The sequence below is a fragment of the Brachybacterium sp. Marseille-Q7125 genome (assembly GCF_023062615.1).
Taxonomy (GTDB): domain Bacteria; phylum Actinomycetota; class Actinomycetes; order Actinomycetales; family Dermabacteraceae; genus Brachybacterium.
Map to the genome: position 1 here is coordinate 1 of NZ_JALLAL010000013.1, position 57,671 is coordinate 57,671.

The window sequence follows — 57,671 nt, forward strand, 5'->3', positions numbered from 1 at the left end:
CAGTGCCCGGGCCGGGCCGGGCCCCCCGGGCCGCGGGGGGGGGGGGGGGCGAGGGGCCCACCGCAATCGTCGCCGCGGAGGTGGAGGCCCCGGGTGCGGTGCACCTGTCCGGCGCCGCCGCCCGGGGCCGGTGCACGCGCGCAGCAGAGCCCAGACGCGCGCCCAGGGCGGCCCGCGGGGAGGCGTACAGGTGACAGGGCCGCAGCGAGGCGGCGAGCGCGGAGGCGGGGGGCATGGCGTCAGAGCGGAGGGCGGACCCGGAGGAGCTGCAGAAGCAGATGGCGCAGGCGGCGGCGGGCCCGGGTGACGGCCACGTACATGAGCCGACGGTCCTCCCGTAGCGATTCCTCTCCCTCGGCCAGGCGGTACTGCTCGAGCAGCGCCTCGGCATCAACCTGCGTATCGGCGGCGTCCCAGGCGAGCTCCGGCAGGGTTTCGGCGTCGCCGCGCAGGGCGGTGGGGACGCTCGCGGTCCGCAGCGGACCCAGCCACCCGTCGGCCGGGATCCGCACCCGGCCGTGCTCATCGGTCTTCGCGCGCCGCAGGTCATAGGAGGGGACGGTCCCTTCGGTGAGTCCCGCGACCGCGACGAGATCCCATTCCAGACCCTTGGCGGAGTGCATGGTCACGATGGTCACGGCCGATGGGTCGGGGCTCTCCTCTCCGGCGGCGGCGACCGCGAGACCCGCCTCCTCGTCTTCGCTGATCTCGAGCAGGTCGAGGTAGGCACCGAGGTCACCGCGGCGGGCCGTCGCCTCGAATCCGGCGGCATGCTCGCGCAGCGCCTCGAGGTCGGCGAGAGCCCGGGAGCTGCCGTCACGCTCAAGCAGGGTGAGGTCGAGGTCGAGGGCGCGCACCGCGGCGGTGAGGAGGTCCGGCAGCGGCAGGGGCAGCAGGCGGCGCATCCGGCGCAGGAGGTCCTGAAGCTGCAGCAGACGCTCACGGCCGGTGGCACTGAGGGCACGCCCGGCGGGGTCGGTCCATTCGCGCGGCGGCAGGTCGTCCACGGCATCCAGCAGGGTGACGTCCTCGGCGTCGTCGTGGGCGGTGGGGTCGCGGTCGCTGCGGCGTCGCGACGCCAGATGCGATTGCCAGCGCCCCAAGACGGCGAGGTCGCGCACGCCCAGGCGGAAGCGGGGGCCGGTGAGCAGGCGCATGAGGGCATCGCCGCGGGCGGGGTCGTGGGCGGCGGTGAGCAGGGCCCGCACATCGGCGACTTCGGGGCGGTGCAGCAGCCCGCCGAGTCCCACCACATGCACCGCCAGTCCCCGGGAGGTGAGGCCGTCGACGAGCGGGGGGATCTGGCGGCGGGCCCGGACGAGGACCGCGGCGGTGGAGGGCTGGGCGGGGTCGGGGTCTTCGGCGCGGCGCGCCAGCACCCAGTCGGCAATCGCGTGCGCCTCGGCGATCTCATCGGCCGTCTCGATGATCTCGCAGGCCCCCTCCCCTGCACCGGGCCGCGGCTGCAGCTCGGGAATGGTTACGCCGCCGCCGGCGCTGCGCAGTGGGCCGGCGAGGCGGTTCGCGACGGCGAGGACCGCCTGGTCGTTGCGCCAGGAGGTGGACAGGCTGCGCTGCAGCACGGGCTGCTCAGGGCTCGCGAAGGCGGTTGCGAAGGAGGCGAGGGAGGCGGCGGAGGCGCCGCGCCAGCCGTAGATCGCCTGCTGCGGATCTCCGACGGCGCAGGCGGCATGGCCGGCGCCGAAGAGGTCGGCGAGCATGCGCAGCTGCGCGATCGAGGTGTCCTGGAACTCATCGAGCAGCACCACGCGGTGCAGGCGGCGGGCGGTCTGGGCGGCTGCGGGGACCTCCCGGGCGACGCGCGCGGCGAGCGCCACCTGGTCGGCGAAATCGAGGGCGCTCGTGGTGGTGCGCACGTCGGCGAAGCGCTCCAGCAGGGGGATGAGGTCGAGTCGCCCTTCGAGGGCGCGCAGCGCGGAGGCGACGGTCCGCGGGGTGGTGCGGCGCCGCCCTTCGGCCTGCAGGGGGATGGAGCTGAGGTGGTGGTGGATCTGCTGCAGGTGCTCACGCAGCTGGGCAGGAGTGACGAGGTGGTCGGCGAGGGAGGAGGTGAGCGAGATGAGGGCCGCGGTGAGGGTGGCCGGGGAGGCGTCCAGTTCGAGGGAGTCATCCCAGCTTTCGACGATGCTGTGGGCCAGCTGCCAGGAGGCGGAGGTGGACATCATGGTCAGCTCGGGGTCGATCCCGACGGCGAGGGCGTGCTCGCGCACCAGGTCCAGGGCGAAGCCGTTGTAGGTGTGGACCACGGGGCGCTGCCCGATGAGGTCATCGCTGCCGCGTTCGAGCCCGGGCGGCAGCGTGAGCCCTTCTGCCTGCATCGCCTGGGTGAGGGTGGCAAGGCGCCGGGAGATCCGTTCGGCGAGCTCGTGGGCGGCTTTGCGGGTGAAGGTCAGGCCCAGCACCTGGCGGGGTTCGACGATGCCGTTGGCGATCAGCCACACCACGCGGGAGGCCATGGTCTCGGTTTTGCCGGAGCCGGCTCCGGCGACCACGAGCATCGGGGCGAGCGGCGCTTCGATGACGGCGGTCTGCTCTGCGGTGGGCGGGGGCATCTCGAGCAGGGCGGCGAGCTGTGCAGCGCTGTGGCGGGGGGTCATAGCTGCTCCCCTTCGTCCTGGAGCGGGCAGGAGCTGCGGACGGCGCAGCGGCTGCAGTGCGGATTCCGTCGCGCCGTCACCGTCGGCCCGGAGACTTCGCGGGCCACTTCGGTGACGACGGTGTCGAACCAGGTGGGGTCCTCGGCGCGGGTGAGGGCGCCCTGGGTGCGCACGGCGGCGCGGCGGGTTCCGGTGCCGACGTACACCAGCTGCGCCCCGTTGAGTCTCTCCCCGGCGCCTGCTCCGAGCTGCTCGTCCAGGGCGCCGTCGCGCACGGCCGCCTGGTAGGCCGCAAGCTGCAGGTCCTCTTCGGCTTGGGCGGCGGTCTTGGGGCTGCGGCCGGTCTTGAGGTCCACCACCCGCAGGCCCGTCTCATCACCCTCGATGCGGTCGATCGTGCCGCGCAGGTGCACTGGCCCGAGTTCGAGAGTGAAGGGGGCTTCGATCGCGCGGGGCTGTCCGGCGCCGCGCAGATGTTCGGCCAGCAGCAGGGCGGCGTCCTCGGCGTGGCGGATCCGGCGCCGCCCGGACCACGTGACGGAGCCGGGGACGGCGCGCAGCAAGCTGTGCAGCTCGCCGAGCAGATCGGTGTGCGCCTGCTCGGTGTCCGGCACCCCGGCGGGGTGTCGCTGGGCCAGCAGGTGCAGGGCGGTGCCGATCAGCGGGGCGGGGCTGCCGGCCCGGGTGCCGCCGGAGCGTTCGAACAGCCAGGCGCGTGGGCAGGCGGCGGCGCGTTCCAGGGCTGACGGGGACAGGGTCGGTGCGGTTCCCGCGTCCTGCAGCGGCTCGACGGAGCTGGGGGGCTGGTGGTACCAGTGGGCGGGGTCGGTGCCGGAGGCGCCGGAGCGCCCGAGCTGGGCGAGAGCGCGGGCGGCATCAGCGGCCGCAGCGGGGTCATCTCCATGCAGGCGGGTGCGCAGCGCGGCGACGAGGCGGCGCACATCGGGGGCGGGCCCGGGGTCTGCGCGCAGGTCGTCTTCACCCACCCAGGGCGGCGCCGCCGCGGGGTCCGCGGCGATGCGTTCGAGCACCTCCACGAGGGCGGAGGGCTCGCCGTGCTCGTCCTCGACCGCGGTGATCAGCACGCGGCAGCGGGCGCGGGAGAGGGCGCTGAGGACCAGCCGCAGCTCATCGGCCAGCACCTGTTGGCGCTGCAGGGCCCGCAGCGCCTCGATGTTCTCGGGCACCTCCTGTTCGCCGCGCACTCCGGCTATCAGCGACAGCTCCGTGGCGCCGAAGAGGGTGGAGCGCAGTCGCAGATCCGGCCACGCGCCCTCCTGGACGCGGGCGAGCACCACGGTGTCGCGATGCTCGCCGGCGAGCTGGGCGGGGGTGAGCACAGCGACGCGCCCGCGGGCGGGGGTGGCGGCGGCGAGGGTGTCCTCGACCACGGCCTGGGCGCGGATCTGTTCGATGAGCTCCCCGGCCCCGGCGCCGGGCCGACGGTCGGTGAGGCGCTCGGCCGCGGCGAACAGCTCCAGCAGCGCATCCAGCCGCCCGGCGGCCAGGCGTGCCCGGGCCCCGTCGGCATCGGCGGCATCGCCCAGTGCGGCATGCCGCCAGCCGGTGGCGAGCCGTGCCGCGTCCCAGGTGTGCCACAGCACCTGTTCGGCGGGCTCGTCGCGATGCTCGCGGGCGGCGCGGAGCATGGCGCGTACGCGGTGCACGGGGGCCGCGGCACGGTCGCGCTCGGCGGGGTCGGGCAGGCCCGGCACCTCGTCGTCGACCAGCGCACGAGCCAGCAGCTCCTCGCTGCGGGGGCCGTTCTCTGGCCCGTCGCCCGGTGCGGGGTCCGCCGCCGCGGCGCGGTCGCGGTGGGCGCTCAGCAGCAGGCGCCGGATGCGGCGCAGGCGCAGCGCGTCGGCGTCCCCGAAGGGGCCGCGCAGCAGCGCAGTGGCGGTCGCGGGATCGGGGCGGGCCCCCTCCCCTGCTTGGCCGAGTTCGAGGATGGTCAGCAGGTCGGCGATCACCGGCACGTCGCGCAGCGGCTGTGGCCGATGGGGCACATGGACGCGCAGCCCGGTGCGGGCCAGCAGCTCGGCGACATCCGCGACGGCGGCCCCGGAGCGGCACACCACCGCCATGTCATCGAGCGGGACGCCCTGGCCGTGGTGCAGGTCGCGCAGCACGGAGCCGATCAATCGCGCCTCATCGAGCGCATCCCGGGCGCGCAGGACCGCCAGGCCCCCGGGCGCGCCCGTGCGGGGCCGACGGGAGCGTGCCGGGGCACCGGCGAGCGGGAGACGCCCGCGCAGTGCATCGACCACCGCCGCGGGCCCGTCCTGCTGTGCGCGGGAGCTCTCGAGCAGCACCTCCTGCGGGCCACCCTGCTGGCCCCCCGGCGAGCCGGTGAGACGTTCACGCAGGCGCGCCGCCGCATCGGGCAGGGCGCCACGGAAGGTGTCCACGGCGGTATCAGGACTGGAGAGGACGAGCAGGCGGGCTCCGGCATCGGCGAGCGCGAGCAGCAGTTCGACGCCGGCCGCGGTGAGGTCCTGGGCGTCGTCGATGATCACGGCGCGGGCGGGCGGGGGGCTGAGCGGGTCCGCGGCCAGGTGGCCGACGGCGCGGCGCAGCAGCGCTCCGGAGTCCAGGCGCTCTCCCGCGTCCAGGGCTGAGGCGGCCTCGAGGTCGAGCACGCCGAGGTAGTCGCGCTGGATCGCGGCGGCGTCGACCCAGGCGGGGCGCCCCCGGTCGCGGCCCAGCTGCTCGAGGTCAGCGGGGGTGAGCCCCAGCTCCGCGGCGCGAGTGAGGAGGTCCCGCAGCTCGGTGCGGAAGCCGGGGAGGGCGCGGGCGGCCGGATCGGTGCTGAGGTACCAGTCCTCCCGCAGCGCGATCAGCTCCCCCAGCAGCGCATCCTGCTCGGCCCCGGTGACCAGGGTGGGCTCGGGGGCGCCGCGGCGCCGCGCGGCGGTGCGGCAGATCGAGAACCCGAGGGCCGACGGGGTCATCACCGACACGCCGCCTTCCCCGGCCGCGCCCAGCGCATCACGCAGGATCCCGGCGTTGCGGCGGCGCGGCGCCACCAGCAGCGTGTCCTCCCCGCGGGCGCGCGCCTGCGTGGCAGCGCACAGCGCCAGGGCCGTGCGGCCCGCGCCGGGGGCGGCGTGGACGATCATGCTGCGTCCGGCCAGGAACGTCTCGAGCGCGGTGGCCTGCGCGGCATCGAGCTGCGCGGCATCGAGCACGGGCGGCAGGGCGCCCAGATCAGGGCCCAGCAGCCTGATCTGCTCACCGTCGGCCCGCTGGCCGTCTCGTCTTGCGCGCATGCCCCCATTGCACCGCATGGTCCTGACAACGCTGCACACCGCTGGTCGGCCAGGCAACTCGCTGGTCGGCTCGGGGCCATGTGAACGAATCGGCGGACACGCGGCGGTACAGTAGCGGAGCCCTACGTTCTCCATGCCGCTGCGGCGGCGTGCTCCCCGAAGTCCCGGAGGCCCTCGTGTCGACTCCCCCCACGGTCCGACTGCCGCGCGCCGAGCGTCGTGCCCAGCTGCTCGAGGTCGCCACCGAGGTGTTCACGGCTAACGGCTACCAGGCCACCTCGATGGATGACATCGCCAAGGCCGCCGGCGTCACCAAACCTGTGCTCTACCAGCATTTCGACACCAAGGAGACGCTGTTCGTCGAGGTCCTGGGGATCGTCGGCGAGCGCATGCTGGCCGAGGTGCGGGCGCTGGAGGCGCCGGACATGCGGCCGCGCGAGCGGATCCGGCACGGCCTGCTGCGCTTCTACCGCTTCATCTCCCTGGAGAACTCGCTGCGGCTGTTCACCGGCCAGGAGGCGGTCTCCGATGCGGTGCGCGCACGGATGACCGAGGTACTCGATGAGATGGCGCTCGAGCTGGGCCGGGTGCTCATGACCATCCGACACCTGTCCACCGAGGAGGCCCGCGTGCTGGGCCGTGGCCTGATCTCCTACACCCAGCTGGCCGGGCAGCTGCTGCACGAGGCGTCCGATGACGCCGCACGGGAGGAGATCCTGGAGACGATGGTCACGATCATCTTCAGCGGCGTCTCCGGGTTCCGGATGCGTGATGGCGTGCTGGACGACGAGGGCCGCACCACGCGCTGACCCCCGTCGCGAGCAGCGCGGCCTCATCGGGTGCATCGCGCCCACCTGCCATCGGACTGTGGCATCTCATGCCTGCTCGGACGCACAGCCCGAGAACGTGCGCGACGCGTAGACTCCCCGCTGACCACCACAGCGACCCGCCCGCGGGCGGAGGAGAGGACAGCCCCATGGAGATCCGCATCGGCATCCAGCACTCGCCCCGCGAGATCGTCGTCGAGTCCACCGAGGAGGCCGACGCTGTGCTCGAGCGTCTGAGCGCCGCGGTGTCCGACGGCGCCCCCGTCACCCTCACGGACGACAAGGGCCGCACCGTCCTGATCCCCGGGGCGAAGGTCGCCTACGCGGAGGTGTCCACGGAAGAGCCCCGCCGCGTCGGCTTCCTCGGCTGACCGATGACCGTGCCGGAGGAGGAAGCGGCGAACACCCCGGGTCCCCCGTCCACAACACCGGACGGCTCGGCGCCCGCCCAGCAGTCCGCGCCCGCCCAGGAGCCGTCTTCCCCGCGGCGGGGACGGCGTGCTCTCAGCGTCCTGACCACGGTCCTGGTCGGGGTGCTCGGGGCGATGGTGGGCCTGCTGCTGGTGCCCTCGACGCCCGTGGACGTCGGGCCGCTGCACGCGACCGTGCATCTGCGGCCCTCCCTCGACTCCGCCACGGTCCTCCTGCTGCCTCCCGTGGGCGAGGTGGCCTTCGACTCCCACACCGCACCGGTGCGCATCGAGGCGACGGTGCAGAGCGTCGACATCGAGAAGGCGCAGGACCTGTTCACCTCGATGGAAGGACTGCGGGAGCTGCAGCGCACCGCCCCGGAGGCGATCACCGCAGCGGCCGCACAGAACGCGGTGCTGAACGCCCTGTTCGCCGCGGCCGGGGCAGGTCTGGCGGTGGGCCTGACGTTCCGGCGGGTACGACGGGCGCTGATCGCCGCCGGCTCCACTGTCGCGGTGGTCGGGGTGTCCGTCGGCGCGACGGCCGTGACCTTCTCTCCGCACTCCCTCGCGCAGCCGCGCTTTGAGGGGCTGCTCTCCCAGGCCGCGTATATCGCGGACCTGGGGCAGGGCAAGGCGATCGACTACCAGAACTACCGCGACACCCTCGCGGAGTTCGTCGGACAGGTCTCGGCGCTGTACATCGCCGCGGACTCCCTGCCGGCGGGGCTGGATCGCGAGAACGTGATCACCGTGTTGCATGTCTCGGACATCCACGACAATCCGCAGGCCTACGACGTCATCGACCAGCTCAACGGCCAGTTCGACATCGACCTGGTGATCGACACCGGGGACATCGTCTCCTGGGGCACGCCGCTCGAGAACGAGCTGCTGCACCGCATCGGCTCACTGGATGTGCCGTACGTGTACATCAGCGGAAACCATGACGGGCAGGCTGCGGCGGAGGTCATCGAGTCCCAGCCCAACGCGACAGTGCTGGACAACGAGATCGAAGAGGTCGCGGGGCTGACGATCGCCGGGATCGGCGACCCCCGTTTTGCGGCCGATGACGACTCCGATGCGGGCGGCTGGCGCGAGGGCGATCAGGCGGTCATCGCGAGCGTGTTCCAGCTGGGCGAGACCATTGAGGCCCATAACGCCGAGAACCCCGATAATCCCGTGGACATCGCGCTGATCCACGACCCGACGAAGCCGGAGGGCATGCTGGGGCGGGTCCCGCTGGTGCTGTCCGGGCATATGCACACCTCCTCCGTGGAGCAGGACCGTGAGGGCTCGGGCACCGAGTGGATGACCGTCGGCTCCACCGGTGGGGCGCTCGCCTCCGGGGGTGTGCAGCCGGTGCTGCGCGGCGAGGATCCGCTGGACCTCACGGCCCGGATGCTCTACTTCGATGCCGAGACCAAGCGGCTTGTGGCCTATGACGACATCGTCATGGGGGGCCTGGGCCTGGTGTCGGTGTCGATCCAGCGCGCGCAGGAGAGCCGCGAGGAGCTGGAGCTGACGATCCCTGAGGGCGCCGAGACCCCGGAGGGCACGATCCCGCCGGAGCAGGAGGTCGAGCCCGGCGAGGGCCTGCCCGATGAGGATCGCGTGACGCCGACCGACCCGATCAGCCCGCTGCCGAGCGACGGCGGCGGCGCCGAGAGCCGGGATCCGCAGGACGGCACCGATGGGCAGGGCGGCGCCGATGGCCAGGACGGCGCCGACGCGCAGGGCGGCGGGGAGGACGCGGAGCAGCGCGCGGGGTGACCCGTGTCGCCTCCGGGCGGAAGGGGTGGGGCCGGGCTATACGATGGCCGGGACCATTCGAGACCCAGAGAGATCCACGGTGACACAGACCAATCCCCGCACCGACGAGGCCGTGTCGGCCTCCTCCGCCGTCGAGCCCAGCTCCGGCGCCCCCGCTCCCCAGCCCCAGCAGACCTTCGCGGACTTCGATGTCCGCTCTGACATCGTCGAGGCGCTCGCCGAGCAGGGCATCGTCCACCCCTTTCCGATCCAGTCGCTGACCCTGCCGGTCGCACTGAAGGGCCGCGACATCATCGGCCAGGCCAAGACCGGCACCGGCAAGACGCTGGGCTTCGGCATCCCGCTGCTGCAGAACACCGTCGCACCGGGCGAGCCGAACCCGCAGGGCCGCACGATCGATAAGCCCCAGGCCCTCGTGGTGCTGCCCACGCGCGAACTCGCCGTGCAGGTGGCGCAGGATCTGCAGGCCGCCTCCGCCAAGCGCACCGTGCGCGTGCTGACCGTCTACGGCGGGCGTGCCTATGAACCGCAGATCGAGGCCCTGGCCAAGGGCATCGATGTCGTGGTGGGCACGCCGGGCCGTCTCATCGACCTGATGCGCCAGAAGCACCTGGACCTCTCACAGGTCTCCACCGTGGTGCTCGACGAGGCCGATGAGATGCTGGACCTGGGCTTCCTCGAGGACATCGAAAAGCTCATGCAGGCGGTGCCGACGAATCGGCAGACGATGCTGTTCTCCGCCACCATGCCGGGGCCGATCATGGCGCTGGCGCGGCGATTCATGCTGCAGCCCACGCATATCCGCGCCCACGACCCCTCGGACACCGCCCGCACCAAGGCGGACATCAAGCAGGTGGTCTACCGCGCGCATCAGCTCGACAAGATCGAGGTGATGGCACGGGTGCTGCAGGCGCGCGGCCGCGGGCTGACGATCGTCTTCATGCGCACCAAGCGCCAGGCGGACCGCGTGGCCGGTGACCTGGCCGATCGCGGCTTCGCCGCCGCGCCCCTGCACGGTGACCTGGGCCAGGGGGCGCGTGAGCAGGCGCTGCGCGCCTTCCGCAACGGCAAGATCGACGTGCTGGTGGCGACCGATGTGGCCGCGCGCGGCATCGACGTCGAGGACGTCACCCACGTGGTGAACTGGAACTGCCCGGACGATGACAAGACGTACCTGCACCGCACGGGCCGCACCGGGCGCGCGGGCAAGAAGGGCACCGCGATCACGTTCGTGGACTGGGAGGACCTGGCGCGCTGGGCGCTGATCGCCCGCCAGCTGGGGCTGGAGTCCACCGAAGCGGTCGAGACGTACTCGACGTCCGAGCATCTGTTCACGGACCTAGACATCCCCACCGAGGCCAAGGGCACCCTGCCCAAGGATCAGCGCACCCGCGCCGGTCTGGACGCGGAGGAGATCGAGGACCTGGGCGGCCCGGACTCCCGTCGGCGCGAGCAGCGCGGCGGTGGGGACGGCGGTCGCGGAGGCCGGGGCGGTCGGGATGGCGGCCGCGGTGGTCGCTCCGGTGGCCGTGGCGGTCGTGGCGACGCGCAGGGTGAGGGCGAGGATTCCGGTGAGGGCCGCTCTGAGCAGCCGCGCCGCAAGCGGTCCCGCTCGCGCACCCGCCGCGTGAACGGCGAGGTCGTGAGCCAGGAGCGCACCGGCGGCGAGGACGGCTCGAAGGGCGACGCCGAGAGCGGTGGCGCGTCCGGCGGCGAGCGCTCCGGCGCGCAGCAGGGCTCCGGCTCGGGCGAGCGCTCCGGCGAGGGGCGTCCCCGTCGGCGCCGTTCCCGCGGCGGTCGCGGCCGCGGCCGACGCGGCGGCAACCAGGGCGACCAGCAGCAGGGCAGCGAGCAGCAGGGCAGCACCGCAGGCAGCGACGACGCGCAGGACGCCTGAACCAGCCCCACACGCAGCCCGCCCAGCCCGCCCGCAACGCGCCCAGCGCGCCGCGGGCATCACCCACACATGTCCGGTTACGAGGCATGCGACACGCCCGCATGCCTCGGAACCGGACATGTGTGCATGCCAGGGAGCCCGGCAGGGAGCAGACGCAGCGTCGCGACCGCGCCCTGCGTCAGGAGCGGATCAGCCTCGTGCCGCTCGTTCCGCGCGCCTCGATCTGCTCGAGCACCTGCGGCGCGGTGAGGTTCTCCCCCAGCTCGTTCGGTTTGCCCTCGCCGTGGTGGTCGCTGCCGCCGGTGATCAGCAGATCGTGACGGCGGGCGAACTCACTTAGGCGCTCACGCTCATCGGGCCCGTGCTCACGGTGGTGCACCTCCACCCCATCGAGCCCGGCTGCCACCATCGCCTCGAGCAGCTCGAGCGGCAGCGCGTCCCCGCGGGTCACCGAGCCGGGGTGGGCTGCGATCGAGACGCCTCCAGCCTCACGGATGAGCTCGATCACCCGCACCGGGTCAGGCGCGTAGTACGGCACGTAGTAGGGGCCGCGCGGGGAGAGGATCTGCGCGAAGGCCTCGGAGCGGTCCGTCACCACGCCCTGGGCCACGAGCGCATCGGCGATATGGGGGCGCCCGATGACGGTCGAGTCGTCGGCCACCTGGGAGGTGACATCATCCCAGCGCAGCGGGTGATCCGTGCCGATGCGGTCCACCATGGCGCGAGCCCGCTCATCACGGGAGGCGCGGGCCCGGGCCATCTCCGCGGCGAGCCCCGTGTCCGCTGCAGGATCCGGCAGCAGGGCGAGGATGTGCACGCTGCGCCCGTCATACTCGGCGGAGACCTCGATGCCCGGCACCGCCGCGACGCCGCTCGCGGCGACCGCCTCCGGCAGCTCCTCCCAGCCCGCCACCGTGTCGTGATCGGTCAGCGCCAGCACGTCCAAGCCCGCTGCGGCGGCATCGGCGAACAGCTCCCGGACCGACGTGGTGCCGTCGGACCACGAGGAGTGGGAGTGCAGGTCGATCCGCGGGCGGAGCCCGACGTCCGGCTCATCACTCATGCCTCCAGCCTAGACCGGGGCGTGAGACCATCGGGGGGTGAGCACCGAGAAGCAGAACAGCATGACCACCACCGACGCGACCGCGGAGAAGAGCACCGACGAGCTCGCGAAGGATCTCTCCTCCCGCGGCGACACCCGCTCCCAGCGCCCCAACAGCGAGGCATTCCGCGAGTTCATCGCCTCCGGCTGGGATGAGACCGTCCCCGACGCCGACCGTCTGGAGGCCGCGGACTTCACGCCCGCCCGTCGTGACGCCCTGGTGCGCCGGATTCCCGCCACCCGCATGGTGCTGCCCGCCGGCGTGCTGAAGGTCCGTTCGAACGACACCGATTACCCCTTCCGCCCGGACACCGCCTTCGCGTACTACGCGGGGCTGGGGACCGATGAGGAGCCCGACAGCGTCCTGGTCGTCGAACCCTCCGCGGAGGACCCGGCGCGCGCGCAGGCCACGTACTTCTTCCGCCCCCGCGCCGGTTTCGACACCTCCGAGTTCTACGCCGATTCCCGCTATGGCGAGATGTGGGTGGGCCGCCGCCCCACCCTCACCGAGGCCGAGCAGCGCCTGGGCATCGAGGTGCGGCACATCGAGGAGCTGCGCGACCACCTGGCCAAGGACGTCGGCGCCCAGCTGTCCCTCGCCGTGATGCCGAGCGTGGATGCCGGCGTGGAGGAGATGGTGACCCAGATCCGCGAGCAGAACGGCCTGCCCACCGGCGATGAGGCCGCCGCGGAGAACGCCGCGCTGAAGGAGGCCGCAAGCGAGGCGCGCCTGGTCAAGGATGAGTACGAGATCCGCCAGATGCGCCGCGCCGTGGACGCCACCATCGCGGGCTTCGAGGACGTCATCCGACACCTGGACCGCGCCGTCGGCCATGAGCGCGGTGAGCGCGTCATCGAGGGGGTGTTCGCCGCGAACGCCCGCGCCGAGGGCAACGGCGTCGGCTACGACACGATCGCCGCGGCCGGTGACCATGCCTGCACCCTGCACTGGATCCGCAACGACGGCGCCGTGCACGCCGATGAGCTCGTGCTCATCGACGCGGGTGTCGAGGTGGACTCGCTGTACACCGCGGATGTGACCCGCACCCTGCCGGTCTCGGGCACCTTCTCCCCCACGCAGCGGAAGGTCTACGAAGCGGTGCTGAAGGCTGCGGATGCCTCCTTCGCGGTCGCGAAGCCGGGCGTGAAGTTCCGTGACTTGCACGCCGCGGCCATGGACGTGCTCGCCCCGATCCTCGAGGAGTGGGGCCTGCTGCCCGGCACCGCGGCGGAGTCCCTGGCCCCGGAGGGGCAATGGCATCGGCGCTGGATGCCACATGGCACAAGTCACCACCTGGGTATGGATGTGCATGACTGCGCGCAGGCCCGCCGCGAGATGTACCTGGATGCCGAGCTGGTGCCCGGCATGATCTTCACGATCGAACCGGGCCTGTACTTCAAGGAGAACGACCTGCTGGTGCCCGAGGAGCTGCGCGGCATCGGCGTGCGGATCGAGGATGACGTGCTGGTGACCGAGGACGGCGTGGAGAACCTCTCCGCCGCTGCGCCCCGCACCGCCGATGACGTAGAGGCGTGGATGGCCTCCCTGCGCCGATGAGCACCTCCGCGCAGCAGCGCTTCTACGCCGCGCGCCTGGCCGGCACCACGGTCTTCGACCCCATCGGTGACGTGGTTGCCACGGTGCGGGACGTCGTCGTGGTGCCCGCGAGCCGCACGAGCGCGCGCGCTGTCGGTTTCGTGGTGGAGGTGGCGGGCAAGCGCCGTGTGTTCCTGCCCATCACGCGCGTGACCTCCATCTCCCCGGGCCAGGTGATCTCCACCGGGGTGCTGAATGTGCGGCGCTTCGAGAAGCGCACGGGCGAGCTGCTGGTGATCGCGGATCTGCTGGACCGCCGGGTGACCCTCGGGGACGGCTCCGGGGAGGCGACCGTGCTGGACATCGCCCTGGACCAGAACCGGCATCGCGACTGGGAGGTCTCGCGGCTGTACCTGCGGCGCCGACCCAAGGGCGGTTCGCTGACCCGCCTGGTCTCCCGCGGCGAGACGCTCACCGCCTCCCTCGAGGAGGTCTCCGGACTGTACGGCTCACAGGCTGAGCAGTCCGCGCACCTGCTGGCCGCCTCCTACCAGGACCTGAACCCGGCCGATCTCGCGGAGATCATCCAGGAGCTGGAGCCCAAGCGACGCATCGAGCTGGCAGGCGAACTGGCCGATGAACGCCTGGCGGACATCCTCGAGGAGCTGCCGGAGGACATCCGCGTGGAGGTCGTGACGGGGCTGGAGGCCTCCCGCGCGGCCGACGTGCTGGATGAGATGGATCCCGATGACGCGGCGGACCTCGTGCAGGAGCTGCCCGAGCCGGTGGCCGCCCAGCTGCTGAACCTCATGGAGCCGGAGGAGGCGGAGGATGTGCGCCGCCTGCTGGCCTATGACGAGTACACCGCCGGCGGCATGATGACCACCGAACCGCTGATCGTGGCACCGGAGACTCCGGTGGCGCACTGCCTGGCGATGATCAGCCGGGAGGCGGTCCATGCGGCCCTGGCCTCCACGGTGCATGTGTGCCGCTCCCCCTTGGAGACGCCGACCGGGAAGCTGCTGGGCATCGTCCACTTCCAGCAGCTGCTGCGGGAGCGCCCGGACCGGGCCGTCGGCGAGATCCTGGATGCCGACAAGGTGGTGCTTGAGCCCACCGCGCCGCTGTCCACGGTGACCCGTGAGATGGCGACCTACAACCTGGTGTCCCTGCCGGTGGTGGATGAGGACGGTCGGCTGCTGGGTGCCGTCACGGTCGATGACGTGCTGGATCACGTGCTGCCGGAGGACTGGCGCGAGCAGGATGAGCCGCAGCCGACGACCGGGCAGATCGACCTGTCGGAGATCGCGCGCGCCACGTCGCGAGAGGAGGACTGATTGATGGCCGAGCACAACCCCGCACCGCTGGATGATCCGGCGCCGCGCAGCGGTGGCCGTCTGCGGATCCCCTTCTCCGGCGATGCTTTCGGTCGCGGCGCAGAGGCTTTCGCCCGCATGATGGGTACGCCCGCCTTCCTGGTGGGCATGACGATTTTCTGTGCCGTGTGGCTGGGCTGGAACTCGCTGATGCCGGAGTCCGCGCAGTTCGATCCGCGGGCGCTGAACTTCACGCTGCTGACGCTGATCCTCTCGCTGCAGGCCTCCTACGCAGCGCCGCTGCTGCTGCTGGCGCAGAACCGGCAGGATGACCGCGACCGCGTGCAGGCTGAGCAGGATCGCCAGTCCAATGAGCGCAACCACGCCACCACCGACTACATCACCCGGGAGATCGCCTCGCTGCGCCTGGCGCTGAACGACGTGGCCACCCGCGACTTCGTGCGCGGCGAGCTGCGGGACCTGCTCGAGGAGATCGAGGAGGACAAGCAGCCCACGGACGCATCGGCCCCTGCTACGGCCCTGGATGCTGAGCAGCTGCGGGCCGTGCTGCGCGAAGAGGTCGAGGCGGCCCTCGCCGCCCGCTCGAGCGCTGCGCCGACTGCTCCGTCGGCCCCTCATGCATCCTCCGCGACCACCGCCCCGTCGGCCCCTGCGCCGCGCGATCAGGTGCAGCGCGATCAGGCCCCGAGCTCTGACACAGACCCCACCGCTCCCATCGACCCGAAGGAGACCGACGCCCGGTGACCCCCGCCGAGACCCCGGAGACCCCCGACACCCCTGGCACCGGGCAGCGCCCCGATGCCCCCACGGCCCCCGAGGCGGCCGATGCCAGCACTGCCCACACGACTGGGACGAGCAGTACGACCAGTACGCCCGGCACGTCCAGCCCGGCGCAGGATGACCGCGTCACGCGGATCCGCGCTGCCCTGGACGGGGTGATGGACCCGGAGATTCACCGCCCGATCACGGAGCTGGGCATGGTGGATGCGGTCGAGGTGGACGCCGGCGGGATCGCGCGCGTGCACGTGCTCGTCACGATCGAGGGCTGTCCGATGCGCGATCGGATCGAGCGGGAGACCGCGGAAGCCGCCGCGACCGTGCCGGGTCTTTCGCGCGTGGAGGTCACCAGCTCCGCGATGAGCGAGCAGCAGCGTCAGGAGCTCACCACGCGGCTGCGGCAGGGGCGTCGGCAGATCCCCTTCAACCAGCCCGGCTCGCTGACCCGCATCTTCGCGGTCTCCTCCGGGAAGGGCGGGGTGGGCAAGTCCACGGTGACGGCGAATCTCGCCGCCGCGATGGCGGCCGACGGGCTGCGGGTGGGCGTGATCGACGCGGATATCCACGGGTTTTCGATGCCCGGGATGTTCGGCATCACCGAGCAACCCACCAAGGTGGGTGACCTGCTGATGCCGCCCACCGCCCACGGCGTGGCGGTGATGAGCATCGGCATGTTCGTGCCCGAGGCGCAGGCGGTGGTGTGGCGCGGCCCCAAGATGCACCGGGCCATCGAACAGTTCGCCTCCGATGTGTTCTGGGGCGATCTGGATGTGCTGCTGCTGGACCTGCCGCCCGGCACCGGGGATGTGGCGATCTCGGTGGCGCAGCTGCTGCCGCAGGCCCAGATGGTGGTGGTGACCACCCCGCAGGTCTCCGCCGCGGCCGTCGCCGAACGGGTGGGCTCCCTCGCCTCCTCGACGAAGCAGCAGATCGCCGGGGTGGTGGAGAACATGGCGGGCCTGACCCTGCCCGATGGCACGGTGATGGACGTGTTCGGCACCGGCGGTGGGGACCGGGTGGCGCAGACCCTCGGCAAGGCCGTGGGGGCCGACGTTCCCGTCCTGGGACGCGTGGGCCTGGATCCGGCGCTGCGCGAGGGCGCCGACGGGGGTGTGCCGCTCGTGGTCTCCGCCCCGGGCTCCCCCACTGCGCAGGCGCTGCGGCAGGTGGCTCGCGCGCTGACTCGAGCGCCGCGGGGTCTGGCCGGAAAGAAGCTGCCGCTGAGCGTCAGCAGTCGCTGAGGGGTCGCCGCTACAGGGGGCCTGGTCGGCTCAGGTGGCCTCGTCGTCGAAGGGGGCCTGGTCGTCGAAGGGGGCCTAGTCGGCTCAGGTGGCCACGTCGAAGGGGGCCTGGCCGGCTCTGGTCGCCTCGGCGGCTCGTGACCTGGTCGGCTCAGGTGGCCTCGTCGTCGAAGGGGGCGCGCTGCGGGCCGGAGTCTTTCCGGGAGTTCTTCCGCCCGGAGCTGCTGGATGACCCGGCAGTTTTCTTGGCGCTGCCGACCGCGGCCCCGCCGGTGGCGATGCTCATCGCCTCCTTGTCCGGCAGCAGCTCCTCGAGGTTGGTGTCCCCCCAGGCCTCGCGGATGATGCGGCGGGGATCATACTGCCGGGGGTCGTATTTTTTGAGGTCCTCGATGGCGATGCCCATCTCGTCCTCGACGGTGTGGCGAGAGTCGTCCACCCAGCGCCGGACCTGGCGCACCCACTGCACGACCTGGCGGGTCACCTCGGGGAGCCGCTGCGGGCCCACGACCACGAGGAACACGATGAGCACAACGACGATCTCCCAGCCGCCCAGGCCGAAGAATCCGGTGCCGCCCATTGTCCACCTGTACGTCTCGAGGTCACGTGATCAGGTGACATTATTGCATCGAGCAGCAGGGCACGCGGGATCCGGTCCGCGGCGCGCACTGCTGCCGTAGGATCGGCCGGATCCCTGCAGGCGCAGGGGCAGGAGAGGAGAGCGCATGACCCCCGGGAAGGTGGCCGGCTGGGCCCATGGCGAGGAGTTCGTCGAGGAAGCCGGTCTGTTCTCCGATGACCAGGTGCTCGCGCGCGCCCGTGAACGCGGCAGCGAGCTGGGTGCCACTCCGGTCCTGCCCGGGGCGGGGGCGCTGCTGCGCGTGCTGGCCGCGGCGGTGAATGCACGGGCCGCGGTGGAGATCGGCACCGGTTCCGGGGTGGGGTCGCTGTACCTGCTCTCGGGGATGCATCCCGACGGCGTGCTCACCACGATCGATCCCGAGGTGGAGAACCAGCGGGCGGCCCGCGAGGCCTTCGTCGAGGCGAAGATCCGCTCCCCGCGGGCGCGGACCATCGCCGGGCAGCCGCGCGACGTCATCGGCCGCCTCACCGATCACGCCTACGACCTCGTCTCCTTCCCCGCGCATGCGCCGCACGCCCTCGAGCTGCTCGAGCATGCTCGGCGTCTGCTGCGCCCAGGCGGGGTGCTGGTGATCCCGCATGCGCTGTACCACGACCGGGTCGCGGATCCGGCCGCGCGCGATGCCACCACCCAGGCGGTGCGGGCGCTGCTGCGCGCCGTCTCCGAGAGCGAGGACCTGATCAGCGTCCTGACCGGCAGCGGCGACGGCGTCCTCGCCGCGGTGCTGCGCCCGACGGTCTGAGGAGCGGGGCGCAGGCACCTCCTGACGCGCCCCCTCCCGGCACGCCACCCCATCCGGCATGCTCACCCCGCACTACGACACGCCGCCCCCTCCCGCCGAGTGCACCGATTCGTGCCGAAACGGGCACAGATCGGTGCACTCGACGTTGCTCATCGGCGCGCCCGCGGTGTCGGCGCTGCTCGTCGGCGCGCCAGTGGTGTCGGCGTGGCGGCGGTAGCGGCGCGGGCCCGACGTCGACACGGCGGCCGCGGCCTCCGCCCGGCAACGCGGCTCCGGCGCCCGTCGGCGCGGCTTGCCCGCAGACAGCGACGGCCCTGCCCCAGGTGTTCTCGGTGCAGGGCCGTCGTGGCGTGCTGGGGCCGCTTACTTGATGACGCCCTCGAGGGCGTCCCGGAGCTCGACCGCTTCCGATGCGGCGATCTCGACGACCAGTCGGCCGCCCCCCTCGAGTGGCACCCGCATGATGATGCTGCGCCCCTCCTCCACGACCTCGAGCGGACCGTCCCCGGTGCGCGGCTTCATAGCAGCCATGGCGTGCCTCCCTTGATGGTGTCGCTGCCCCTGCTGAATTCCCCCGGACGGGGCTGTGGACAGCGCTCGTGCCCGCCCATTATCTCAGGTTCGCGGAGTACGCGGTGACCGTCGGGCGCGTCGGGGCCGTGCAGGCAGGTCCAGACCCCTCCCTCGGCGTCCGGCGGAGACGACGATCATGAGTGCAGCGACCACAAGCGCTACCAGGAGCAGCAGCAGGACGATCGGGCTGGTGGCGGTCACGCGACGCCGTTCTGTCCCGGCAGCTGGATGGGTGAGTCCTCGCGCTCGACGAATTCGTGCAGCACGGAGATGGCCTCCTCGGCACTGTCCACCACACGCAGCAGATCCATGTCCTCGGGGTTGATCATCCCGCCGTCCACGACCGCGGTGCGCAGCCACTCCACCAGGCCTGACCAGTAGTCCCGGCCCACCAGGACCACGGGAAACAGATCGATCTTGTGGGTCTGCATAAGGCACAGCGCCTCGAACAGCTCATCGAGGGTGCCCATGCCGCCGGGCATGATGATGAAGCCGCTGGAGTACTTGACGAACATGGTCTTGCGGGCGAAGAAGTAGCGGAAGTCCACGCCGAGGTCCACGTACTGGTTCAGGCCCTGCTCATGCGGCAGTTCGATACCCAGACCCACGCTGGTGCCCCCGGCCTCCTGGGCGCCGCGGTTGCCGGCCTCCATAATGCCGGGTCCGCCGCCGGTGATGACGGCGTAGCCCATGTCGGAGATGCCGCGGGCGATCTCGACGGTGAGCTCGTACATGGGATCGCCCTCGCGCAAGCGCGCGGAGCCGAAGATCGAAATCGCGGGCCCAAGCTCGGCGAGCGCACCGAAGCCTTCGACGAACTCGGCCTGAATGCGCAGCACCCGCCAAGGATCGGAGTGCACCCAGGCGCCGGAGCTCTGCTCCTCGAGCAGACGCTGGTCGGTGGTGCTGGTGGGCCGCTGCTTGCCGCGCAGCGTGACAGGGCCCTTGCGATGGTGATCTCGGTTCTGCGACGTCATGGACGAAAGCGTAGACGGCGCCATACGCATACGGGGCACATGATGCAAACGGGGCCGATGACGCAAACGGGGCCGATGACGCATACGGGGCACATGATGCATGTGGGGCCGATGTTCCCGCGGGGCGAATGTCGCAGTGGGCCGCTGCTGCGATGGCACCGTGGGGCCGCTGTCGCGATGGCGCAATGGGGCTGCTGTCATCACGACGGCCGACGGGCCGCCCTGCCGGGCGCGCCGACGGCTCGACTCAGCGGATCAATGGCTCAGCGGCGCAGAAGCTCAGCGGATCAGGAACCGCCGCAGCCCGACGAGCGCCGTCTCAAGATCCGCGAGCGGCACGTGCTCGTCATCGGTGTGGGCGAGCAGCGGGTCTCCGGGGCCGAAGTTCACCGCGGGGGTGCCGAGCGCCGAGAACCGTGCGACGTCGGTCCAGCCCTGCTTGGCCTCGACGGCAACGTCTTCGCCGAGGGCGGCGAGGAAGTCCTGGGCGGCGGGGGCGCTGAGGCCGGGCAGTGCACCGGCGGCCGCATCGGTCACCTCGATGTCGACGTCCAGGTCCGCGAGCAGTTCGCGCACATGGGCTTCAGCCTGCTCCAGGCTGGTGTCGGGGGCGAAGCGGTAGTTCACGGTGAGCGCGGCACGATCCGGGATGACGTTCCCGGCGATGCCGCCGCTGATCGACACGGCGTTGAGGCACTCGCGGTATTCGAGCCCGTCGATCACGGCGCGGCGCGCCTCATAGGCGGCCAGGCGCTCGAGCACGGGGGCCAGGTGGTGGATGGCGTTGTCCCCCACCCAGTCGCGGGCCGAGTGCGCGGCGGTGCCGCGGGCGGTGACCTCGAGCTTCATGGTGCCCTTGCAGCCGCCCTCGACCCCGGCGCTGGTGGGCTCGCCGAGGATCGCGAAGTCCGCTGCGAGGTGCTCGGGGTGCTCGGCGGCGATGCGGGTGAGGGCATTGTCCGCGGCGGCGACCTCTTCGTGGTCGTAGAAGATCCAGGTGAGATCCATGGGGGCGGCGTCGGCCTCCACGGCGAGTTTGAGCAGTACGGCGACGCCGCCCTTCATATCGCAGGTGCCGCGGCCCACGAGTTCCTCGCGCCCCTCCCGGGTGCGCCGCGTGGAGGGGAGGTTGTTCGCGACCGGGACGGTGTCCAGATGCCCGGCCAGCAGCACTCGCTGCGGCAGGCCGCGGTCGGTGCGGGCGATCACGGTGTCGCCGTCGCGGATCACGGTCAGGTGGCCGGCGTGGGTGCGCAGGGCCTGCTCGACGGCATCGGCGAGGGTCTTCTCATTCCCGGACACGGATTCGATGTCCACGATCGCGGCGGTGAGCTCGACGATATCGGCGTGGGGGTCCAGGACGGGAGCGGCGGTGGCGGTCATGCCCGCCATCCTGTCACGGCCGGGCAGGGACGTCGCGGCCGACGGGGCTGGCAGCGTGGGTGCGTGACCGCGGCGGCCCACGCTCCCCCGGTCAGCTCCCCGCCTGCCCCGCCTCGGGCAGCGCCCCAGCGGCGCGGGCGAGCCGCAGCGCGACCGCCTCGGCGTGGCGCAGCAGTTGCGCGCCGGTGCCGGGCTCCGCGGTGATCGCAGAGCCAGGCTGGGCGGTGGTCACGGGCACGCCGAGCATCAGGCGCCGCTCGTACACGGTCCCGTCGGCCCCGATCGGTGCGTACAGACCATCGACGGCGATCGACCCGGTGGCCACGCGCTTGCGGCTGCCGCGGGAGGCCCAGGAGTCGCGCTGGACCTCGCCGCGGTCGCGCCAGGCGCTGATCAGACGGCTGCGCCAGTGGGTGAGGTCCACGCCCGGCAGGTGGGCTTCGAGCACGCCGTCGGCGAGCGCGACCAGACCTTCGGCGCCGCTGGTCGCGAAGCGCCCGGAGGCGTCATCGGGCTCGATGCGCATGCGCGGGCCGATGAAGGTCACCAGCCCCGCTTCCTCGAGGGCCAGCAGCTGGCGCACCCGCAGCACCGGCGGGCCGGAGGCCCAGGAGGCGAAGGCGTTGCGCAAGTGTCCATCGATGTCCGCACGCACCGACTCGGTGGTGTACGCGCCGAGGTCCACCAGACGGTTGACCTGGATGCGCAGGGCGATGAGCACCCGATAGACCAGCAGCCAGGCAGAATCCGGGACGGTGGCGCGGTGCAGGGCCTCGCGCAGTTCGTCGCGGGTGCGGCGGTGCGCATCGTGGCTCGCGCCGCCGCGGCGCCCGAAGGGGAACAGCACGCGAATGAGAGCCTCATCGTCGGCCCATTCATGGTGCCCCTCCTGGGCGAGGGCGCGCCGCAGTTCGGCGAACATCAGCGGCATGACGTCCTTCTCGTGGTCCACCCCGGCGGGGCGCACGGCCAGCTCGAGGACGCGTTCGGAGGTGAGGACCTGCGGGGTGTACGGCGCGGGCATGCGGTCGCCGAGATCGGGCTTGGGGCGATAGATCATGCCGGAGCGGGAGCCGACGAGCAGATGCGGCTCCCCGCCGCCAGGGAGATACCGCAGGCCGGAGGGAGCCTCGGGGGCGAGCTCGAAGCGACCACCGGCGACGGTGGTGAGCATGCCGATGGCGTCGTAGAAGTTCAGGCCCATGCCTTGCACGGCGATGCGCTCGCGGCCCAGCAGGGAGGCATAGTCCACGTCCAGGGGGTTCGCGGGGCCGATGTGGATCAGGCCGTGGCGGTCCGCCGCTTCGGCGAGCTGCGCGGAGCGGGGCGAGAGGGTGGTGGGCAGGTGGCCAAGGGCAAGGGCCACAGCGTCGGCGCGCAGGGTGCGGCCGTCATCGAGCTTCACACGCTGCGGCCCATCGGCCGGGCCGATGACGTCCACGGCCTCCGCGGCGTGGGTGACGATGCGCAGCCGCACGGGGTCGGCGTCGGCGCGGGCAGTCTCGAGCACGGCGGCGAGGTACCTGCCGTGGGCGGCGCGCGGCGCGAAGTCGGTGGGGGCGAGACCGTCGGCGGCCAGGTGATCGGCGAGAGTGTCGCGGCGCGGAACCGGCAGGATCGAGCGGCAGGACTCATCGGGGTACATGGTGGTTTGGCAGGTGGTGGTGTTCATCAACAGCACCTCGTCCTGGTCGGAGCGCCAGACCGCCCCGCCGAGGCCCACCTGCGGGTCCACCAGATGCACCGTGACCTGCCCCTGCCAGGCATCGGTGAGGGAGGCGGCCACCAGGCGCTCGATCACCGCGGTGCCCCGGGGCCCGGCCCCGATGACGACGACGGTGCGGGCGAGCTCGGCGGCAGAGGTGGTCATCGGGCCAGTATGCCGCGGTGCGGGGGCAGGGATGGGTCGCGGCGTCCCCTCCCCCTCACACACTTCGCACTTTTCCAGGCATCCGCCCGTCGACCATGCCAGGAAAAGTGCGAAGCGGTGACGATAGGGCGGGGCGTAGGAGTGGGGCCTGCAGCGCGGATGAGAGAATGCGGGGCATGTCGAGCCCCGATGCCGCCTCGCCGCCCGACCCGCTGCAGGACACCACGCCCCAGGCCGCAGATACCGACCGTGGCAGCGCCCTGCTGCCCTGGGGCGGCCGCGCCGCCCGGATCCGCGCGGCCGTGCGCGAAGACGTGCTGCCCAGCGAACGAGCGGACGCGGATGCGCTGGTGATGACCGCCTGGCTGACGGCTGACCAGCGGCAGCGGTACCTGGAGGGCCTGCGCGCCCGCGACGACTCCGAGGACTTCGCCCGCACTCTGGCCGATGAGCGCCGCGTGGTGCTCGAGGAGGGGGCCGATCCCGTGCCCGATGAGCTGGAATCCGCCCGCGCGGCCGAGAAGGCGGCACGCCAGATTCCGCTGCGGCTGCTGGAGGCGGCGCTGCTGCTGGTGGCGCTGGCCCTGGTGATCATGGGGCTTCGTGAGCTGGAGCTCGCTGTTCCTCCCCGCAGCGCGGCCGGTCTCGCGGTGCTGTGGTACCTCGGCGGGGGGATCTTCGCCGCGATCGTAGCTGCCGCGGTGGGCCGTATGGCGACGCGGCGGCGGGATAAGCAGCTGCTGGACTGGGCAGTCTCGCGCCCCGGGCAGCTGGGACGCGGTCTTCCGCTGCGGCGGCCGCTGCAGGGCGAGTCCCTGGGGCCGGCGATCGCGCAGGGCCTAGGGCCGGCGCTGCTTGTGGCCGTCGGGGTCATCAGCATCGTGGCGGGTGCGTCGGTGCTGCTCATCGTGCTGCTCTCCCGCGAGGGTCAGAACATGGTGCCGATGAGCATCTGGGCTCTGGTCGGCGGTGCGCTCGCGCTGATCCTCGCGGTGCTGATGTCTTACCTGCGGGCACACAGGCTCTGGACCATGGCTCGCCGGACGCGTGCCGCGCAGTGGATCGGCGCGGCTCCGGCGGTCGAGGACTCCGACGGGATCTGAGGCGGCAGGGGCGCCGCGGCGCATTGGCGCTGCGGCAGGCTCAGGTGCGCTCCAGCGCATCGGCCTCCGACGGGGCGGACTCGGAGGTGCCGTCCGCGAGCAGCCCGCGTTCACGGGCGAAGTCCTGCCAGCGCGGAGAGGTCGGCACCTGCCGCAGGTCTCGGCCCAGCAGCACCACAAGGGCCCCGGCGGCGGTGATCACGGCGAAGACGAGCATCGTCGGCAGGGCTCCGACGAGGTCCAGGCCCCAGCCGGCGATCGCGGGTGCGAGCGGCATCATGCCCATCGCCCCAAGTCCCATGAAAGCGCCGACGCGCCCCATCATCGCCCGCGGGGTGAGATGCATGAAGAAGCCCTGGCTGCTGGCGTTCAGGGCGGGCAGCCATAGGCCCATCACGGCGTAGGCCCCAGCGATCCACCACATCGAGGGCAGCAGCGGGATCACCGCGCCGAGCACGGCTAGCAGCAGCAGCGGCGCGGCAGTCAGGATTCCAGTGGGAACCCGGACGACGAGCCAGGGCGCGAGGAGGGCACCGAGGAGGATCGACGCGGCCAGCACCGTGTTCAGCAGGCCGATGCGCGCAGCCGGCACGCCCTGATCGGCGAGGTTCAGCGTGACCGCGAGCAGCAGCCCGTTCGAGCCGAGGTTCACGAGCATCGCGCAGGCCATAAGCTGCAGGCGGATGGGCTGCGAGCGGACCCAGGCCCAGGCTTCCCCGAGCTCTTCGCGCACGCGGCGGTGCGGCGCATCGGCGGTGCGCGGCCGGTAGTCGCCGCGCAGTGCGAAGGTCGCGAGCAGCGAGCCGAGGTTCCCCAGCAACTGGGCGAGGGCGGGCAGGGCGATGTTCACCGCGAGCAGCGCACCGCCCGTAGGTCCGGCTGCCATCTCGATGGCCGCGCCGCGTCCCTCGTTGACGGAGACGGCGCGGGGCAGCTGCTCGGGGGTGACGATCTGCTTGAGCATGGGGTCCGAGGCCGAACCGAGCAGGGTCCCCCGCGCGGCATTGACGAAAGCGATCGTGGCGAGCACCGTCAAGCTCCCCCAGCACTGCAGCAGCACGACGATGAGCAGGGCTTGCATCACCATGCCGGTGACAGCGGCGAGCAGCCGCAGGCGCCGTCGGTCGTAGCGGTCGGCGAGTAGGCCGCCCGGGATCATCGCCGCCAGCGTGCCGAGTCCCTGCACGAGCCCCACCATGCCCGTTGCGGCCAGAGAGCCGGTGACGGCGAAGGCGACGAGCGGGAAGGCGAACATCCCGATGCCCGCCCCGAGATCGAGGGCCGTCCCACCGATCACCCAGGCGAGGTATTCACGGTTGCGGCGTAGCGGCGGAGCGGGGGTGGCGGGGTTGTCCGCGATGTCGGTCATACCGGAGACCGTACTCCCGCAGCATCTGTTGCGCAATCGTTCTTGCGCACTGTCTGATGAGACATGGGCGCCTCGCGTTTACGCTGGGTCCATGGCCTCCGATGACACCCCGCGCCCGATGGGGCCGCGCCATGCCTCCCGTGATCAGTTGCGCGCTCTCGCGCACCCGCTGCGCCTGGAGATCATGACGCGCGTGGGCCGACGCGGCACCGCCCGTGCCGCGGACATCGCCGCGGATCTCGGCATCCCGGCGAACTCCGTGAGCTACCACCTGCGGATCCTTGCCCGCGGCGGCGTGATCGTGGAGGCGCCGGAGGCGGCGCGGGATCGGCGCGACCGGGTGTGGACGCTCGCCCAGCATTCCTTCGAGCACGGACAGCGCGCGTCGAACAACCCCGGGGAAAGAGACCGCGACTATCTCGACGCCTCCGCCGCGACGTCACTGGCCGGCATTGACTGGTTCCGCAACGCGTGGACGCGGCATCTCGCCACGCTGCGGGACAGCTCCGCGACGTCTGAGGGGAGCTCCTCGCAGGGCACCCTGCTGGCCATGGATCTGCGCATGTCCCCGCAGCAGGCGAAGGAGCTCACCGCCACGATCACCGCGGCGATCAAGGACGCGAACCGACTCAACCGCGATGAGCACGGCGTGCATCTCCCCGGTGATCCGGACTCCGAGGGCTGCGCACAGGACTTCCGTATTCTGTTCGCGATCACGGAAGACTCCCCCAGCGCCCCGGACCACCCCGCCCCGCACAGCGACTGACGGCCCTCGCCCCTCTCCGCCCACGCGCCGCGTGGCGCACCCCGCATCGCGCCGTCAGCACTCCCCCAGCGCACCCTCCGTAGACTCGGGTCCATGACGACTTCGAGCACCCCGACCTCGCCCGACGCCACGAAGACCCCCACCCGCGCCTGGGGCATCGGCTTGGCCACCCGCGCCGCCGACGGCTCCACCCTGGATGTCTGGTACCCGGCGCCGCAGCTCGGTGAGGCCCCCGCGGAGACTGAGGCCCATCCGCTGCATGCCCAGCTCGGCGGTGCCGCGCGCGCCGATGAGGTGCGCGGCACCACCCAGGAGGTCGTGGTGCGCGCGATCGAGCTGGCCGCTCCCCCGGCCGATGCTGAGGACGCCTACCTGCGTCTGCACCTGCTCTCCCATCGGCTCATCCGGCCCAACGCCCAGAACCTCGATGGGCTGTTCGGGAAGCTCACCAACGTAGTGTGGACCTCCGAGGGCCCCTGCGCCGTGGCTGGTTTCGAGGAGACACGGCTGCGCCTGATCGCCGCGGGCCGCACCCCCACCGTGCTGAGCGTCGACAAGTTCCCGCGCATGGTCGACTACGTGATGCCGGCCGGGGTGCGCATCGGCGATGCGGACCGAGTGCGGCTCGGCGCGCACCTCGCCGAAGGCACCACCGTCATGCATGAGGGCTTCGTGAACTTCAACGCCGGGACGCTCGGCACCTCCATGATCGAGGGCCGCATCTCCCAGGGCGTCATCGTCGGGGACGGCTCGGACATCGGCGGCGGCGCCTCCACCATGGGCACCCTCTCCGGCGGCGGCACCGAACGGGTCTCCATCGGCCGACGCTCCCTGGTGGGCGCCGAGGCCGGGGTGGGCATCGCCCTGGGCGATGACTGCGTCGTGGAGGCCGGGCTGTACGTCACCGCCGGCACGAAGGTTGAGCTGGTGGGCGAACAGGACGGCGAGTCCCGCGTGGTGAAGGCCAGCGAACTCTCGGGCGTGTCGAACCTGCTGTTCCGCCGCCATTCCCTGACCGGGGCGGTGCAGGCCGTGGCCCGCGCCGGGCAGACCGTCGCGCTGAACGCCGACCTGCACGCGAACTGACCGGACCCACACGAACACGGCACAGCGGGGACGGCACGAGGTGGCAGCACGCGCGCGGCAGCGCCGCGGATCGCGCAGCATCACCCGCCGCTCCCCGCTGCGCCATCTCGTGATGCCGCTCGTCCTCGTGCTGCTGCTGGGCGGTATCGCCGGGGGCAGCTATGTGGCGCTGCAGCGCTACGGCACGCCCGTCGGTGAGGGCACATGCGTGGCGACAGGCCTGGGGACGAGCCACCGCTACACCGTCGAGCGGGTGGCGAATGCGGCGCTGATCAGCGCGGTCGCGGTGGACCGACAGCTGCCGCCGCGCGCCGCCTCGATCGCGCTCGCGACCGCGTACCAGGAGTCGCAGCTGCGCAACATCGACTACGGGGACCGTGACTCGGTGGGCCTGTTCCAGCAGCGGCCCTCGCAGGGCTGGGGCAGCGTCGAGCAGATCATGGACCCCGTCTACTCCACGAACGCGTTCTATGACGCGCTCGAGCAGATCCCCGGCTACGCCGAGGGCGACATCAACGATGTGGCGCAGCGCGTGCAGCGCTCCGGCCATCCCGAGGCCTACCGGGATCACGAGACCGAGGGGCGGCTGTATGCGAGCGCGCTGACCGGGCAGAGCGGCCCGAACCTCGTGTGCACCCTCGGGCCGACCCGCGGCACCTCCTCCCCCGAGACGGTGCGCGAACAGCTGGTGCGCCAGTTCCCGCGAGCGGTCGAGTCCGGACGGATCGGCGTGACGCTGGATTCCGCCCGCGCCGTGGCCGGGCAGGTGCCGACGCACGCGGGAGCGACCGCGCTCGTGCTCGATCCGGGCGACGATGAGGCCCTGGGCTGGGCGCTTGCCAACTGGGCGGTGGCCCGCGCGGCCGAGGATGCGGTGGTGCAGGTGTCCTACCGCGGGCGAGTCTGGGAGCGCGCCGCCCGCGGCGCCGACGCCGAACGCTGGGGCGAGGTCGCCGGCGGCGCCCCGGAGCGTGTGGTGGTGCTGGTCAGCGGGGGCTGAGCGTCCCGAGGCGCACTCCCAGGACGCAGCGCCCCTCGCCTCTCCTGCGCAGGTCAGTGCACCTCAAGGCCGCGGGCGCGGAACTGCTCGCGCACCCGCTCCACCGTCTCCTTGCTGGGCGGCTGGGCGTCCCGGAGCTTGTAGTCCATGCCCAGCGCATCCCACTTGTCCTGGCCCATGTTGTGGAACGGCAGGACCTCCACGCGCTCGACCACATCCCTCCAGCGGCAGACGATGTCGGCGATGTTCTCGACGTTCTCCACGTCATCGGTCCAGCCGGGCACCACCACGAAACGCACCCAGATCTTCACGCCCTTGGCGTTCAGCCGGTCGCCGAAGTCGATGGTGGGCTGCAGCGCCCGCCCCGTGAGCTTCTTGTAGGACTCCTCGCTGCCCGACTTCACGTCCAGCAGCACCAGGTCCACGTTGTCGAGGAAGGAGTCGGTGGCCACGGCGCCGAGGAACCCAGAGGTGTCGATCGCGGTGTGCACCCCCAACTCCTTCGCCGCCCGCAGCACGTTCTTGGCGAACGCGGGCTGCATGAGCACCTCCCCGCCGGAGAGGGTGATCCCGCCACCGGAAGCCTCGAACACCCGCCGGTAGCGCTTGATGCGGCGTACGATCTCCTTGAGCGTGACGTCCTGACCCCGGCGCATCTCCATGGTGTCGGGGTTGTGGCAGTACACGCAGCGCAGCGGGCAGCCGGAGAAGAACACGGTCAGGCGCGTGCCGGGACCGTCCACTGCGGTGACCAGCTCCCAGGAGTGGATGGAGGCCAGTTCCCCGCCACGGATCGCGGCCAGGCGCTCCGAGCGCTCCAGCTCGGCTTCGGCCATGCCTTCGATGCCGGCGCCGGTGCGTCGGTTCTCGATCGGTGTGGCCAGGCGCAGGTCGATGCTTCCGCCCATATCTCCTCCTCGACCGAAGCGCCGGGCGGCCATGCCGCCCGGCGCCTGCGGTGATCAATGATCGTCGTGCGTCAGATGCGCCCTACCGGGCGCGGGCGCTCAGGCGCCCTGGTGGAAGGTGCGGTTCAGCACGTCCAGCTGCTGCTCGCGGGTGAGCTTCACGAAGTTCACCGCGTAGCCCGACACGCGCACGGTCAGGTTCGGGTAGTTCTCCGGGTTGTCCATCGCGTCCTGCAGCGTCTCCTTGTTCAGGACGTTGATGTTCGCGTGGTACAGCCCGGACTCCATGTTGTTGTTCTCGCGGTTGGCCTTCATCGAGGCGAGTCGCTCGTCGAACGTCTTGGTAGCCATGTGGTTCTCCTTCGGTGGTGCGGTTTTCCGGGGACGGTGCCGTCCTCGGCGGTCAGTGGTGGTCAGGGGCCGGACGGGGTCAGTCCTCGTCCATGATGAAGCCGGCGTCCAGGATGCCCGTGAGGTTCTTGACCTGCTCCTCCTTGTTGCGGCCCAGGCCCTGCGGGGTGATCGTGTTGGTCAGCGAGATGCCGTCCAGCGCGTCGTTGTAGTCCAGCTTGCCCACGCTCAGCATGGAGGCGACCATGCCGTGGGTGTCGGCGCCGTTCTCCGGGTTCGCGCCCGGCGAGAAGGGGGTGCCCTTCACGTGGCCCGACGGGAAGGAGCCGGTGGCCTTGCCGTACACCACGTTCGAGGTGATGGTCAGCACCGACTGGGTCGGGATCGCGTCGCGGTACATCGGGATCGCGTTGATCTTCTGCATCACGGTATGCACGATCGTCGCGGCGATGTCGTCGGCGCGGTCATCGTCGTTGCCGTAGCGGGGGAAGTCGCCCTCGGTGATGTAGTCCACCACCAGGCCGGTCTCATCGCGCACCGGGGTGACGGTGGCGTACTTGATGGCCGACAGGGAGTCCGCCACGATCGCCAGACCCGCGATGCCGCAGCCCATGGTGCGGACGATCTCGGAGTCGTGCAGCGCCATCTCGATGGACTCGTAGGCGTACTTGTCGTGGCTGTAGTGGATGATGTTCAGGGCCTCCACGTAGGTGCCCACCACCCAGTCCAGCATCTCCTCGTACTTGGCCCAGACCTCGTCGAAGTCCAGCGGCCCGTCGCCCTCGATCGGGGTGTGGCCGGTGGTGACCTGCTTACCGGTCATCTCGTCGCGGCCGCCGTTGATGGCGTACAGCAGGGACTTCGCAGCGTTGACGCGGGCGCCGAAGAACTGCATCTGCTTGCCGACCCTCATCGGCGAGACGCAGCAGGCGATCGCGGCATCGTCGCCCCAGCGGTCACGGATCTGCTTATCAGACTCGTACTGCACCGAGCTGGTCTCGATGGAGATGGCAGAGCAGAAGTCCTTGTAGCCCTCGGGCAGCTCCGGATCCCAGAAGATGGTGATGTTCGGCTCCGGGGCGGGGCCCAGGTTCCGCAGAGTCTGCAGCAGCCGGAACGAGGTCTTGGTGACCTGGCTGCGCCCGTCCTCGCCCATACCGCCATCGGACCAGGTGGCCCAGTAGGGGTCGCCGGAGAAGATCTGGTCATAGTCGATGGTGCGCAGGAAGCGCACGATCCGCAGCTTGATGACCAGCGCGTCGATGATCTCCTGCGCCTCCTGCTCGGTGATGGTGCCGGCAGCCAGGTCGCTCTCGAAGTAGATGTCGAAGAACGCGGACAGGCGACCGATGCTCATCGCGGCGCCGTCCTGGCTCTTCACGGAGGCGAGGTAAGCCATGTAGGTCCACTGCACGGCTTCCTGCGCGGTGGCGGCCGGGCGCTTCAGATCCAGGCCGTAGAGCTCACCGAGGGTCACCAGCTTCTTGAGCGCCTTGATCTGCTCGGAGTGCTCCTCGCGGTAGCGAGCCCAGTGCTCGCTGAACGGCTGATCGGCCACCGCGTCCTTGGCCTGCTGCTTCTCCTCGATGAGGAAGTCCGCGCCGTACAGGGCCAGGCGGCGGTAGTCGCCGATGATGCGACCGCGGCCGTAGGCGTCCGGCAGGCCGGTGATGATGTGGCTGGAGCGGGCGGCGCGGATGCGCGGGGTGTAGATGTCGAAGACACCGTCGTTGTGGGTCTTGCGGTAGCGGGTGAAGATCTTCTTGATCTCCGGCTCCGGCTCCTTGCCCGCCTCCTTGATGGCGGTCTCGACCATGCGCCAGCCGCCGAAGGGCATCATGGCGCGCTTGAGCGGCACATCGGTCTGCAGGCCCACGACCACGTCGTCGTCCTCGCTGATGTAGCCGGCGGGGAAGGCGTCGATATCGGCCGGGGTATGGGTGTCCACGTCGTAGACGCGGCGGCGACGCTCCTCGGAGAGGTAGTTCTTCTCCAGGTGGTCCCACACGCGCAGGGTCTTCTCGGTGGGGCCGGCCAGGAAGCTGGCGTCGCCGTCGTAGGGGGTGTAGTTGCGCTGGATGAAGTCGCGGACGTCGATCTTCTCCTGCCACGGGCCGGCCGCGAAGCCCTTCCAGGCGTCAGGGCCCGCAGCTTCGGTGTCCGGGCGTTCAGTGGCGGCAGTCGTCATGGGGTCCCTCCTCGATACGGAAGGGTCCGGCGGGATCGAAGCCCGATCAGGTCGAGCCCTTCCTCTGTGACACCACCAGGGTACCGGCCACCCCCGAGCTGTCCCGGGGCCGATAGTCCCGCCTCTGACCTGCACAAATGCGAGCTGTATCACGGTGAACATCAGTCCTCCGACCCTTGCGCCGAAACGGTGTGACGGAGCCGATGAAAACACGCCGCGAGCCCGTCGAAGGTCCGACGGGCTCGCGGGCAGGCGGGACGTGAGACGGGGCCGGGCGGATCAGCCGCGCTCTTCGATCTCCTTCTGCAGCTCGGCCAGGCGCAGTTCGCTGGTTCCGGTGCGCTCGCCCATGGGCGTGTAGTCGCGCTCGGTTTGGCCGACGTACACCTGGCGCGGGCGACCGATCTTCGTCTCCGGGTCGTGGATCATCTCCTGCCACTGGGCGATCCAGCCCGGCAGGCGGCCCAGTGCGAACAAGACCGTGAACATGCGGGTGGGGAAGCCCATCGCCTTGTAGATGATGCCGGTGTAGAAGTCGACGTTGGGGTAGAGCTTGCGCTCGACGAAGTAGTCGTCGGCCAGGGCGATCTCCTCGAGGCGCATCGCCATGTCCAGTCGCTCGTCGTGTACGCCCAGGCGCTCCAGGACGGTGTCGGCGATGGACTTCACGATGCGGGCGCGCGGATCGTAGTTCTTGTACACCCGGTGGCCGAAGCCCATCAGGCGGATGCCGTCCTCCTTGTTCTTCACCTTCTCCATGAAGTCCCGCGGGTCCATGTCGCGGTCGCGGATCTCGTTGAGCATCTCCATCACGGCGGCGTTGGCGCCGCCGTGCGCGGGACCGGACAGAGCGCCGATGCCCGCGGAGATCGAGGTGAACAGGTTGGCCTGGGCGGAGCCCACCAGGCGCACGGCGGAGGTGGAGCAGTTCTGCTCATGGTCCGCATGCAGGATCAGCAGCTGCTCCATGGCCCGCACGATCACCGGGTCGGCGATGTATTCCTCGACCGGGAATCCGAAGGTCAGGCGCAGGAAGTTCTCGATCAGAGAGAGGCGGTTGTCCGGGTACAGCAGGGCGTGGCCCTGGGCGATGCGGTGCGCGTAGGCAGCCATGGTCGGCAGCTTCGCGAGCAGCCGCACGGAGGAGACCCGCACCTGCTCCTCGTCGAAGGGGTCCAGGGAGTCCTGGTAGAAGGTGGACAGGGCGGAGACTCCGGCCTGCAGCACCGCCATCGGGTGGGCGTCGCGCGGGTACCCGTCGAACAGGCGCTTGAAGCGCTCATCGAGCAGGGTGCGCCGCTCCACCTGGGCGCAGAAGTTGTCGAGCTGGCCGCGGGTGGGCAGCTCGCCGTGGATCAGCAGGTAGGCGACCTCGAGGTAGCTGGAATGCTCGGCGAGCTGCTCGATTGGGTAGCCGCGGTAGCGCAGGATTCCGGCGTCGCCGTCGATGTAGGTGATCGAGCTCTTGACGTTCGCGGTGTTCATGAAGCCCGGGTCGTAGGTGACGTCCCCCGTCTCCTTACGCAACGGGCCGATCGCGATGCCGGAGTTGCCTTCCACCGCGGAGACGACGGGCAGGTCGAGGGTCTGGTCACCGTGGGTGAGGCGGGCGGGCGTCGCGTGATCCATGGGCTCTCCGTTGTGCGTGGTCGGATCGGTCAGGCGGGGGCGCGCCCCCGAGATTGTGCGGTCAGCGGCTCGTGAGGCGCGAGGCGGCGGCAGCGATCCGCTCATCGGTCGCGCTGAGCGCGATGCGGACATGCTCCGCGGCTCCCTCACCATAGAACATCCCCGGTGCCACCAGCATACCGAGCTCAGCCAGACGGTTCACCGTGGTCATGCCGTCCTCACCGAAGGTGGTCCATAGGTACAGCCCGGCCTGGGATCCGGTGACCTGACCGCCAGCGGATTCGAGGGCGGGCAGGAGGGTCTGTCGGCGGGCGCGGTAGCGCTCATGCTGGGTCGATGGGGCCTCGTCATCGCCGAGCGCTGCCGTCATCGCCGCCTGCACGGGGCCGGGCAGCATCATCCCGGCCTGCTTGCGCACGGCGATCAGCTCGCCCACCAGGTCAGGATCCCCGGCGACGAAGGCGGCGCGGTAGCCAGCGAGGTTCGCCTGCTTGGACAGGGAGTGCACGCACAGCAGGCCGGCAAGGTCACCGCCGCTGACGCGCGGATCCAGGATGGAGGGGACCTCGCGGACGGTCCAGGGCAGCAGGGCGTAGCACTCGTCAGAGGCGATGATGATTCCGCGCTCGCGCGCCCAGGCGACGATCGCCGCCAGCTGCTGGGCATCCAGCACCTCGCCGGTGGGATTCGACGGCAAGTTCAGCCACAGCAGGCGCAGGTGCCCAAGTTCCAGGTCCGCGGGCAGCGCCGCATCGCCGCAGGCGGCGAGGTCGGCGATGTCCACCGGCACGGGCCGGGCGCCGACGAAGCGGGCGCCCATGTCGTAGGTGGGGTAGGCGATGTGGGGGAAGGCGACGGCATCGTCGGCGTCGATGCCGAGCTGGAAGGGCAGATGCGCCACGAGCTCCTTGGAGCCGATGGTGGGCAGCACGTGCTCGGCCGTGAGCGCGGCAGCGGCACCGCGGCGGCGGTGCAGGAAGTCGGCGATCGCCTCGCGCAGGGCCGGGGTGCCGATGGTGGTCGGGTACCCGGGGCTGTCCGCGGCATCGGCCAGGGCCTGCTGCACGGAGGCAGGGGTCGGGTCCACGGGCGTGCCCACGGACAGATCCACGATGCCGTCCGGATGCTCAGCGGCTCGGGCCTTGGCTGCGGCAAGGGCGTCCCAGGGGAATGCGGGCAGGCGCCCGGCGAGCGAGCGGCGCGGCGCGGGGGTCGGAGCGCTGGTCGTCTCGGCGTCGGCCATGCCGGTCTTCTCGGCGTCGGCCATGCCGGGGGCCTGGGCGGCGTCGGTCACGGGAGGATCAGTCCTCCAGCGGGTTGGGCTGCGGCGGCAGAGCCTCGATGATCGGGTGATCCTTGTCGATCACGCCCATCTTCGCGGCGCCGCCGGGGGCGCCGATCTCGTCGAAGAACTCGACGTTGGCCTTGTAGTACTCCGCCCATTGGTCCGGGGTGTCGTCCTCGTAGAAGATCGCTTCGACGGGGCACACCGGCTCGCAGGCGCCGCAGTCCACGCACTCATCGGGCTGGATGTACAGCATCCGGTTGCCCTCGTAGATGCAGTCCACGGGGCACTCGTCGACGCAGGCTCGGTCCTTCACGTCGACGCAGGGCAGGGCGATGACGTACGTCATGGGGTGGCTTCCTTCCGTCTGCGACGGACTCCATCCTCTCACCTCAGCGCTCCCGGGGGCGCCTGCACCCCGCCGTGACCCGAGGCACAGGGGCAGGCGCGGGATACTGGGCGCATGGTCGAGGAGAGCGCTGGACAGGACGCGGAGCACGAGCAGGCGCCGCCCCCGCACACACAGACCCCGCCCTCGCAGCATCGCGCACCGTCGCCCGTGTCTGCTGACGAGTCCGCACGCCCCCGTGCGGGGTGGGCGCCGTTCCTGCAGGTGGGGCGGCGTGTGGTGCTGCGCTATGCGATCGACCGCGAGGCCTCCCCGCACGGCGAATCGATGAGCGATGCCCTGGGCACGATCCTCGCCGCCGAGGAGCAGGTGGTGCGCGTGATGACGCGGCGCGGGGAGTTGGCGGTGCCGCGGGCGCTGGTCATCGCCGCGAAGGAGGTCCCTCCCCCGCCGGTGCGCCGCCCCCGAAGCAGCTAGCCCGCAGCGCATCACGCGGTGCGGCAGGCCCGCTCAGGTGCAACAACCCCGCTCAGGCGGCGCGACCCGCGCCCGGCGCGATGCTCACGGCCGCGCCCGTCGCGCCCGGCGCGGTCCTCACGGCCGCGTTCGTCGGGCCCGGCGCCTTGCGCCGATGCTCACCACCGCCGCGACGATGAAGGGGATCAGGATCCCCAAGGCCTGCACCACCAAGCCGGAGTACTGGACCTGGTCGCCGATCTGTGCGGGGAACAGCACCCCACCGCCCGCGCCGCGGCCCAGGAACGGCGTGGCAAGCAGCCCCCACAGCATGCCCACCACCAGCAGCGGCAGGCGCGCCCCGCTCGCCGCCCACAGGAACACGCAGATCACCACCTGCAGCACCGCCGCGAACAGCAGACCCACCGGCAGGGTCAGGCCGGCGACGTCCACGCTCACGCGGTGCGTGGTGACCATCAGCAGCACCGAAATGATGGTGAGCACCACGGCCATCGCCACCTGCACCACCCGCGCCCCCAGGGAGGTGCGGTCGATGGCGGGCGGCCCGTCGGGCCGGGCCGGGGTGGTCATCGCCTCACGCCCCGGGCTTCCCGGACTTCACGCGCGAGAGGGCACGACGCCGCTCGGTGGGATCCAGGATCACCTTGCGGATGCGGATGATCTCGGGGGTGACCTCCACGCACTCGTCCTCGGCGGTGAACTCGAGAGACTCCTCGAGCGTGAGCTTGCGCGGCGGCACCAGGTTCTCGAAGGAGTCGGCGCTGGCCGCACGCATGTTGGTCAGCTTCTTCTCCTTCGTGATGTTCACGTCCATGTCCTCATTGCGGGAGTTCTCCCCCACCACCTGGCCCATGTAGACCTCGCTGGTGGGCTCGACGAAGAAGGTGCCGCGCTCCTGCAGGTTGATCATGGCGTACGGGGTCACCGCACCGGGCCGGTCGGCCACCAGGGAGCCGGTGGAGCGGAACTCGATCTCCCCCATCCAGGGCTCGTAGCCGTCGGCGTAGGAGGATGCGATGCCGTTGCCGCGGGTCTCGGTGAGGAAGCGGGTGCGGAAGCCGATGAGACCGCGTGAGGGCACCTGGAACTCCATGCGCACCCAGCCGGAGCCGTGGTTGCTCATGGTCAGCATGCGGCCCTTGCGGGAGGCCATCAGCTGGGTGACGGTGCCCAGGTACTCCTCGGGCACGTCCACGGTCATGCGCTCGACGGGCTCGTGCACGGTGCCGTCGATGGTGCGGGTGAGCACCGTGGGCTTGCCGACGGTCAGCTCGAAGCCTTCGCGGCGCATCTGCTCCACGAGGATTGACAGCGCGAGCTCGCCGCGGCCCTGCACCTCCCAGGCGTCGGGCCGTTCGGTGGGCAGCACCTTGAGGGACACGTTGCCGACCAGCTCGGCGTCCAGGCGGTCCCTGACCTGGCGGGCGGTGAGCTTGTGGCCCTTGCCGTTCTTGCCCGCGAGCGGCGAGGTGTTGATGCCGATGGTCATGGAGATCGCGGGGTCGTCGATGGCGATCAGCGGCAGCGGCCGCGGGTCATCCACATCGGCGAGGGTCTCGCCGATCATGATCTCGGGAATGCCGGCGACGGCGACGATGTCGCCGGGGCGGGCGGTGCGCTCCATCGGCACGCGCGTGAGCCCCTTGGTCTCCAGCAGCTCGGTGACCTTCATCGGCTTGGTCTGACCCTCGTGGGTGCACCAGGCCACCTGCTGCCCCTTGGCGAGCTCACCGCTTTTGATGCGCAGCAGCGCGAGGCGGCCCAGGAACGGGGAGGCGTCGAGGTTCGTGACATGGGCCTGCAGCGGCATATCGGCGTCATAGGCGGGGGCGGGGATCGCCTCGAGGATCGTGGCGAACAGCGCCTCGACGTCCTCCTCGTCCGGCAGGGTGCCATCGGCCGGCTGGGTGAGGGAGGCGCGCCCGGCCTTGCCGGAGGCGTAGACGACGGGGACATCCAGCACCGCATCCAGGTCCAGGTCATCGACCTCTTCAGCGAGGTCGGAGGCCAGGCCCAGCAGCAGGTCGGTGGTCTCGGAGACGACCTCGTCGATGCGGGCATCGGGCCGGTCCACCTTGTTGACCACCATGATGACCGGCAGCTTCGCGGCCAGGGCCTTGCGCAGCACGAAGCGGGTCTGCGGCAGCGGCCCCTCGGAGGCGTCCACCAGCAGCACCACGCCGTCCACCATGGACAGGCCGCGCTCGACCTCACCGCCGAAATCGGCGTGGCCGGGGGTGTCGATGACATTGATGGTGATGCCCTCGGGGTGGCCGATCGCCGCGGCCGACGGTCCGTTGTATCGGATCGCCGTGTTCTTCGCGAGGATCGTGATGCCCTTCTCGCGCTCGAGCTCCCCGGAGTCCATCGCCCGCTCGTCGTGCTTCTCCCGGTCGCCGAAGGCTCCGCCCTGCGTGAGCATGGCGTCCACCAGGGTGGTCTTGCCGTGGTCCACGTGGGCGACGATGGCGACGTTGCGGAGGTCCGTGCGGTGCTGAATGGTCATACGCGGGTGCTCTTCCCTGGTAGCTGCTGGCGTGGGGCGCGCTGCGGGGCGTTGCGGTGCGCGCGGCACGACGGAGTTCGACCCGCTCCCGGGCCTCGGCGAGTCTATAACCTGCAGGGCCGACGGCGAGGGGGCTGCCGTGTAACGTTCGACGCCCCGCAGGCCAGGTGCTGCGGGGCGTCGAGCGTGCATGCTGCCGTCAAGCTCAGGCCCGACCGGCGGCGGCGAAGGGATCCACCGGTCCCTCCCCCTCCTCGGGCAGGTCCGCGTCCTCGGCCTTCTCCTCATCGGCCTCGCCGACGGGGGCAGTGACCTCAATAGTCTCCGAGCCGGCCAGCGGGATGTCGCCGCCGGGGATCGCGGCCAGCAGGCGCTTGGTGTAGTCCTGCTGCGGGGCGTGGAACACCTCATCGGTGGTGCCCTGCTCGACGACCTTGCCCTTCTCCATCACCAGGGTGCTGTCGGCGATCTGCCGCACCACCGCGAGGTCATGGGTGATGAACAGGTAGCTGAGCCCCAGCTCGGCCTGCAGGTCGTTCAGCAGCTCGAGCACCTGGGCCTGCACCAGCACGTCGAGCGCCGAGACGGCCTCATCGCAGATGACCACCTCGGGATCCAGGGCGAGCGCCCGGGCGATCGCGATGCGCTGACGCTGACCACCGGAGAGCTCATTGGGGAAGCGCCGCATCATCGTGGAGGGCAGCGCGACCTTGTCCAGCAGGTCCCGGACCTTGGCCTCACGGCTCTTCGCATCGCCGATGCCGTGGATCCGCATCGGCTCCTCGATCGTGCGGAAGATCGAGTACATCGGATCCAGGGTGCCGTAGGGGTTCTGGAAGATCGGCTGGACACGGCGGCGCAGCGTCTTCAGCTCCGCCCCCTTGTAGGCGGTGACGTCCTTGCCCTCGAAGAGCACCCGGCCCTTGGTGGGCTCGAGCAGCCGCAGCACCATCTGCGCGACCGTGGACTTCCCGGAGCCGGACTCCCCCACGATCGCGGTGGTGGTGCCGCGCTCAATCGCGAAGGACACGTCATCGACCGCGGTGAACGGGGTGCTTTTCCACGGCACGGCGCCGCGGATGGGGAACACCTTGGTGAGGTTCTCGACCTCGATCACGTGGTCGGTGCCGGCGGCTTCGGACTCCTGCTCCTGGGCGTGCAGCTGCGCCTGCTCGCGCACCTGGGCTCGCTCGGAGGAGGAGACCAGGCGGCGGGAGGCCAGCGACGGCGCGGCGGCGATGAGCCGCTTGGTGTACGGATGCTGCGGGTTCTGCAGCAGCTCGAGCGCGGGCCCGGACTCGACCACCCGCCCCTTGTACATCACGACCAGATGCTGGGCGCGCTCCGCGGCGAGCCCCAGGTCGTGGGTGATCAGCAGCACCGCCACCCCGAGCTCCCCGGTCAGGGTGTCCAGGTGGTCCAGGATCTGCTGCTGCACCGTGACATCCAGGGCGCTGGTGGGCTCATCGGCCACCAGCAGGGTGGGCCGGGCGGCGAGGCCCATCGCGATCAGGGCACGCTGCTTCATGCCGCCGGAGAACTCGTGCGGGTACTGCTCGGCGCGGCGCCCGGCATCGGACAGCCCCGCTTCCTGCAGCAGCTCGACGGTCCGGGCCTTCGCCTCAGCCCCCTTGGCGACGCCGTTGGCGACCAGCGCCTCCTTGATCTGCGTGCCCACCCGCCACATGGGGTTGAGGTTGCTCATCGGGTCCTGCGGCACGAGGCCCACGTGGTTGCCGCGCAGCGCCCGGATCTCCTTCTCGGAGGCGTGGGTGATGTCGCGGCCCTCGAAGATCACCGACCCGCCGGTGATGCGGCCGTTGGAGGGCAGCAGATGCGCGATGCTCATGGCGGTGGTGGACTTGCCCGAACCGGACTCGCCGACGATCGCGACGGTCTCGCCCGGGTAGACCTCGAGGTTCGCGCTGCGCACGCCCTTGACCGGTCCGCTGGAGGTGGTGAAGGTGATCTCCAGGTCGCGGATCTGCAGCAGCGGGGCATCCGCGGCAGGGCGGTCCTCGACGGGGCTGACGGAGGTGGCGGTCATCGTTTCCTCGCCTTCGGGTCCAGCGCATCGCGCACCGCGTCGCCGAGCATGATGAAGCTCAGCACCGTCAGGGCCAGTGCGAAGGACGGGTAGAACAGCATCATCGGCTGGGTGCGCAGCGCATCACGGGCGGCGGCGATATCCCGCCCCCAGGACACGACGGAGGTGGGCAGGCCCACGCCGAGGAAGGACAGCGTGGCCTCGGCGACGATGAAGACGCCGAGGTTCACGGTGGCGGTGACGATCACCGGGGCGATCGCATTGGGGATGATGTGGCGCAGCAGCACGGCGGGCCGCGAGGCGCCCAGCGCCGTCGAGGCCGGCACGAAGTCCTGGCTCTTGGTGGAGATCACCGAGCCGCGCATGATGCGGGCGATGTTCGTCCAGCCGAAGATCGACAGCACCAGCACCACGGTCCAGATGGTCATCTCTCCCACGCGGGTGGCGATGACGATCGCGCCCAGGATCATCGGGATCGCGAAGAACACGTCGGTGATGCGAGAGACGATCTCGTCGAACCAGCCGCCGAGGTAGCCGGCGAGCGCGCCGATCACCCCGCCGATCAGGGTCGAGCCGATCATCGTGAAGAAGCCGATGAGCACCGAGGTGCGGGTGCCCCACACGGTGCGGGCGAGGATGTCGTAGCCCTGGCGGGAGGTGCCGAAGGGGTGCTCGCCGCTGGCGGGCTGATTGGCGTTCATCAGGTCGCCGTAGCTGGGGTCCTGGTCGCTGAAGATCTGCGGGAACGCGGCGACGAACAGGATGAAGGCGATCAGCAGGGCGGAGATGACGAACACGGGGTTGCGCACCAGGTTGTGCGCGGCCTCCGCCCACAGGGAGCGGGGCGCGGTGGAGGTGTCGACGGCGTCGACCTCCTGCAGCGGGGTCTCGTCCAGCGGCGCCACCCAGTGCTGGGTGGTGGGCCGACGGGTGGCGCGTGCGTCACTTGCCATAGCGGATCCTCGGGTCGAGCACGCCGTAGAGCAGGTCCACGACGAGGTTGGACAGCAGGAAGATGATCACCATCAACGTCACCAGCGAGACCACCAGCGGGCTCTCGCCGTCGTTGATCGATTTGAACAGCAGCGTCCCGATCCCGGGCACGTTGAAGATGCGCTCGGTGACGATCGCGCCGCCCATCAGGGCGCCCAGGTCCGCGCCGATGAAAGTGACCACGGGGATCAGGGAGTTGCGCAGGATGTGGCGGGAGACCACGCCGCCGCGCGAGAGGCCCTTGGCGGTCGCGGTGCGCACGTGGTCCGACGGGACCGTCTCGGCGATCGAGGTGCGCGTCAGGCGCAGGACGTAGGCGAAGGAGACGGCGCCCAGCACGAAGCCGGGTACCAGGAGGTTCTCCCACGACGGGTCGCGGCCCACGTTGATCGGGGCGATCCCCAGCTTGACGCCCAGGACGAACTGGGCCACGAAGCCGATCACGAAGGTGGGGGTGGCGATCAGCAGCAGCGAGAGCATCAGCAGCGTGGTGTCGATGAAGGTGCCCTTGCGCAGGCCCGCGATCACGCCGGCGATGATGCCGAAGGTGGTCTCGACCGCCACGGCGATGAGCGCGAGCTTAAAGGTGGTGGGGAAGGCCTGGGCGATCTGCTCGGAGATCGAGCGGCCGTTGAAGCCCACTCCCAGGTCCAGCGTCACCACGTTGCCGAGGTAGATCAGCCACTGCACGAGCACGGGCTTGTCGAGGTTGTACTGCTCCCGCAGGCGCTGCTCGACGGCCGGGGAGATCGGCTTGTCTCCGGCGAGCGTGAGGATCGGGTCTCCGGACGTGTAGAACGTCAGCAGGTAGATGATCAGGGTGGCGCCGAGGAAGACGGGGATCATCTGCAGCAGTCGCCGCGCGATGTACCAGATCACGTCGTTCTCTTTCGAAGTCGGGAAGGGTCCGAGGTCAGCCCCCGGGGGCGCCCGACGGGCCGGGCGCGCGACGGCGGGAACCGGAGGCTCCGGTCCCCGCCGTCAGGGTAGGTCAGCAGATCACTTGGTGATCTGGTGGTACAGCGGCACGGTGTCCCAGCCGTACTCCACGTTGGAGACCAGCGTCGAGTAGCCGCCGAAGGTGTTCTGGTACCACAGCGGCACGACGGGCAGGTCCTCCATGAGGATCGCCTCGGCCTGCTTCCACAGCTCGATGGCCTCCTCCTCGCTCGCGGCGGCGAGACCGTCGGACAGCAGCTGATCGAACTCGGGGTTCTTGTAGTCGCCGTCGTTGGAGCCCTTGCCATCCGCAGCCGCGGAGCCGTACAGGGGGCCCAGGAAGTTGTAGGCGGAGGGGTAGTCGGCCTGCCAGCCCGAACGCCAGGTGCCGTCCAGCTCGCGCTTGCGGATCTGCTCGCGCATCTCACCGAAGGCTGGGAACGGGGTGGGCTTGGCCTCGATGCCCAGGGTGTTGGACAGCGAGTTGCACACCGCCTCGACCCAGTCGGCGTGGGGGCCGTCGGCGTTGTAGGCGAGGGTCAGGGGGCCCTCGAAGGGGCTCATGCCCTCGGCCTCCTCCCACAGCTTCTTCGCCTCGGCCTCATCGAACTCGAGCACCTCGGCGCCGGGGATATCGGTGGCACCGCCGCCGGGGATCACCGGGGAGACGAAATCGGTGGCGGGGGTGCGGGTGCCGAAGAAGAGGTTGTCGCAGATGGTCTGACGGTCGATGGCCCGCGAGATCGCCTGGCGGCGCAGCTTCCCGGCCTCGCCCTCGAAGTTCTTGTCGTACCCGGGCAGGGTGATCGACTGGAACACAGCACCCTCGGTGTTCACCGCGCGCTCGCCCAGCTCGTCCTCGAAGGTGGACAGGGCGGAGTTGGGGATCTGGTCCACGACGTCGACGTTGTCCGAAGACAGGTCGTTGTACATGGTCTCCGGGTCCTGGTAGACGGTGAAGGTCAGCCCGGCGTTCTGGGCCTTGCGGGGACCGTCGTAGGACTCATTGGGGACCAGCACGAGCTCCTGGTCGTGGCTCCAGCTCTCGAGCTTGTAGGGGCCGTTGGCGAGCGGCGACTCGCCGAAGGCCTCCATGTCCTCGAAGGCGGAGGGCGGCAGCGGCATGTACGCCGAATAGCCCAGGCGGGTGGGGAAGTCGGACTGGGCGGAGACCAGGCGCACGGTGAAGGTCTTCTCGTCCACGACCTCCAGGCCGGAGAGGGTCGCATCCTCGGCGACGTCCTTGGCGGACAGCTCCTTGTAGCCCTCGATGGGCTCGAAGAAGTACTGGCCGATCTGGGCGTTCGTAGCGTTGGCGCCGTAGTTCCAGGCGTCCACGAAGTCCTGGGCGGTCACCGGGGTGGAGCCGTCGGAGTAGGTCAGGCCCTCACGGATGGTGATGGTCCAGTTCTGGTTGTCCTCGGACTCGATGGACTCTGCGACGTCGTTCTCGGTGGAGCCGTCGGCCTTGTAGTAGACCAGGCCCGCCCACAGCATGGTGATGATCCGGCCTCCGCCGACCTCACCGGTGTTGGTGGGGATCAGGGGGTTCTCGGGCTCGGTGGTGTTGGCGTAGATGGGCTCGCCGGAGCCGCCGTCGGCTCCGCCGCCACCGCTGCCGCCGTTCCCGCCGTCACCGCCCCCGCCGCAGGCGGCGAGGGTCAGCGCGGCGCCGCCGGCGGCGGTGCTCAGCATCATGGTTCGGCGCGTGAAGGCCATGGGGGATCTCCTGGTGCGTTTGAGGGGTCGGGACGCCTCGGGGGTCGCCCGCACCGCAATGTGCGGATCTGCCGAGTATGCAGCAGCTCATGTCAAGAGGCGTTCATCCTTCGATAACTTCTCGGTGACGGAACCTACACGTTCTCCGTCCGGGGTGCGAGATCTGCTGGATAGCGCGCCCCTCGATCAGTCCGCGCGACGGGCGCGCGGGGCCCGGGTTCCGACGGAGCCGCTCAGCATCTGAAGACCATCCCGGCCGCCTGCGGTCCTCGCCCGTCCCCGAGAAGAGGGTGTTCAATGGCCGTATGACTGCGACCTCTGCATCCGCCACCGCCGCAACCCCGCCCGTCGACCCCACCACCACGGAGGCCTGGGCCGCGCTGGAGGCCCACAGCCTCGAGCTGACCACCTCTCTGCGGGAGATGTTCGCCGCTGATCCGCAGCGCGCCGAGCGCTTCACCCTCGATGCCGCGGACCTGCACGTGGACCTGTCGAAGAACGCCATCACCGAGGAGACGGTCCAGCTGCTGCTGCAGCTGGCCCGCGAGGTGGGTCTCGAGCAGCGGCGCGAGGCGATGTTCACCGGTGCGCACATCAACACCACCGAGGACCGCGCGGTGCTGCACACCGCGCTGCGCCGCCCGGCCGGGGCCGCCCCCGCCCTCGAGGTCGATGGCCAGCAGATCGACCAGGACGTGCACGAGACCCTGCAGCGCGTCTACGCGTTCGCGCGCAAGATCCGCTCGGGCGAGTGGACCGGCATGACCGGCAAGCCGATCCGCACCGTGGTGAACATCGGCATCGGCGGCTCGGACCTCGGGCCCGTCATGGTCTACGAAGCGCTGCGGCCCCTCGCACAGGAGAGCCTCAGCGCCCGCTTCGTCTCCAACATCGACCCCACCGACGCGTATGCCACCACCGCGGATCTGGATCCCGAGACGACGCTCGTGATCGTGGCCTCCAAGACCTTCACCACCCTGGAGACCATCACCAACGCCCGCCTGGTGCGGCAGTGGCTGCTGGATGGTCTGCGTGAGCAGGCGGGACTGACCGCCGAGCAGGAGACCGAGGCGGTCGCCAAGCATTTCGTGGCGGTCTCCACGGCGCTGGACAAGGTCGAGGAGTTCGGGATCGACCCGGCCAATGCCTTCGGCTTCTGGAACTGGGTGGGCGGACGCTACAGCGTCGACTCCGCGATCGGGACGGTGCTCGCGACCGTGCTGGGCCCCGAGGCGTTCGAGGAGCTGCTGGCCGGATTCCACGCGATGGATGAGCATTTCCGCACCGCCCCCGCCGAGGCGAACGTGCCGTTGCTGATGGGCCTGCTGAACGTGTGGAACGTGAATTTCCTGGAGGCGGAGACCCACGCGGTCCTCCCCTACTCGCAGTACCTGCACCGCTTCCCCGCCTACCTCCAGCAGCTGACCATGGAGTCCAACGGCAAGTCGGTGCGCTGGGACGGCTCTTTGGCCACCACCGAGACCGGCGAGGTGTTCTGGGGCGAGCCCGGCACCAACGGGCAGCACGCCTTCTACCAGCTGATCCACCAGGGCACCCGGGTGATCCCCGCGGACTTCATCGCCTTCGCCACCCCGAACCATGCGCTGCGCGACGGCGAGCAGGACGTCCACGAGCTGTTCCTGGCGAACTTCTTCGCCCAGACCAAGGCGCTTGCCTTCGGCAAGACCGCCGAGGAGGTCCGCGCCGAGGGCACCGAGGGCGCGCTGGTAGCGGCCCGCGAGTTCTCCGGCGACCGTCCCACCACCTCGATCCTGGCCGCGAAGCTCACGCCCTCGACGCTGGGGCAGCTGATCGCGCTGTACGAGCACATCACCTTCGTGCAGGGCGTGGTGTGGGGCATCAACTCCTTCGACCAGTGGGGCGTGGAGCTCGGCAAGCAGCTGGCCAAGAACCTCGCCCCGGCTGTGGCCGGCGACGACGAGGCGCTCGCGCAGGAGGACTCCTCCACCGCGGGACTGATCCGCTGGTACCTCGCGCACCGCGAGGACTGAGCACCGCAAGGACGCAGCGCTGCCCGGCATGGGCGGCACAGGCTCAGAGGGCCCGGGGGCTGACATGCCCCCGGGCCCTCGTTCACCATCCCGCCACCCCCAGGCCGCCTCGCGTTCACCTGTGATGCGCCGTGCGCCCCGGAGAGGTCACAACTGGGCCACATCGCGTGCAACCGCGGCAACCGTCATCCATGCTGCTGAAGCACCGGGACCATGTCCCCGTCGGCCGCACGAGCCGCGCGCTCCCCACCGTCGGGGGCCGCACCGCGATCAAGGAGGACCGCGCATGAACCCCACGACCGCTCCCCGCACTCTGACCCCGTCGCGCCGCGCCGTGACGCTGGGCGGCACCGCGGCGCTCGCCGCCACCGCCCTGACCGCCTGCAACCCCGGCGGCTCCGGCGGTGGGGGCAGCAACCCCGATGCCGCGCCCGTCGAGGAGCAGGACGCCTCCGAGCTCGCCGGTAAGACCCTCTCCTACGTCTACTTCACCGATGGTCCCGATGAGCAGGCCACCCGTGACCTCATCGCCCAGTTCGAAGAGGAGTACGACGTCACCGTCGACCTGGAGATCGTGCCGTTCTCCGATATCACCACCACCCTGCAGGCGCGCCTGTCCGGCGGTCAGGCCCCCGATGTGGCGCGCGTGGCCGCGACCGCTCCGTTCGTCGGCGATCTGCTGATCCTGGACGACTATCTGGGGGCGGAGTACCTCGAGGAGTTCTCCGAGGGGGTGCGCGTGGGCATGACCGATCCCGACGGGAAGATCCATGCGGTCGCCTCCGACCTCACGCAGAACGGTCCCTTCGTGAACCTCGACCTGTTCGAAAAGGCCGGGGTGGAGGTGCCGGATTCCTGGACCTGGGAGGAGATGGTCGACCTCGCCACGCAGGTGCAGGAGAAAACCGGGTGCGAGTACGCCTTCGCGATGGACAAGTCCGGGCATCGCCTCTCCACGATCCTCTCCCAGGGCGGCACCTACCTGGTGCAGGAGGGTGAGAGCTCCCTGGACCCGGCGGCCGCCACCACGGCGCTGCAGCCGCTGGTGGACATGATCGAGAACGGCACGTCGCCGTCTGATTTCTGGCTGGATTCGGGCACCAAGTACCAGGGCGCCAATGAGGTGTTCCTGGCCCAGCAGGTGCCGGTCTATCTCTCGGGCAACTGGCAGGTCGCCCAGTTCGACGAGGGTGCCGAGTTCGCCTGGACCACGATGCCGAACCCCTCGATGTCCTCTGGCGGCGGCTTCCCCGGCGGCAAGTTCATGGTGGGCTTCGCCGAGGGGCCCGAGAACCAGCTCGCCGCCACCTTCCTGCAGTTCATGAACTCCAAGGAGTCGCAGGAGGCCTTCATCACCGCGTCCTCGTTCATGCCCACCCGGGCGGATCTCACCGAGTCCGGCGTCACCTACCCGATGCGGGATCAGGAGATGGGCGTGTTCGTCACCGATCTCTCCGAGACCCCGCCGGAGGCCTTCGCCGCCTGCTACGACCCGAACTTCGATGCCGCCGCGCAGGAGTTCATCAAGGAGTTCTCCCAGGTGGTGGCCGGCAACAAGGACCTGGCCACCGCCATGGAGGATCTCAAGGCCGCCATCGACTCCATCGTGGAGCAGGCCTGATGTCCTCGGCCACGGCACCCGCGGCCCCACGTCGGCGCCGACGGGTGCCGTGGTCCCTGCGGGCGGCGCCGTACCTGTTCCTGCTGCCCAACATGGTGATCTTCGGGCTGTTCACCATCTACCCGGCCTTCAGCGGGCTGAACATCTCGCTGTACTCCTCCCGCAACGGCCGCACCTTCGAATGGGCGGGGCTCGGGAACTACCAGCGGATCTTCGCCGACGACGAGTTCTTCCAGGCGCTGGTGAACACTGTCGTGTTCGTCCTGGCCTTCGTGGCGCTCGGTGTGCTGATCTCCGTGGTGCTCGCAGTGCAGCTGAACGCGCAGAACATCGGGAAGTCCTTCTTCCGCTCGGTGTTCTTCCTGCCGGTGCTGCTCAGCCCCGTGGTCGTCGGCATCGTGTGGCGCTGGCTGCTGGAGCGCAACGGCGGCTTGGTCAATGCGGCGCTGTCCGCGATCGGCCTGGATGCAGTGCCCTGGCTCGTGAACCCCACCCTGGCCATGGTCTCCGTGGTGGCGGTGAGCCTGTGGGTCAACGTCGGCTTCTACACCATGATCCTGCTGGCCGGACTACAGTCCATCGACCCGAACCTGTATGAGGCCGCGAGCCTGGACGGCGCCTCGCCGCTCGAGCAGTTCCGGCACATCACGGTGCCGATGCTCGCGCCCACCACGATGGTGGTGCTGATCCTGTCCACCATCCACGGCTTCCAATCCTTCGACGTCATCTACAACCTCACCGGCGGTGGACCGGTCGGCTCGACCACGCTGCTGGTGCAGTACGTGTACGACAACGCCTTCGGGCCCCAGATGCAGTACGGCATGGCCGCCGCCGGGTCGGTGGTGCTGTTCCTGATCGTCATGAGCTTCACGCTGCTGAACTGGTGGCTGGGCCGGCGCGCGGAGGCGGTGTGAGATGAGCACGAGCACGAAACCGACGACCTGGACCTCGACCTCCCGCACCCGGGTGCGTCCGCGCGATGCGGTGCGCACCGTGAATCTCACGGCGCTGGCCCTGCTGGTGCTGATCCCGTTGCTGTGGACGGTGCTGGGCTCCTTCAAGAGTCCCTCGGAGCTCGCGCAGCGACCGCCCACGCTGCTGCCGGAGACCTGGCGGCCCGAGAACTACGTCCAGGCGCTGACCAGCTTCGACGTGCTGCGCTACCTCACCAACAGCGTGATCGTGGTGGTCGTGGCGACGCTGCTGACCCTGATCATCAACTCGATGGCCGCCTATGCGCTCAGCCGCTACAACTTCCGTGGCCGGGACCTGCTGTTCCTGGTCACGCTCGCGACGATCATGGTGCCGCTGCAAGTGATCCTGATCCCCGTCTACCAGGTGACCGCCTCCCTGGGGCTGACCAACTCCCTATGGGGCGTGATCCTGCCCGCAATCGCCACCCCGACGGGTGTGTTCCTGCTGCGCCAGTACATGCTCACGATCCCCGATGAGCTCATCGATTCCGCCCGCGTGGACGGCGCCCGAGAGTTCGGAATCTTCTGGTGGGTGGTGCTGCCGCTGTGCAAGCCGGCCCTCGCCGTGCTCGCAATCTTCTCGGTGCTGTGGCGGTGGAACGACTTCCTGTGGCCGCTGGTGGTCACCAATGAGAGGACCCGCACCCTGCCGGTGGCGCTGGCCCGTTTCGCGAGCCAGGAGGTGGTGCCCTTCAACCTGGTGCTGGCCATCTCCGTGGTGTCGATGGTGCCGGTGCTGATCTGCTTCCTGGTCTTCCAGAAGCAGATCGTCCAGGGCATCGCCGCAACCGGCATGAAGTGACCGGCGGGCGCCGTCTGACCGGCCGCACGCCGCGCCGTGATCTGGCGCCCGCCGCGGCGCGCGGTCCGCTGAGGCGACTCGCATAGTGGGCAATGGCCTGCGGAACCACCCGGCGACATGCGATGATGTGACCTGGCAGATATCACACCTCAAGGGGGACCCATGGAGCTTCTCCTACCCGTCGTCGGCGTAATCGTGATCCTCGCGATCGTGGGGCTGATCGTGACCGTCATCATCATGCGCAGCTACCGGATCGCGGCACCGAACGAGGCCCTGATCATCACCGGCCGCGGCACCAAGGCCGGGGACGTGGACCTCGAGTCCGGCGGCGCCCGTGTGGTGATCGGCGGCCGCGCGATCGTGCGCCCGATCTTCGATCGCGCTTTCGTGCTCTCACTCTCCTCCCGCCAGATCCCGGTGGAGGTCGAGGGCTACTCCATGAACGGCATCTTCCTGCGTCTGCGCGGGGTGGCGCAGGTGAAGGTGGGCGGCAATGTGGACGATGTGCGCAAGGCCTCCCAGCGCTTCCTGGACCAGCAGAAGCAGATCGACCACTACACCCAGGAGATCCTCTCCGGCACCCTGCGCGCCGTGGTCGGCACCCTGACCGTGGAGCAGATCATCCGTGACCGCGCCTCCTTCGCCAGCCAGGTGCAGGCTGAGGCCGAGCATTCGATGAACAACCAGGGCCTGGTGATCGACACCTTCCAGATCTCCGCCGTGGAGGATGACGGTTCCTACCTGCGGGACTGGGGTCGCCCCGAGGCGGCGCTGGTGGCCAAGCGCGCGGCGATCGCCGAGTCCGATGCGAACCGTGAGGCCACCCAGGCCAAGAACGTCAACCTCCAGCAGGAGGCGGAGTCCAAGCAGGCCTTCGATCTGCGCAACGCGGAGATCAAGGAGCAGACCGACGCCCGGCAGGCGGTGGCCGACGCCGCCGGCCCGCTGGCCCGTGCCGCCCAGCAGCAGAAGATCATCGAGCAGGAAGAGCTCATCGCGGTCCGGAACAATGACCTGCGCGAGAAGCAGCTGATCGCCGAGGTCATCAAGCCGGCCGATGCCTCCCGTCAGGCGCAGCAGCAGGAAGCCGACGCGAAAAAGTACGCGCGCGTGGCCGAATCCGAGGCGCAGCTGACCGATGAGCGCAACCGCGCAGAGGCCCGCAAGGTCTCCGCGGACGCCGAGGCCCACGCCATCGAAGCCCGGGGCCGCGCCGAAGCCGAGGTGGAGCTGCAGCGCCGCTCCAAGGACGCCGAGGCGGTGCGCCTGGAGGGCCAGGCGGAGGCCGATGCGCTGCGCGCCAAGGGCGAGGCCGAGGCCGCGTCGATCCGCGCCAAGGGTGATGCGGAGGCGGAGACCACCCGCGCCCGCGCCGAGGCGTACAAGCAGTTCAACGACGCCGCGGTCCTGGCCCAGGTGCTCGAGGTGCTGCCGCAGGTGGCCGGGGAGCTGGCCTCCCCGTACTCCAACATCGACAACCTCTCGGTGTTCTCCACCGACGGCGAAGCGAAGATCGGGCAGAACATCTCCGTGGGCCTCGCGCAGGTGCTGGAGATGGTCCGCTCCACCACGGGCGTGGATTTCCAGGAGACGCTCGAGCGGGCCGCCGCCGGTGGCCGCCAGGTGCGCGAGCAGTCCGAGTCCGCCGCCGATGCCCAGTCCGAGGACCCCGGCCAGACCGGGCAGAACTGAGGGCCCTCCGGACCGCCGCTGCGCGGTCCGCGCCCCCTAGAGTGGAGCCGGGGCATTCCGCGCGGAGTGCCCCGGCTCCGGCCCGGCGAGAGAAGAGAGCACAGCTTCCATGAAGATCGGAATCCTGACCTCCGGCGGTGACTGCCCCGGCCTGAACGCCGTCATCCGCGGCGTGGTCATCAAGGGCAACACGATGTTCGAGGATGAGTTCATCGGCTTCAAGGATGGCTGGCGCGGCGTCATCGAGAAGGACTACATGACGCTGCCGCGGCGCCGGGTGCGCGGCATCGGCCGCATCGGCGGAACGATCCTGGGCACCTCGCGCTCCAACCCCTTCGCCGACGGGGAGGACGGCGCCGAGATCGTGCGCCAGAACATGGACGACATGGACATGGACGCCCTCATCGCGATCGGCGGCGACGGCACCCTGTTCACCGCGAACCGGCTGTTCGAGGCGGGCATCCCCATCGTCGGCGTCCCCAAAACGGTCGACAACGACCTCGATGCCACCGACTACACCTTCGGCTTCAACACCGCCGTGGAGATCGCCACCGAGTCCCTGGACCGCCTGCGCATGACCGGCGATTCGCACCACCGCTGCATGGTGGGCGAGGTGATGGGCCGCTCGGTGGGCTGGATCGCCCTGCACTCGGGCATGGCGGCCGGCGCGCACGTGATCTGCCTGCCGGAGTTCCCCCTGAGCCTGGACGACATCTGCCACTACGTGCAGGCGGCTTTCAATCGCGGGCGCGCCCCGCTGGTCGTGGTCGCCGAGGGCTTCGTCCCCAAGGATGCGCCCGAGGGCTTCATGGACTACGAGCTCGACGAGTTCGGGCGCCCGCGCTTCGGCGGGATCGCTGAGGCGCTCGCCCCGCTGATCGAAGAGCGGCTGGGCATCGAGACGCGGGCGACGGTGCTGGGGCATATCCAGCGCGGTGGTGAGCCCACCGCATATGACCGGGTGCTGGCCACGCGGCTGGGCACCACCGCCCTGGATCTCGTGCATAAGGGCGGCTTCGGCCGCATGGTGGCACTGCGCGGCACCGAGATTGTGGATGTGCCGCTCAGCGAGGCCATCGATTCGCTGAAGAAGGTGCCGGAGTCCCGCTGGCGTGAGGCCGAGGTGCTGTTCGGCTGAACCGGCGACCCTGACAGCGGCGGGGCCGGGGCGAGTGCATCGCCCCGGCCCCGCTGCGCTGTGCGCTCAGTGCTGTGCAGGGCGCTCAATGCTGTGCGGGGCGCTCAGTGCTCCTCGCGCGGCTGGTCGATCTCGCCCAGCAGGGCCTTCGCGTAGCTGGCATGCACCGACTCCTCATCGGAGGGGTGGTACATCCCGGCGCGCACATCCCGCGAGAGGCGTTCGAGCTCGCTGCGGCGGAAGTAGTGGGAGCCGCCCGAGGCGCGCAGCACCTGGTCCACTGCCGCGATCGCCGTTTCGGTGGCGCGGGACTTCACCCCGGAGAAGTGCAGGAACCAGCGCGCCCCATGGTCGGTGATGCCCGGGCCCTGCTCCCCCGTGCCCAGTGCGTCGAGGTCCGCCAGCAGCTTCTCGAGCTGGAGGATGACGCCGTCCACGCCAATCGCAGCATCGGCGAGGCGCCAGCGGATATCGGGGTCATCAGCATGGACGATGCCGCGGGTGACGCTGCGCCGGGTGTGCGCCACCTCGGTGCCCACGGTGATCGCGCGCTCAGCGATCCCGGTGTACACCGAGGCGATCAGCAGTTCGAAAGCCCCGAAGATCCCCATCACGAAGGGATCGGGATTGGGGCCGACGGGGGTCGTGGTCAGCACGTGCTCCGCGGTGATCGGGGCGCCGTGCAGGCGGGTGGTGCAGGACTGGCTGGGGCGCATGCCGTGGGTGTCCCAGTCGTCCTTGACCTCAACCTCCGTGGTGCGCTCGAGGATGCCGAAGACCAGGCTCGGATCCTCCTCGGCGGACCCGTCGTCTGCGGCGCGGCGGGCGTGGACCACCAGGCGGTCCCAGACCGGCGCGAGGGAGGTGAAGATCTTCGTGCCGGTGACGCGGAAGCCGCCGTCCTCCTGCGGCTCGGCCCGGGAGGAGGAGTCGAAGAGCATCGCCTCGTTCCCCGCCTCGGAGATGCCGAAGGCGAACAGGCGGTCCGCCGCCGCGTCCTCGAGGATGGGCCGCACTCCCGGCACGCCCAGGCGGTACGCATGCAGGGCCGCGCCGGTGATCACCAGGTGCATGTTCATCGACAGGGCGGTGGCGGGGGCGGCCTGCGCGAGGCGCCGCTGGATCCGGGAGGCCTCCAGCAGGCTCGCGCCCGTGCCGCCCAACTCCTGGGGCACCAGCAGGCGCAGGTAGCCGCGCTCGCGCAGATCGGCGAGGTCATCGCGGGGGAAGGTGTTCTCGCGGTCGTGGACCACGGCGCGCTCACGGAAGGTCGTCAGCAGCTCGTCGGACAGCAGGTCATCGGGCAGTTCGGTCATGGCCGCAGGCTACTGGAGGCGCGAACGGCGTGCAGGAGCCGCCTCACTGGAAGGAGACGGTCTGGCTGTAGTTGCCGTTCTTATCCACGCCGCGCACGTAGAAGTCGGAACCGCCGGAGACGGTCGTGCTGATCTCGAAGGTGCCGCTGCTTTTCCCCACCGACTTCCACTTGCCATGGTGATACGTGCGGAACTCGTAGTCCACGGCCGGGAAGTCGGAGTCCCCGATGGTGACGATGTAGGACTCGGTGCCCTTGGTCCCCTTCTTCCACGTGAGGTTGATGGGGACGTGCGGTTTCCCGCCATTCCAGGACGGCGTGCTGAAGGTGACGGTGGTCGGCTCGCTCACCAGACCTTTTTCGTTCTCCACCGTCACGGTCATCGTGTATTTAGTGCTCTCCGCAACATTGCAGGTCGCCCAGGTCCTCTCCGTGAGGTCGGTGCGGTTGCATTCCACATCACCGGGGTGAAGGGTGATGGATTTCAGCGGCACGCCGCCGAGCTGCGTGGGCTTATCCACGCGGACCATCGTCCGGCAGTCATTGAGCGAGTAGCAGATGAACGGGGTGTTGTAGCCGCGCGCGATCGGTGCCTCCGGGCGCGTGTAGGGCTTGACCGTGTTCGACGGATCCGAGGGCGCGGACTCCCCGCCCTTGAACCGATTGCGGGCCTGCACGGTGAAGCGGTACGAGGTGCCGTTCTTCAGGGTGTCCACTGTGACCGACGTGGTAGAGGCGTCCACGGTCTTGGAGCCGCCGTCCCAGCTGATCACGTAGTCCTTGATGGCAGTGCCGTTGTCCTGGGCCGGTTTCCAGGACACCACGGCCCGGCCGTCGGGACCGGCGCCGGTGCCCTCATCCGGCAGGCTCGCGCTCACGCCCGTGGGTGCCTCCGGGATCGCCCAGGGCACCACCTCGTTCGAGCGAGCCGATGTAGCGCCCTGCCCCACGGAGTTCTTCGCGGTGACGGTGAAGGTGTACCCGGTATCGGGGTCGAGGTTGCGCATGGTCGCGGAGGTGGCATCCCCGCCCGCGGTCACGGTGGTGCCGTCGGAGGCGCGGATGGTGTAGCCGCTGATCGGCTCCCCGTTGTGCACATCGGCATCGGGCTTGTCCCACGTGATGGTCACGCCGCCGCCCAGTCGGTCGTTGGTGCGGCTGGCCTCCACGCCCGAGACGGCTTTCGGCGGCCCGGCCGGGTGCTGCGGGCGGGACCAGCCGGACCAGTCCGAGGGCTCCTCCGAGAGGTTGTGGGCCCGCACCCGGAAGCTGTAATCGTGCCCGTTGATCAGCTCATCCCAGGTCAGCTCGGTGCTGGTGGCGTCCACCGAGCGGGTCTCCAGGCGCCCTCCCTCATCGCGGCGCTGCACGTCGTACTTCTGCAACGCCGAGCCGCGGTTCTCGGGCCGGGACCAGCTGACCTGCAGCTGCCGGTCGCCGCGCTGGACCTGCGGGGTGCCCGGCGGCTCCGGCCGCACATCCGGGGTGGCGGGGGCCGAGGGCGACGAGGCCGGGGAGTCACCGACCTCGTTGTGCGCCACCACCTGGAAGGTGTACTCGGTGCCGTTGGTGAGCCCCGTGACGGTGCACGTGGTCGACTTGCACTTCTGGGTGACATTGCCGCCGCTCGCGGCGGTGACCGTGTAGCCGCTGATCGGGGCGCCGTTGTCATCGCCCGCGGTGAACGTCAGCTCCACGGTGCCATCGCCCACCTCACCCACGCGAGGGGCCGACGGCGCCTCCGGCTTGCCGCGCACGGTCGCGCGGATCTCGCCGGTGGCCCGCCGTTCGGGATCACCGGTGGCGTCCTCCACCGTGTAGCTCGCGGTGAGGATGCCGGCGAACTCCGGGTCAGGTTCGATGATCACCTGGTCGCCCTCGAACTTCACGCCACCGTCGCCGGAGACCAGCTGGGCATCCACGAGGGTCAGCGGCTCCCCGGGGAAGGGGTTGGAATCGTTCTCGAGCACGTCCACGCGGCCGGTCGTCCCCGCGTCGATCACCGGCTCATCCAGGCCCGGGGAGACCTTTGGGCGGCGGCTGCCGGTGACGGTGAGCTGGAACGTCTCCGTCACCGGTGCGGTCACGGAGTCGGTGACGGTCACCGGCAGCTGGATCGTCTCCCCGCGCGGGGCATCCAGCTCGGCGCTCACGCTCAGGGTGCTGCCGCTGATGGAGGCGCTCACCCCCTCGGGCAGAACGGAGTCATCCACACTGAACTCGAGCGGATCACCATCGGGGTCCTCCGCCGCGGTGCGCAGATCCACGGTGGTCGCAGAGCCGCCGGATTCCACCTCGATCAGGGAGCCGCGCAGCGTGGGTGGCTGGTTCGTCTCGCCGCTGAGCACCTCGATGGGGATGCTGAGCGAGCCACGTGCGGCGGTCGCATCTCCGGCGGCGCCGTCAGAGACCTCCACCGTGATCGTGTCGCGGCCCTCGTAGTCCTCGGCCGGGCGGTACACCAGCGTGGTCTCGTCCGCGACCAGCGGGGTGCCGTCGGTGTGGTCGGCCTGCGCTGCGTCATCGTCGAGCACCCGGGCATGCTGCGCGCCAGGCCGCACCCGCACCAGGGAGGAGTCGGCCAGGTCGATGCTCAGCTCGCTGCCGGAGACCACCTCGAGGGTCCCACCCACCCAGACCGGCGGGATGCGGGCGGTGCCGGGCACCCACACGTAGCCGGAGGAGGTCTGCTCATCGCGGTCGGTGATGGTGTAGCGCAGACGCTGCTGCTCCTCACCGGGGATCACCGTGAGGATTCCGTCATCGCTGAGCAGGGAGCCGTCGGCCCCGTCCTCCATCCGCACCGTCAGATCGGAGATCGAGCCATCGGGGTCGCGATCATTGGCCAGCACATCCACGGTGATGGTCTCCCCCGCCGGGTCCAGCACCTGGGCGGGATCCACGTAGTCATCGACCGCGATGGGATCGCGCAGCGGGGCGCCCGGGTCCACCCGCAGCGTCACCGTCGCGGCGCTGGTCAGCTGGCCGTCGGACACCTCATAGGTGAGGGTGTGCGTGCCCGGCTCCTCCGGGGTCATCACGGTGATGCGGTCGCTCGAACGACCCTCCGCGGGCGGGATCACCTCGATATCCGTCAGCGGGGTCACCGAATCGTGGAGGAGCTGGAGGGCATCCTCCTCCGGGTCGGAGTCGTTCATGAGCACGGGGATCTGGATCTCGCGGCCGGGCCGCACATCCAGCTCGTCATCCACGGCGTAGGGCGGCTGGTTGAGCTCCGGCGGCGCCGCGACGCCCACCAGCACCTCCGCGGTGCCGATCGCCCCGGAGGCATCCATCACCTGGTAGCGGAAGGTATCGGTGCCCACCGCATCCGGATAGGGCACGTACTCGATCCACTGACCGGTGGCGCTCGTGATCTCCCCCAGCTGCGGGGCGGGCTCGGAGATCCCCATCAGCATCACCGAATCGCCCTCGGCGTCGATGCCGGTGGTGGGCACGGGGATGCGCACCGGGGAGCCCGCCACCGCGCGGGCCACGAGATTCTGGGGCTGCGGCGGAGTGTCCTCGGCATCGGCGGGGATGATCCGCACCCGGAGCCGACTGGAGCCATCGCGGCCGGTCTGGTCCACCGCCTCATAGGAGATCGTCGCCTCCCCTTGCGCATCCGGGGCGGCACGGAAACGGATCTGCTGATCATGGGTCTCGACCACCCCGAGACCCTCCACCCCGTCAGTCCCGGAGACCTCCCCCAGGTGCAGGGTGGAGCCGGTGGGAGAGATGTCGTTGCTCAGCACATCCACGAGCACCATGTCCCCAGCGCAGACCACGGCCTCATCCGGGGCGGGCACCGGGTTGGCGAACTGGGTATCGGTCGCGGCGAGCATGACCCGCACGGTGCCCGTGGAGCTGCCCTCGGCGTTCGCGACCTCATAGGTCAGCGGCACCGGCTCCTCGCTGACAGCGGCACCGGGCTCGACCTCCACGCGGATCAGATGATGCCCCACCACGGTGGCTTTGACACCGCTGTCCTCGGGGACGGTCACGGAGCTGGTGACCAGCACCCCGCCCGCGGGGCCCACCGCGCCCTCCCCGGCCCCGGCCCCGCAGCCCGCGGATGAGGCGCAGGGGTACCCGCAGTCCGCCCCGCAGCAGGGGCAGGGCTCGCCGCAGCCGCCGCAGGCCTCCCCGCAGATGCAGCAGGGGCAGCCGCAGATGCAGCAGCCCCAGCCGGTCCAGCCGCAGCCCGTCCCGCAGCCGATCCCGGGCCAGCCGTCGGCACCGGAGCCCGCCCCCGCGCACCACGGCATCGCCGAGGATGACCCGGAGTGGCAGCGCATCGCCCAGGAACCCGCCACCGAGGGATCCCGCGGCAGCTGGAACCGCCGACTGGGCATGAAGCTGAAGCCCTCCGAGGAAGAGCTCGCCGCGCGCCGCGCGCGCCTGGCCGAGGAGCGCAGCCGCGCCGAGG

General features: G+C 70.5%; 44 protein-coding genes (1 of these 44 running past the window's edge). 21 read left to right on the forward strand and 23 right to left on the reverse strand.

Going from position 1 to position 57,671, the window contains the following annotated elements; translation table 11 throughout:
- Positions 1–239: 239 nt before the first annotated feature.
- Both MU407_RS05025 and MU407_RS05030 read right to left on the reverse strand, forming a co-directional pair.
- Positions 240–2,618, reverse strand: a complete 2,379-nt coding sequence (locus MU407_RS05025; protein WP_246955837.1) for an ATP-dependent helicase — start codon at positions 2,616–2,618, stop codon at positions 240–242.
- A complete protein-coding gene (locus MU407_RS05030) occupies positions 2,615–5,887 on the reverse strand; it encodes a PD-(D/E)XK nuclease family protein (protein WP_246955839.1) in 3,273 nt (1,090 codons plus the stop codon). Before MU407_RS05030 ends, MU407_RS05025 begins: the two co-directional genes overlap by 4 nt.
- Before the next feature lie 176 nt (positions 5,888–6,063).
- On the opposite strand from MU407_RS05030, the gene MU407_RS05035 reads away from it, so the two are divergent.
- From MU407_RS05035 to MU407_RS05050, 4 genes are all read left to right on the forward strand, one after another.
- Positions 6,064–6,696, forward strand: coding sequence for a TetR/AcrR family transcriptional regulator (locus MU407_RS05035; RefSeq protein WP_102236487.1), 633 nt, complete (start codon positions 6,064–6,066; stop codon positions 6,694–6,696).
- Between the two features lie 167 nt (positions 6,697–6,863).
- A complete protein-coding gene (locus MU407_RS05040) occupies positions 6,864–7,085 on the forward strand; it encodes a DUF3107 domain-containing protein (RefSeq protein ID WP_102236488.1) in 222 nt (73 codons plus the stop codon).
- Positions 7,086–7,088: 3 nt separating this feature from the next.
- Positions 7,089–8,894, forward strand: coding sequence for a metallophosphoesterase (locus tag MU407_RS05045; protein ID WP_246955841.1), 1,806 nt, complete (start codon positions 7,089–7,091; stop codon positions 8,892–8,894).
- 79 nt (positions 8,895–8,973) lie between these two features.
- On the forward strand, positions 8,974–10,791 hold the full coding sequence (locus MU407_RS05050) for a DEAD/DEAH box helicase (RefSeq protein ID WP_246955843.1): 1,818 nt from the start codon (positions 8,974–8,976) through the stop codon (positions 10,789–10,791).
- Between the two features lie 178 nt (positions 10,792–10,969).
- On the opposite strand, the gene MU407_RS05055 is transcribed toward MU407_RS05050, so the two are convergent.
- Positions 10,970–11,854 carry a PHP domain-containing protein gene (locus MU407_RS05055; RefSeq protein ID WP_246955845.1) on the reverse strand — a complete coding sequence of 295 codons (885 nt, stop codon included), beginning with the start codon at positions 11,852–11,854 and terminating at the stop codon, positions 10,970–10,972.
- 61 nt (positions 11,855–11,915) lie between these two features.
- Here MU407_RS05055 and MU407_RS05060 point away from each other — a divergent pair, with 61 nt between their 5' ends.
- The 4 genes from MU407_RS05060 (at position 11,916) to MU407_RS05075 (ending at position 16,785) form a co-directional block, all read left to right on the forward strand.
- Positions 11,916–13,451: an aminopeptidase P family protein gene (locus MU407_RS05060; RefSeq protein ID WP_246955920.1), complete on the forward strand. Its 1,536-nt coding sequence runs from the start codon at positions 11,916–11,918 to the stop codon at positions 13,449–13,451.
- A complete protein-coding gene (locus MU407_RS05065; RefSeq protein ID WP_246955847.1) occupies positions 13,448–14,767 on the forward strand; it encodes a CBS domain-containing protein in 1,320 nt (439 codons plus the stop codon). Before MU407_RS05060 ends, MU407_RS05065 begins: the two co-directional genes overlap by 4 nt.
- Positions 14,768–14,770: 3 nt before the next feature.
- Positions 14,771–15,511 (forward strand): DUF1003 domain-containing protein, encoded by a 741-nt coding sequence (locus MU407_RS05070; protein ID WP_246955849.1) that lies wholly within the window; start codon positions 14,771–14,773, stop codon positions 15,509–15,511.
- A 170-nt stretch (positions 15,512–15,681) separates the two neighbouring features.
- Positions 15,682–16,785, forward strand: coding sequence for a P-loop NTPase (locus MU407_RS05075; protein WP_348648013.1), 1,104 nt, complete (start codon positions 15,682–15,684; stop codon positions 16,783–16,785).
- A gap of 151 nt (positions 16,786–16,936) precedes the next feature.
- Here the strand turns inward: MU407_RS05075 and tatB are convergent, their stop codons facing one another.
- Positions 16,937–17,365 carry a Sec-independent protein translocase protein TatB gene (tatB, locus tag MU407_RS05080; RefSeq protein WP_246955852.1) on the reverse strand — a complete coding sequence of 143 codons (429 nt, stop codon included), beginning with the start codon at positions 17,363–17,365 and terminating at the stop codon, positions 16,937–16,939.
- A gap of 145 nt (positions 17,366–17,510) precedes the next feature.
- On the opposite strand from tatB, the gene MU407_RS05085 reads away from it, so the two are divergent.
- On the forward strand, positions 17,511–18,170 hold the full coding sequence (locus MU407_RS05085; RefSeq protein ID WP_246955854.1) for a class I SAM-dependent methyltransferase: 660 nt from the start codon (positions 17,511–17,513) through the stop codon (positions 18,168–18,170).
- A gap of 363 nt (positions 18,171–18,533) precedes the next feature.
- Here MU407_RS05085 and MU407_RS05090 read toward each other — a convergent pair whose 3' ends face one another.
- The 4 genes from MU407_RS05090 to MU407_RS05105 form a co-directional block, all read right to left on the reverse strand.
- The gene (locus tag MU407_RS05090; protein ID WP_010551467.1) at positions 18,534–18,701 is read right to left on the reverse strand and encodes a DUF3117 domain-containing protein; all 168 of its coding nucleotides are present in this window, start codon (positions 18,699–18,701) and stop codon (positions 18,534–18,536) included.
- 239 nt (positions 18,702–18,940) lie between these two features.
- Positions 18,941–19,720 (reverse strand): TIGR00730 family Rossman fold protein, encoded by a 780-nt coding sequence (locus tag MU407_RS05095; protein WP_246955856.1) that lies wholly within the window; start codon positions 19,718–19,720, stop codon positions 18,941–18,943.
- 279 nt (positions 19,721–19,999) lie between these two features.
- Entirely contained in the window at positions 20,000–21,103 is a 1,104-nt protein-coding gene (dapE, locus tag MU407_RS05100) for a succinyl-diaminopimelate desuccinylase (RefSeq protein ID WP_246955858.1), read from the reverse strand.
- Positions 21,104–21,194: 91 nt separating this feature from the next.
- Complete coding sequence (locus MU407_RS05105; RefSeq protein WP_246955860.1) at positions 21,195–22,973, reverse strand: FAD/NAD(P)-binding protein; 1,779 nt, start codon at positions 22,971–22,973, stop codon at positions 21,195–21,197.
- A gap of 176 nt (positions 22,974–23,149) precedes the next feature.
- On the opposite strand from MU407_RS05105, the gene MU407_RS05110 reads away from it, so the two are divergent.
- Positions 23,150–24,076 carry a hypothetical protein gene (locus MU407_RS05110; protein WP_246955862.1) on the forward strand — a complete coding sequence of 309 codons (927 nt, stop codon included), beginning with the start codon at positions 23,150–23,152 and terminating at the stop codon, positions 24,074–24,076.
- A 40-nt stretch (positions 24,077–24,116) separates the two neighbouring features.
- Here MU407_RS05110 and MU407_RS05115 read toward each other — a convergent pair whose 3' ends face one another.
- The gene (locus MU407_RS05115) at positions 24,117–25,445 is read right to left on the reverse strand and encodes an MFS transporter (RefSeq protein WP_246955864.1); all 1,329 of its coding nucleotides are present in this window, start codon (positions 25,443–25,445) and stop codon (positions 24,117–24,119) included.
- A gap of 91 nt (positions 25,446–25,536) precedes the next feature.
- On the opposite strand from MU407_RS05115, the gene MU407_RS05120 reads away from it, so the two are divergent.
- The 3 genes from MU407_RS05120 (at position 25,537) to MU407_RS05130 (ending at position 28,297) form a co-directional block, all read left to right on the forward strand.
- The gene (locus tag MU407_RS05120; RefSeq protein ID WP_246955866.1) at positions 25,537–26,211 is read left to right on the forward strand and encodes a helix-turn-helix domain-containing protein; all 675 of its coding nucleotides are present in this window, start codon (positions 25,537–25,539) and stop codon (positions 26,209–26,211) included.
- A gap of 93 nt (positions 26,212–26,304) precedes the next feature.
- A complete protein-coding gene (gene dapD, locus MU407_RS05125; protein ID WP_246955868.1) occupies positions 26,305–27,297 on the forward strand; it encodes a 2,3,4,5-tetrahydropyridine-2,6-dicarboxylate N-succinyltransferase in 993 nt (330 codons plus the stop codon).
- Positions 27,298–27,337: 40 nt separating this feature from the next.
- Complete coding sequence (locus tag MU407_RS05130) at positions 27,338–28,297, forward strand: hypothetical protein (RefSeq protein ID WP_246955870.1); 960 nt, start codon at positions 27,338–27,340, stop codon at positions 28,295–28,297.
- A gap of 53 nt (positions 28,298–28,350) precedes the next feature.
- On the opposite strand, the gene pflA is transcribed toward MU407_RS05130, so the two are convergent.
- From pflA to fdxA, 6 genes are all read right to left on the reverse strand, one after another.
- Positions 28,351–29,205 (reverse strand): pyruvate formate-lyase-activating protein, encoded by an 855-nt coding sequence (gene pflA / locus MU407_RS05135; protein WP_246955872.1) that lies wholly within the window; start codon positions 29,203–29,205, stop codon positions 28,351–28,353.
- Positions 29,206–29,304: 99 nt separating this feature from the next.
- Entirely contained in the window at positions 29,305–29,556 is a 252-nt protein-coding gene (gene grcA2, locus MU407_RS05140; protein WP_246955874.1) for an autonomous glycyl radical cofactor GrcA2, read from the reverse strand.
- Positions 29,557–29,635: 79 nt separating this feature from the next.
- Positions 29,636–31,744, reverse strand: a complete 2,109-nt coding sequence (locus MU407_RS05145) for a pyruvate formate lyase family protein (protein ID WP_246955876.1) — start codon at positions 31,742–31,744, stop codon at positions 29,636–29,638.
- Positions 31,745–32,023: 279 nt separating this feature from the next.
- The gene (locus tag MU407_RS05150; RefSeq protein WP_246955878.1) at positions 32,024–33,373 is read right to left on the reverse strand and encodes a citrate synthase; all 1,350 of its coding nucleotides are present in this window, start codon (positions 33,371–33,373) and stop codon (positions 32,024–32,026) included.
- A 61-nt stretch (positions 33,374–33,434) separates the two neighbouring features.
- Positions 33,435–34,616, reverse strand: coding sequence for a succinyldiaminopimelate transaminase (dapC, locus tag MU407_RS05155; protein WP_246955924.1), 1,182 nt, complete (start codon positions 34,614–34,616; stop codon positions 33,435–33,437).
- Positions 34,617–34,674: 58 nt separating this feature from the next.
- A complete protein-coding gene (gene fdxA, locus MU407_RS05160; protein ID WP_102236514.1) occupies positions 34,675–35,007 on the reverse strand; it encodes a ferredoxin in 333 nt (110 codons plus the stop codon).
- A 114-nt stretch (positions 35,008–35,121) separates the two neighbouring features.
- Here fdxA and MU407_RS05165 point away from each other — a divergent pair, with 114 nt between their 5' ends.
- Entirely contained in the window at positions 35,122–35,484 is a 363-nt protein-coding gene (locus tag MU407_RS05165; RefSeq protein ID WP_246955880.1) for an acetyltransferase, read from the forward strand.
- Positions 35,485–35,601: 117 nt separating this feature from the next.
- Here MU407_RS05165 and MU407_RS05170 read toward each other — a convergent pair whose 3' ends face one another.
- From MU407_RS05170 to MU407_RS05195, 6 genes are all read right to left on the reverse strand, one after another.
- The gene (locus MU407_RS05170) at positions 35,602–36,054 is read right to left on the reverse strand and encodes a hypothetical protein (RefSeq protein ID WP_246955882.1); all 453 of its coding nucleotides are present in this window, start codon (positions 36,052–36,054) and stop codon (positions 35,602–35,604) included.
- A gap of 4 nt (positions 36,055–36,058) precedes the next feature.
- Positions 36,059–37,990 (reverse strand): translational GTPase TypA, encoded by a 1,932-nt coding sequence (gene typA, locus MU407_RS05175; RefSeq protein WP_246955884.1) that lies wholly within the window; start codon positions 37,988–37,990, stop codon positions 36,059–36,061.
- A 205-nt stretch (positions 37,991–38,195) separates the two neighbouring features.
- Positions 38,196–40,037 carry an ABC transporter ATP-binding protein gene (locus tag MU407_RS05180; protein WP_246955886.1) on the reverse strand — a complete coding sequence of 614 codons (1,842 nt, stop codon included), beginning with the start codon at positions 40,035–40,037 and terminating at the stop codon, positions 38,196–38,198.
- On the reverse strand, positions 40,034–40,990 hold the full coding sequence (locus MU407_RS05185) for an ABC transporter permease (protein WP_246955888.1): 957 nt from the start codon (positions 40,988–40,990) through the stop codon (positions 40,034–40,036). The genes MU407_RS05180 and MU407_RS05185 overlap by 4 nt, the downstream gene beginning before the upstream one ends.
- Positions 40,980–41,909 carry an ABC transporter permease gene (locus MU407_RS05190; RefSeq protein ID WP_246955890.1) on the reverse strand — a complete coding sequence of 310 codons (930 nt, stop codon included), beginning with the start codon at positions 41,907–41,909 and terminating at the stop codon, positions 40,980–40,982. Before MU407_RS05190 ends, MU407_RS05185 begins: the two co-directional genes overlap by 11 nt.
- A 120-nt stretch (positions 41,910–42,029) precedes the next feature.
- Positions 42,030–43,688, reverse strand: a complete 1,659-nt coding sequence (locus MU407_RS05195; protein ID WP_246955892.1) for an ABC transporter substrate-binding protein — start codon at positions 43,686–43,688, stop codon at positions 42,030–42,032.
- Positions 43,689–43,993: 305 nt separating this feature from the next.
- On the opposite strand from MU407_RS05195, the gene pgi reads away from it, so the two are divergent.
- From pgi to MU407_RS05225, 6 genes are all read left to right on the forward strand, one after another.
- Positions 43,994–45,700, forward strand: coding sequence for a glucose-6-phosphate isomerase (gene pgi / locus MU407_RS05200; RefSeq protein ID WP_246955894.1), 1,707 nt, complete (start codon positions 43,994–43,996; stop codon positions 45,698–45,700).
- Positions 45,701–45,986: 286 nt separating this feature from the next.
- Positions 45,987–47,321, forward strand: coding sequence for an extracellular solute-binding protein (locus MU407_RS05205; RefSeq protein WP_246955896.1), 1,335 nt, complete (start codon positions 45,987–45,989; stop codon positions 47,319–47,321).
- A complete protein-coding gene (locus MU407_RS05210; protein WP_246955898.1) occupies positions 47,321–48,235 on the forward strand; it encodes a sugar ABC transporter permease in 915 nt (304 codons plus the stop codon). The genes MU407_RS05205 and MU407_RS05210 overlap by 1 nt, the downstream gene beginning before the upstream one ends.
- A gap of 1 nt (position 48,236) precedes the next feature.
- Positions 48,237–49,097 (forward strand): carbohydrate ABC transporter permease, encoded by an 861-nt coding sequence (locus MU407_RS05215; protein WP_246955900.1) that lies wholly within the window; start codon positions 48,237–48,239, stop codon positions 49,095–49,097.
- 162 nt (positions 49,098–49,259) lie between these two features.
- Positions 49,260–50,789, forward strand: coding sequence for an SPFH domain-containing protein (locus MU407_RS05220; protein WP_246955902.1), 1,530 nt, complete (start codon positions 49,260–49,262; stop codon positions 50,787–50,789).
- 109 nt (positions 50,790–50,898) lie between these two features.
- Positions 50,899–51,927 (forward strand): ATP-dependent 6-phosphofructokinase, encoded by a 1,029-nt coding sequence (locus MU407_RS05225; RefSeq protein WP_246955904.1) that lies wholly within the window; start codon positions 50,899–50,901, stop codon positions 51,925–51,927.
- A gap of 104 nt (positions 51,928–52,031) precedes the next feature.
- Here MU407_RS05225 and MU407_RS05230 read toward each other — a convergent pair whose 3' ends face one another.
- Together MU407_RS05230 and MU407_RS05235 are read right to left on the reverse strand one after the other, a co-directional pair.
- Complete coding sequence (locus MU407_RS05230; RefSeq protein ID WP_246955906.1) at positions 52,032–53,243, reverse strand: acyl-CoA dehydrogenase family protein; 1,212 nt, start codon at positions 53,241–53,243, stop codon at positions 52,032–52,034.
- A gap of 43 nt (positions 53,244–53,286) precedes the next feature.
- Complete coding sequence (locus MU407_RS05235; protein ID WP_246955908.1) at positions 53,287–57,282, reverse strand: fibronectin type III domain-containing protein; 3,996 nt, start codon at positions 57,280–57,282, stop codon at positions 53,287–53,289.
- On the opposite strand from MU407_RS05235, the gene MU407_RS05240 reads away from it, so the two are divergent.
- Positions 57,254–57,671, forward strand: the 5' end (the start) of a protein-coding gene (locus MU407_RS05240; protein ID WP_246955910.1) for a hypothetical protein. The gene runs 947 nt beyond the window's last position; only the first 418 of its 1,365 coding nucleotides appear in the window; the start codon lies at positions 57,254–57,256; its stop codon lies beyond the right edge, outside the window. The genes MU407_RS05235 and MU407_RS05240 overlap by 29 nt on opposite strands.

Bases quoted from the DNA above. Each gene is read 5' to 3' on its own strand.
- pgi (WP_246955894.1), top strand. From the start codon at position 43,994: ATGACTGCGACCTCTGCATCCGCCACCGCCGCAACCCCGCCCGTCGAC.
- MU407_RS05195 (WP_246955892.1), bottom strand. From the start codon at position 43,688: ATGGCCTTCACGCGCCGAACCATGATGCTGAGCACCGCCGCCGGCGGC.
- MU407_RS05060 (WP_246955920.1), top strand. From the start codon at position 11,916: ATGACCACCACCGACGCGACCGCGGAGAAGAGCACCGACGAGCTCGCG.
- MU407_RS05070 (WP_246955849.1), top strand. From the start codon at position 14,771: ATGGCCGAGCACAACCCCGCACCGCTGGATGATCCGGCGCCGCGCAGC.
- MU407_RS05030 (WP_246955839.1), bottom strand. From the start codon at position 5,887: ATGCGCGCAAGACGAGACGGCCAGCGGGCCGACGGTGAGCAGATCAGG.
- grcA2 (WP_246955874.1), bottom strand. From the start codon at position 29,556: ATGGCTACCAAGACGTTCGACGAGCGACTCGCCTCGATGAAGGCCAAC.
- pflA (WP_246955872.1), bottom strand. From the start codon at position 29,205: ATGGGCGGAAGCATCGACCTGCGCCTGGCCACACCGATCGAGAACCGA.
- MU407_RS05210 (WP_246955898.1), top strand. From the start codon at position 47,321: ATGTCCTCGGCCACGGCACCCGCGGCCCCACGTCGGCGCCGACGGGTG.
- MU407_RS05215 (WP_246955900.1), top strand. From the start codon at position 48,237: ATGAGCACGAGCACGAAACCGACGACCTGGACCTCGACCTCCCGCACC.
- MU407_RS05045 (WP_246955841.1), top strand. From the start codon at position 7,089: ATGACCGTGCCGGAGGAGGAAGCGGCGAACACCCCGGGTCCCCCGTCC.
- MU407_RS05090 (WP_010551467.1), bottom strand. From the start codon at position 18,701: ATGGCTGCTATGAAGCCGCGCACCGGGGACGGTCCGCTCGAGGTCGTG.
- MU407_RS05025 (WP_246955837.1), bottom strand. From the start codon at position 2,618: ATGACCCCCCGCCACAGCGCTGCACAGCTCGCCGCCCTGCTCGAGATG.
- tatB (WP_246955852.1), bottom strand. From the start codon at position 17,365: ATGGGCGGCACCGGATTCTTCGGCCTGGGCGGCTGGGAGATCGTCGTT.
- MU407_RS05225 (WP_246955904.1), top strand. From the start codon at position 50,899: ATGAAGATCGGAATCCTGACCTCCGGCGGTGACTGCCCCGGCCTGAAC.
- dapD (WP_246955868.1), top strand. From the start codon at position 26,305: ATGACGACTTCGAGCACCCCGACCTCGCCCGACGCCACGAAGACCCCC.
- MU407_RS05065 (WP_246955847.1), top strand. From the start codon at position 13,448: ATGAGCACCTCCGCGCAGCAGCGCTTCTACGCCGCGCGCCTGGCCGGC.
- dapC (WP_246955924.1), bottom strand. From the start codon at position 34,616: ATGGCCGACGCCGAGACGACCAGCGCTCCGACCCCCGCGCCGCGCCGC.
- dapE (WP_246955858.1), bottom strand. From the start codon at position 21,103: ATGACCGCCACCGCCGCTCCCGTCCTGGACCCCCACGCCGATATCGTC.
- MU407_RS05095 (WP_246955856.1), bottom strand. From the start codon at position 19,720: ATGACGTCGCAGAACCGAGATCACCATCGCAAGGGCCCTGTCACGCTG.
- fdxA (WP_102236514.1), bottom strand. From the start codon at position 35,007: ATGACGTACGTCATCGCCCTGCCCTGCGTCGACGTGAAGGACCGAGCC.
- MU407_RS05220 (WP_246955902.1), top strand. From the start codon at position 49,260: ATGGAGCTTCTCCTACCCGTCGTCGGCGTAATCGTGATCCTCGCGATC.
- MU407_RS05180 (WP_246955886.1), bottom strand. From the start codon at position 40,037: ATGACCGCCACCTCCGTCAGCCCCGTCGAGGACCGCCCTGCCGCGGAT.
- MU407_RS05205 (WP_246955896.1), top strand. From the start codon at position 45,987: ATGAACCCCACGACCGCTCCCCGCACTCTGACCCCGTCGCGCCGCGCC.
- MU407_RS05170 (WP_246955882.1), bottom strand. From the start codon at position 36,054: ATGACCACCCCGGCCCGGCCCGACGGGCCGCCCGCCATCGACCGCACC.
- MU407_RS05185 (WP_246955888.1), bottom strand. From the start codon at position 40,990: ATGGCAAGTGACGCACGCGCCACCCGTCGGCCCACCACCCAGCACTGG.
- MU407_RS05105 (WP_246955860.1), bottom strand. From the start codon at position 22,973: ATGACCACCTCTGCCGCCGAGCTCGCCCGCACCGTCGTCGTCATCGGG.
- MU407_RS05230 (WP_246955906.1), bottom strand. From the start codon at position 53,243: ATGACCGAACTGCCCGATGACCTGCTGTCCGACGAGCTGCTGACGACC.
- MU407_RS05145 (WP_246955876.1), bottom strand. From the start codon at position 31,744: ATGACGACTGCCGCCACTGAACGCCCGGACACCGAAGCTGCGGGCCCT.
- MU407_RS05150 (WP_246955878.1), bottom strand. From the start codon at position 33,373: ATGGATCACGCGACGCCCGCCCGCCTCACCCACGGTGACCAGACCCTC.
- typA (WP_246955884.1), bottom strand. From the start codon at position 37,990: ATGACCATTCAGCACCGCACGGACCTCCGCAACGTCGCCATCGTCGCC.
- MU407_RS05110 (WP_246955862.1), top strand. From the start codon at position 23,150: ATGTCGAGCCCCGATGCCGCCTCGCCGCCCGACCCGCTGCAGGACACC.
- MU407_RS05115 (WP_246955864.1), bottom strand. From the start codon at position 25,445: ATGACCGACATCGCGGACAACCCCGCCACCCCCGCTCCGCCGCTACGC.
- MU407_RS05055 (WP_246955845.1), bottom strand. From the start codon at position 11,854: ATGAGTGATGAGCCGGACGTCGGGCTCCGCCCGCGGATCGACCTGCAC.
- MU407_RS05040 (WP_102236488.1), top strand. From the start codon at position 6,864: ATGGAGATCCGCATCGGCATCCAGCACTCGCCCCGCGAGATCGTCGTC.
- MU407_RS05085 (WP_246955854.1), top strand. From the start codon at position 17,511: ATGACCCCCGGGAAGGTGGCCGGCTGGGCCCATGGCGAGGAGTTCGTC.
- MU407_RS05165 (WP_246955880.1), top strand. From the start codon at position 35,122: ATGGTCGAGGAGAGCGCTGGACAGGACGCGGAGCACGAGCAGGCGCCG.
- MU407_RS05120 (WP_246955866.1), top strand. From the start codon at position 25,537: ATGGCCTCCGATGACACCCCGCGCCCGATGGGGCCGCGCCATGCCTCC.